The 55,402-nt window shown below is 45.5% G+C and carries 64 protein-coding genes and 1 tRNA gene (1 of these 65 cut by a window edge); 38 read left to right on the top strand and 27 right to left on the bottom strand.

Features of this window, described 5'->3' with window-relative positions:
• The 5 genes from NF543_RS22800 to NF543_RS22780 all read right to left on the bottom strand — a co-directional run.
• Positions 1-93: the 5' end (the start) of a hypothetical protein gene (locus tag NF543_RS22800; protein ID WP_257670516.1), read on the bottom strand. Its footprint begins 108 nt before the window's first position; 93 of the gene's 201 nt are visible here — the first part of the coding sequence; it begins with the start codon at positions 91-93; the stop codon falls past the left edge of the window.
• The gene (locus NF543_RS22795; protein ID WP_257670515.1) at positions 74-547 is read right to left on the bottom strand and encodes a nucleotidyl transferase AbiEii/AbiGii toxin family protein; all 474 of its coding nucleotides are present in this window, start codon (positions 545-547) and stop codon (positions 74-76) included. The genes NF543_RS22800 and NF543_RS22795 overlap by 20 nt, the downstream gene beginning before the upstream one ends.
• 3 nt (positions 548-550) lie before the next feature.
• Positions 551-1,378 (bottom strand): type IV toxin-antitoxin system AbiEi family antitoxin domain-containing protein, encoded by an 828-nt coding sequence (locus tag NF543_RS22790; protein ID WP_257670514.1) that lies wholly within the window; start codon positions 1,376-1,378, stop codon positions 551-553.
• Positions 1,379-1,520: 142 nt separating this feature from the next.
• Positions 1,521-2,093, bottom strand: coding sequence for a peroxiredoxin family protein (locus tag NF543_RS22785; protein WP_257670513.1), 573 nt, complete (start codon positions 2,091-2,093; stop codon positions 1,521-1,523).
• Positions 2,090-2,560, bottom strand: coding sequence for a virulence RhuM family protein (locus tag NF543_RS22780; protein WP_257670512.1), 471 nt, complete (start codon positions 2,558-2,560; stop codon positions 2,090-2,092). Before NF543_RS22780 ends, NF543_RS22785 begins: the two co-directional genes overlap by 4 nt.
• A 166-nt stretch (positions 2,561-2,726) precedes the next feature.
• Here NF543_RS22780 and NF543_RS22775 point away from each other — a divergent pair, with 166 nt between their 5' ends.
• Positions 2,727-3,083: a hypothetical protein gene (locus tag NF543_RS22775; protein WP_257670511.1), complete on the top strand. Its 357-nt coding sequence runs from the start codon at positions 2,727-2,729 to the stop codon at positions 3,081-3,083.
• A 20-nt stretch (positions 3,084-3,103) separates the two neighbouring features.
• On the opposite strand, the gene NF543_RS22770 is transcribed toward NF543_RS22775, so the two are convergent.
• Positions 3,104-3,520: a hypothetical protein gene (locus NF543_RS22770; protein WP_257670510.1), complete on the bottom strand. Its 417-nt coding sequence runs from the start codon at positions 3,518-3,520 to the stop codon at positions 3,104-3,106.
• Positions 3,521-3,812: 292 nt separating this feature from the next.
• Between NF543_RS22770 and NF543_RS22765 the strand changes: the two genes are divergently transcribed.
• From NF543_RS22765 to NF543_RS22755, 3 genes are all read left to right on the top strand, one after another.
• The gene (locus NF543_RS22765; protein ID WP_257670509.1) at positions 3,813-4,298 is read left to right on the top strand and encodes a hypothetical protein; all 486 of its coding nucleotides are present in this window, start codon (positions 3,813-3,815) and stop codon (positions 4,296-4,298) included.
• Entirely contained in the window at positions 4,295-4,498 is a 204-nt protein-coding gene (locus NF543_RS22760; RefSeq protein ID WP_257670508.1) for a helix-turn-helix transcriptional regulator, read from the top strand. The genes NF543_RS22765 and NF543_RS22760 overlap by 4 nt, the downstream gene beginning before the upstream one ends.
• 153 nt (positions 4,499-4,651) lie before the next feature.
• On the top strand, positions 4,652-5,449 hold the full coding sequence (locus tag NF543_RS22755; RefSeq protein ID WP_257670507.1) for a hypothetical protein: 798 nt from the start codon (positions 4,652-4,654) through the stop codon (positions 5,447-5,449).
• 102 nt (positions 5,450-5,551) lie between these two features.
• On the opposite strand, the gene NF543_RS22750 is transcribed toward NF543_RS22755, so the two are convergent.
• From NF543_RS22750 to NF543_RS22740, 3 genes are all read right to left on the bottom strand, one after another.
• Positions 5,552-5,624, bottom strand: a tRNA-Thr gene (locus NF543_RS22750).
• A gap of 225 nt (positions 5,625-5,849) precedes the next feature.
• Positions 5,850-6,095: a hypothetical protein gene (locus NF543_RS22745; RefSeq protein ID WP_257670506.1), complete on the bottom strand. Its 246-nt coding sequence runs from the start codon at positions 6,093-6,095 to the stop codon at positions 5,850-5,852.
• 111 nt (positions 6,096-6,206) lie between these two features.
• Entirely contained in the window at positions 6,207-6,383 is a 177-nt protein-coding gene (locus NF543_RS22740) for a hypothetical protein (RefSeq protein ID WP_257670505.1), read from the bottom strand.
• Between the two features lie 199 nt (positions 6,384-6,582).
• Here NF543_RS22740 and NF543_RS22735 point away from each other — a divergent pair, with 199 nt between their 5' ends.
• Positions 6,583-7,755, top strand: coding sequence for an ATP-binding protein (locus NF543_RS22735; protein ID WP_257670504.1), 1,173 nt, complete (start codon positions 6,583-6,585; stop codon positions 7,753-7,755).
• Positions 7,756-8,001: 246 nt separating this feature from the next.
• Here NF543_RS22735 and NF543_RS22730 read toward each other — a convergent pair whose 3' ends face one another.
• The 5 genes from NF543_RS22730 to NF543_RS22710 all read right to left on the bottom strand — a co-directional run bounded on the left by NF543_RS22730 (position 8,002) and on the right by NF543_RS22710 (position 10,206).
• On the bottom strand, positions 8,002-8,520 hold the full coding sequence (locus NF543_RS22730; RefSeq protein WP_257957555.1) for a hypothetical protein: 519 nt from the start codon (positions 8,518-8,520) through the stop codon (positions 8,002-8,004).
• Between the two features lie 123 nt (positions 8,521-8,643).
• Positions 8,644-9,270, bottom strand: coding sequence for an ATPase (locus tag NF543_RS22725; RefSeq protein ID WP_257670502.1), 627 nt, complete (start codon positions 9,268-9,270; stop codon positions 8,644-8,646).
• 8 nt (positions 9,271-9,278) lie between these two features.
• Positions 9,279-9,536, bottom strand: coding sequence for a hypothetical protein (locus NF543_RS22720; protein WP_257670501.1), 258 nt, complete (start codon positions 9,534-9,536; stop codon positions 9,279-9,281).
• Positions 9,537-9,644: 108 nt separating this feature from the next.
• Positions 9,645-9,839 (bottom strand): hypothetical protein, encoded by a 195-nt coding sequence (locus NF543_RS22715; RefSeq protein ID WP_257670500.1) that lies wholly within the window; start codon positions 9,837-9,839, stop codon positions 9,645-9,647.
• A 148-nt stretch (positions 9,840-9,987) separates the two neighbouring features.
• Positions 9,988-10,206, bottom strand: coding sequence for a hypothetical protein (locus NF543_RS22710; RefSeq protein WP_257670499.1), 219 nt, complete (start codon positions 10,204-10,206; stop codon positions 9,988-9,990).
• A 457-nt stretch (positions 10,207-10,663) separates the two neighbouring features.
• On the opposite strand from NF543_RS22710, the gene NF543_RS22705 reads away from it, so the two are divergent.
• The 7 genes from NF543_RS22705 to NF543_RS22675 all read left to right on the top strand — a co-directional run bounded on the left by NF543_RS22705 (position 10,664) and on the right by NF543_RS22675 (position 16,088).
• Positions 10,664-11,389: a hypothetical protein gene (locus NF543_RS22705; RefSeq protein WP_257670498.1), complete on the top strand. Its 726-nt coding sequence runs from the start codon at positions 10,664-10,666 to the stop codon at positions 11,387-11,389.
• A 61-nt stretch (positions 11,390-11,450) separates the two neighbouring features.
• Positions 11,451-11,957: a hypothetical protein gene (locus tag NF543_RS22700; protein ID WP_257670497.1), complete on the top strand. Its 507-nt coding sequence runs from the start codon at positions 11,451-11,453 to the stop codon at positions 11,955-11,957.
• A 164-nt stretch (positions 11,958-12,121) separates the two neighbouring features.
• Positions 12,122-12,394 (top strand): hypothetical protein, encoded by a 273-nt coding sequence (locus tag NF543_RS22695; protein ID WP_257670496.1) that lies wholly within the window; start codon positions 12,122-12,124, stop codon positions 12,392-12,394.
• Positions 12,395-12,420: 26 nt separating this feature from the next.
• Positions 12,421-13,305: a sce7726 family protein gene (locus NF543_RS22690; protein WP_257670495.1), complete on the top strand. Its 885-nt coding sequence runs from the start codon at positions 12,421-12,423 to the stop codon at positions 13,303-13,305.
• A gap of 11 nt (positions 13,306-13,316) precedes the next feature.
• A complete protein-coding gene (locus NF543_RS22685) occupies positions 13,317-14,252 on the top strand; it encodes a sce7725 family protein (protein WP_257670494.1) in 936 nt (311 codons plus the stop codon).
• 65 nt (positions 14,253-14,317) lie between these two features.
• Positions 14,318-15,331 carry an RES family NAD+ phosphorylase gene (locus NF543_RS22680; protein ID WP_257670493.1) on the top strand — a complete coding sequence of 338 codons (1,014 nt, stop codon included), beginning with the start codon at positions 14,318-14,320 and terminating at the stop codon, positions 15,329-15,331.
• Positions 15,332-15,395: 64 nt separating this feature from the next.
• Positions 15,396-16,088 carry a hypothetical protein gene (locus NF543_RS22675; protein ID WP_257670492.1) on the top strand — a complete coding sequence of 231 codons (693 nt, stop codon included), beginning with the start codon at positions 15,396-15,398 and terminating at the stop codon, positions 16,086-16,088.
• Between the two features lie 75 nt (positions 16,089-16,163).
• On the opposite strand, the gene NF543_RS22670 is transcribed toward NF543_RS22675, so the two are convergent.
• From NF543_RS22670 to NF543_RS22660, 3 genes are all read right to left on the bottom strand, one after another.
• Positions 16,164-16,820: an ImmA/IrrE family metallo-endopeptidase gene (locus NF543_RS22670; RefSeq protein ID WP_257670491.1), complete on the bottom strand. Its 657-nt coding sequence runs from the start codon at positions 16,818-16,820 to the stop codon at positions 16,164-16,166.
• 118 nt (positions 16,821-16,938) lie between these two features.
• Complete coding sequence (locus NF543_RS22665) at positions 16,939-17,295, bottom strand: hypothetical protein (RefSeq protein ID WP_257670490.1); 357 nt, start codon at positions 17,293-17,295, stop codon at positions 16,939-16,941.
• Positions 17,282-17,950, bottom strand: coding sequence for an RNA polymerase sigma factor (locus NF543_RS22660; protein ID WP_257670489.1), 669 nt, complete (start codon positions 17,948-17,950; stop codon positions 17,282-17,284). The genes NF543_RS22665 and NF543_RS22660 overlap by 14 nt, the downstream gene beginning before the upstream one ends.
• A 113-nt stretch (positions 17,951-18,063) precedes the next feature.
• On the opposite strand from NF543_RS22660, the gene NF543_RS22655 reads away from it, so the two are divergent.
• The 4 genes from NF543_RS22655 to NF543_RS22640 all read left to right on the top strand — a co-directional run bounded on the left by NF543_RS22655 (position 18,064) and on the right by NF543_RS22640 (position 21,493).
• On the top strand, positions 18,064-19,038 hold the full coding sequence (locus NF543_RS22655; RefSeq protein WP_257670488.1) for an SMODS domain-containing nucleotidyltransferase: 975 nt from the start codon (positions 18,064-18,066) through the stop codon (positions 19,036-19,038).
• Positions 19,016-19,423 (top strand): type II CBASS E2 protein, encoded by a 408-nt coding sequence (locus NF543_RS22650; RefSeq protein WP_257670487.1) that lies wholly within the window; start codon positions 19,016-19,018, stop codon positions 19,421-19,423. The genes NF543_RS22655 and NF543_RS22650 overlap by 23 nt, the downstream gene beginning before the upstream one ends.
• Before the next feature lie 30 nt (positions 19,424-19,453).
• On the top strand, positions 19,454-20,362 hold the full coding sequence (locus tag NF543_RS22645) for an S-4TM family putative pore-forming effector (RefSeq protein ID WP_257670486.1): 909 nt from the start codon (positions 19,454-19,456) through the stop codon (positions 20,360-20,362).
• Between the two features lie 369 nt (positions 20,363-20,731).
• Complete coding sequence (locus NF543_RS22640; RefSeq protein WP_257670485.1) at positions 20,732-21,493, top strand: NERD domain-containing protein; 762 nt, start codon at positions 20,732-20,734, stop codon at positions 21,491-21,493.
• 259 nt (positions 21,494-21,752) lie between these two features.
• Here NF543_RS22640 and NF543_RS22635 read toward each other — a convergent pair whose 3' ends face one another.
• From NF543_RS22635 to NF543_RS22625, 3 genes are all read right to left on the bottom strand, one after another.
• Positions 21,753-22,745 carry a DUF2806 domain-containing protein gene (locus NF543_RS22635; protein ID WP_257670484.1) on the bottom strand — a complete coding sequence of 331 codons (993 nt, stop codon included), beginning with the start codon at positions 22,743-22,745 and terminating at the stop codon, positions 21,753-21,755.
• A 105-nt stretch (positions 22,746-22,850) separates the two neighbouring features.
• Complete coding sequence (locus NF543_RS22630) at positions 22,851-23,948, bottom strand: hypothetical protein (RefSeq protein ID WP_257670483.1); 1,098 nt, start codon at positions 23,946-23,948, stop codon at positions 22,851-22,853.
• Between the two features lie 495 nt (positions 23,949-24,443).
• The gene (locus NF543_RS22625; protein WP_257670482.1) at positions 24,444-24,998 is read right to left on the bottom strand and encodes a helix-turn-helix domain-containing protein; all 555 of its coding nucleotides are present in this window, start codon (positions 24,996-24,998) and stop codon (positions 24,444-24,446) included.
• 596 nt (positions 24,999-25,594) lie between these two features.
• Here NF543_RS22625 and NF543_RS22620 point away from each other — a divergent pair.
• Genes NF543_RS22620 through NF543_RS22610 form a run of 3 tightly spaced genes read left to right on the top strand, consistent with a single transcriptional unit; the run spans position 25,595 to position 31,621 of the window.
• Positions 25,595-26,938, top strand: a complete 1,344-nt coding sequence (locus NF543_RS22620) for a TlpA family protein disulfide reductase (RefSeq protein WP_257670481.1) — start codon at positions 25,595-25,597, stop codon at positions 26,936-26,938.
• 42 nt (positions 26,939-26,980) lie between these two features.
• On the top strand, positions 26,981-30,223 hold the full coding sequence (locus NF543_RS22615) for a SusC/RagA family TonB-linked outer membrane protein (RefSeq protein WP_257670480.1): 3,243 nt from the start codon (positions 26,981-26,983) through the stop codon (positions 30,221-30,223).
• A gap of 3 nt (positions 30,224-30,226) precedes the next feature.
• On the top strand, positions 30,227-31,621 hold the full coding sequence (locus NF543_RS22610; protein ID WP_257670479.1) for a RagB/SusD family nutrient uptake outer membrane protein: 1,395 nt from the start codon (positions 30,227-30,229) through the stop codon (positions 31,619-31,621).
• A gap of 74 nt (positions 31,622-31,695) precedes the next feature.
• On the opposite strand, the gene NF543_RS22605 is transcribed toward NF543_RS22610, so the two are convergent.
• Genes NF543_RS22605 through NF543_RS22590 form a run of 4 tightly spaced genes read right to left on the bottom strand, consistent with a single transcriptional unit; the run spans position 31,696 to position 33,411 of the window.
• Positions 31,696-31,992 (bottom strand): hypothetical protein, encoded by a 297-nt coding sequence (locus tag NF543_RS22605; protein ID WP_257670478.1) that lies wholly within the window; start codon positions 31,990-31,992, stop codon positions 31,696-31,698.
• A gap of 3 nt (positions 31,993-31,995) precedes the next feature.
• Entirely contained in the window at positions 31,996-32,532 is a 537-nt protein-coding gene (locus NF543_RS22600; protein ID WP_257670477.1) for a MauE/DoxX family redox-associated membrane protein, read from the bottom strand.
• Positions 32,529-32,768, bottom strand: a complete 240-nt coding sequence (locus tag NF543_RS22595; protein WP_257957554.1) for a hypothetical protein — start codon at positions 32,766-32,768, stop codon at positions 32,529-32,531. The genes NF543_RS22600 and NF543_RS22595 overlap by 4 nt, the downstream gene beginning before the upstream one ends.
• Positions 32,769-32,820: 52 nt before the next feature.
• Complete coding sequence (locus NF543_RS22590) at positions 32,821-33,411, bottom strand: cyclic nucleotide-binding domain-containing protein (protein WP_257670475.1); 591 nt, start codon at positions 33,409-33,411, stop codon at positions 32,821-32,823.
• A 548-nt stretch (positions 33,412-33,959) separates the two neighbouring features.
• Between NF543_RS22590 and NF543_RS22585 the strand changes: the two genes are divergently transcribed.
• The 6 genes from NF543_RS22585 (at position 33,960) to NF543_RS22560 (ending at position 38,181) form a co-directional block, all read left to right on the top strand.
• Positions 33,960-34,130 (top strand): hypothetical protein, encoded by a 171-nt coding sequence (locus tag NF543_RS22585; RefSeq protein ID WP_257670474.1) that lies wholly within the window; start codon positions 33,960-33,962, stop codon positions 34,128-34,130.
• Between the two features lie 56 nt (positions 34,131-34,186).
• Positions 34,187-35,194: an LpxL/LpxP family acyltransferase gene (locus tag NF543_RS22580; protein WP_257670473.1), complete on the top strand. Its 1,008-nt coding sequence runs from the start codon at positions 34,187-34,189 to the stop codon at positions 35,192-35,194.
• 145 nt (positions 35,195-35,339) lie between these two features.
• Positions 35,340-36,392 (top strand): sensor histidine kinase, encoded by a 1,053-nt coding sequence (locus NF543_RS22575; RefSeq protein WP_257670472.1) that lies wholly within the window; start codon positions 35,340-35,342, stop codon positions 36,390-36,392.
• A gap of 6 nt (positions 36,393-36,398) precedes the next feature.
• Positions 36,399-37,172: a LytR/AlgR family response regulator transcription factor gene (locus tag NF543_RS22570; protein WP_257670471.1), complete on the top strand. Its 774-nt coding sequence runs from the start codon at positions 36,399-36,401 to the stop codon at positions 37,170-37,172.
• Between the two features lie 12 nt (positions 37,173-37,184).
• Entirely contained in the window at positions 37,185-37,757 is a 573-nt protein-coding gene (locus tag NF543_RS22565; protein ID WP_257670470.1) for a hypothetical protein, read from the top strand.
• A 40-nt stretch (positions 37,758-37,797) separates the two neighbouring features.
• Complete coding sequence (locus NF543_RS22560; RefSeq protein ID WP_257670469.1) at positions 37,798-38,181, top strand: helix-turn-helix domain-containing protein; 384 nt, start codon at positions 37,798-37,800, stop codon at positions 38,179-38,181.
• 286 nt (positions 38,182-38,467) lie between these two features.
• On the opposite strand, the gene NF543_RS22555 is transcribed toward NF543_RS22560, so the two are convergent.
• Together NF543_RS22555 and NF543_RS22550 are read right to left on the bottom strand one after the other, a co-directional pair.
• The gene (locus NF543_RS22555) at positions 38,468-39,478 is read right to left on the bottom strand and encodes a hypothetical protein (protein ID WP_257957553.1); all 1,011 of its coding nucleotides are present in this window, start codon (positions 39,476-39,478) and stop codon (positions 38,468-38,470) included.
• A gap of 161 nt (positions 39,479-39,639) precedes the next feature.
• Positions 39,640-41,076 (bottom strand): AAA family ATPase, encoded by a 1,437-nt coding sequence (locus NF543_RS22550; RefSeq protein ID WP_257670466.1) that lies wholly within the window; start codon positions 41,074-41,076, stop codon positions 39,640-39,642.
• A 255-nt stretch (positions 41,077-41,331) separates the two neighbouring features.
• On the opposite strand from NF543_RS22550, the gene NF543_RS22545 reads away from it, so the two are divergent.
• The 7 genes from NF543_RS22545 to NF543_RS22515 all read left to right on the top strand — a co-directional run bounded on the left by NF543_RS22545 (position 41,332) and on the right by NF543_RS22515 (position 45,349).
• Complete coding sequence (locus NF543_RS22545) at positions 41,332-41,967, top strand: hypothetical protein (protein WP_257670465.1); 636 nt, start codon at positions 41,332-41,334, stop codon at positions 41,965-41,967.
• Positions 41,952-42,371 carry a DUF5675 family protein gene (locus tag NF543_RS22540; protein WP_257670464.1) on the top strand — a complete coding sequence of 140 codons (420 nt, stop codon included), beginning with the start codon at positions 41,952-41,954 and terminating at the stop codon, positions 42,369-42,371. The genes NF543_RS22545 and NF543_RS22540 overlap by 16 nt, the downstream gene beginning before the upstream one ends.
• Before the next feature lie 19 nt (positions 42,372-42,390).
• Positions 42,391-42,636, top strand: coding sequence for a hypothetical protein (locus NF543_RS22535; RefSeq protein WP_257670463.1), 246 nt, complete (start codon positions 42,391-42,393; stop codon positions 42,634-42,636).
• Positions 42,626-42,796, top strand: coding sequence for a hypothetical protein (locus NF543_RS22530; RefSeq protein WP_257670462.1), 171 nt, complete (start codon positions 42,626-42,628; stop codon positions 42,794-42,796). The genes NF543_RS22535 and NF543_RS22530 overlap by 11 nt, the downstream gene beginning before the upstream one ends.
• 198 nt (positions 42,797-42,994) lie before the next feature.
• Positions 42,995-43,642 carry a transposase gene (locus NF543_RS22525; protein ID WP_373275027.1) on the top strand — a complete coding sequence of 216 codons (648 nt, stop codon included), beginning with the start codon at positions 42,995-42,997 and terminating at the stop codon, positions 43,640-43,642.
• Between the two features lie 75 nt (positions 43,643-43,717).
• A complete protein-coding gene (locus NF543_RS22520; RefSeq protein ID WP_257670461.1) occupies positions 43,718-44,875 on the top strand; it encodes a terpene synthase family protein in 1,158 nt (385 codons plus the stop codon).
• Positions 44,876-45,142: 267 nt separating this feature from the next.
• Positions 45,143-45,349 (top strand): hypothetical protein, encoded by a 207-nt coding sequence (locus NF543_RS22515; protein ID WP_257670460.1) that lies wholly within the window; start codon positions 45,143-45,145, stop codon positions 45,347-45,349.
• 13 nt (positions 45,350-45,362) lie between these two features.
• Here the strand turns inward: NF543_RS22515 and NF543_RS22510 are convergent, their stop codons facing one another.
• Positions 45,363-46,736, bottom strand: a complete 1,374-nt coding sequence (locus NF543_RS22510; protein ID WP_257670459.1) for a transglutaminase-like domain-containing protein — start codon at positions 46,734-46,736, stop codon at positions 45,363-45,365.
• 291 nt (positions 46,737-47,027) lie between these two features.
• Here NF543_RS22510 and eat point away from each other — a divergent pair, with 291 nt between their 5' ends.
• From eat to NF543_RS22480, 6 genes are all read left to right on the top strand, one after another.
• Positions 47,028-48,332: an ethanolamine permease gene (gene eat / locus NF543_RS22505; RefSeq protein WP_257670458.1), complete on the top strand. Its 1,305-nt coding sequence runs from the start codon at positions 47,028-47,030 to the stop codon at positions 48,330-48,332.
• A complete protein-coding gene (locus NF543_RS22500; protein WP_257670457.1) occupies positions 48,329-49,687 on the top strand; it encodes a glutamine synthetase family protein in 1,359 nt (452 codons plus the stop codon). Before eat ends, NF543_RS22500 begins: the two co-directional genes overlap by 4 nt.
• Positions 49,688-49,757: 70 nt before the next feature.
• Positions 49,758-50,906: an iron-containing alcohol dehydrogenase gene (locus tag NF543_RS22495; protein WP_257670456.1), complete on the top strand. Its 1,149-nt coding sequence runs from the start codon at positions 49,758-49,760 to the stop codon at positions 50,904-50,906.
• A complete protein-coding gene (locus NF543_RS22490; RefSeq protein ID WP_257670455.1) occupies positions 50,903-51,628 on the top strand; it encodes a gamma-glutamyl-gamma-aminobutyrate hydrolase family protein in 726 nt (241 codons plus the stop codon). Before NF543_RS22495 ends, NF543_RS22490 begins: the two co-directional genes overlap by 4 nt.
• On the top strand, positions 51,615-52,979 hold the full coding sequence (locus NF543_RS22485; protein ID WP_257670454.1) for an aldehyde dehydrogenase family protein: 1,365 nt from the start codon (positions 51,615-51,617) through the stop codon (positions 52,977-52,979). Before NF543_RS22490 ends, NF543_RS22485 begins: the two co-directional genes overlap by 14 nt.
• 137 nt (positions 52,980-53,116) lie before the next feature.
• Positions 53,117-55,402 (top strand): S9 family peptidase (locus NF543_RS22480; protein ID WP_257670453.1); only part of this gene is annotated, 2,286 nt, incomplete at its 3' end.

The following is a 55,402-nucleotide window of genomic DNA, read 5'->3' as shown; positions in this document are numbered from 1 at the left end:
TTTTGCCAAAACCTTTGCTTCAAACAAATCCGGGTCATGCTTTTTATTTTTGGCCTTACGCTCAAATTCGGGCTTATGGTAGCGGGTATCCATTCTTTCCAGTCCGGTGCGCTACCGGGTACTCCAATGTTTCGCCCCGTGTAATATCGATCTTTACGTCCCTGCTATTGATGTTTCCCTGCAAGGGGCCGACGTAATTGATATAAAACGCAATGCTACCGCTGACGTGCGTATTCGCTTCCCCGAACTGCAAGGTAATATTAGCTTCTTCTTTTACGAAAACGTATATCTTTTCAAACTCCTGCAACAGTTCTTCATTGGTTATTTTTTCATCCAGCAAGGTAAAATCCAGATCCTCCGAAAAGCGGTAGTCAGGGAAATATGTTTTTTTAAGCACTGTCCCGCCTTTGAACACAAGCAGCTTTGACAGCAGTTCATTTTTCGCAATGCCGTACAGTATCCAACTCAATATGTAATCCTTTTCAATCTGGGTGTCTTTCAATCTGTTTTTTGCCGCCACCGCATTGATTTCTTTTGGGTGTATCATAACCTAAGTAAATATGGATGAAACAATATCTTCCGTGTCTATATTCTGCCGTATGCTCCATTTGCTGTTCAGCTTTCCGCTGTTTTCGTAAGAAGGCTCCAACAGCGTGAACGATTTTGTTTTCAGCTGTTGCAGCATATCCGCAATAGGGTTGTCTATTTCCAGCAATTCCAACAGGAAGCCTAACCTTTTGATCACGGCCTGTGTGCTGAACCGCTGGCAATACAACAGCAGTTTTTCGTAGTCGACCTTATCCCTCACCTTATATAAGGCCTTAGTAATTTCTGAAATACCGCCCCCGTTATCTGGCTTGTACAAACAGTCAATAAATGTCTTTTCGAGGTCACTGCAAGGCACTTTGTGATAGCTGTCAATCCAGATATTCTTTGCCCCGAAAAAATGTGTTTCGTTGTGGTAGATAAACCTGAACTGGTTGTTCCCAATGTTGAGCAAAGATGGCCTGATCTGCCTGTCCACGACAACCTGTTCCACCATTGAGGGTTGCGTAATAAGCCCGTGCAGTTCCAGTGCGCTATAATAGCCCACATAGTAGCCCGCATCACCCACAAGATAAGCAGCAGCCAGATGCACATCGGGAAAGTAACTGGTTGCATCCTGTTCATACGGGATAATCCAGTAAACCCCGTCTTTGAGCCGTAACAACAGCCCCCTGTTTACCATATCCCTGACGAGCTTTCTAACCGCATCGTCCGATGACGGCCTAAGCAAAGCGGACACTTCGGCGAGCGTAAAAGCGGGCTGGTTCAGATCTGTAAAATGCCTGATTACATTAGCGGACTTTGTCGATAAAGTTTTATGTCTTGTATACATATCGGGACTTTTAAAGTCCCTACAAAGATATGAAACACAACTACCTGCCATAATCAACCCTTTTTCACGACCAAATAACTTAGCCCAGGATCGTCCATCAGCCGCTCCATTTCCGGCTGGATAATATCCCGCACGTCCTGCTTTACCTGTAAATAATTGCGCTGTACCATGCCGTTGTCCAGCTTGCGGATGACCTCAATATCCTTGTAGCCGTCCTGCTCTGTATGGCCATAATCCGTTGCACATCCAGACGGCCGGAATAACTGACCACGCCAGCCGCATCGAGTAGCACCACCTGAGGGAAGGCATCGATTCCGTATCCCTCATTGATATTCGCGTCGGCTCCCCAAAGCATGTCGAAGGTTACCTTGTTCCGTTGCATGAAGGATCGGACCGTATTTTCGCTGTCTATTGTATTAACGCCCAAAATAACCAATGCATCCGCATCGTTCTGCGCGGCCAGTTCGTTCAGTATCGGTACGGCCTCAATGCAATAGCCGCAGTTCGTTATCCAGAATTCCAATAACACCATCCGGCCACGGTAGTCTGATAGCGTTTTCCGGCTCCCCGTACGTAAATCAATCAGGTCAATTTCAGGAGCCTTTTCGCCTATCTCGATAATGGATAAGGAACTGTGCGTCTCCGGCTCATAGTCTGCCAGGTACGTGGAGTAATACCACGAATTCTCGGCTGGGGCCGGTGGGTTGGTGTTCATGTCATCGAAGAGTGTCCGGCTCCTGTCCTGGCTGCCGTGCCTGGTCTGTAGTAAGGACAGGGGTAGCAGTGTTGTTTCTGGGCAAGCCGCTTTTCGTTGATCGCATAGCCCTGCACAAGATATTCCCTGAGTCGTTGTGTGGCCCAAATGCGGAATTGGGTGCCTCGTTTTGAATTTACTCTATATCCTACTGAAATGATGGCATCTAAGTTATAGAATTGAACGTTTCGACGTATTTGACGTTTGCCTTCCGTTTGAACTACCGAGAAAACCTCGGTAGTTGATTTTTCTTCTAGTTCCTTTTCTTTAAAGATATTCCGCAGATGCAAACCGATGGTATCGGTATCTTTTCCAAACAACTCCGCCATCTGTTTTTGATTCAACCAAATGGTATCATGTTCAAACTTAACTTCTACTAGCGTCTGCCCATCGCTGCTTTGATAAATCTCGATTTGGTTTTCGGTCATAAGATTCATAATTGATGAATGATGAAATTGTGATCCGTTTCGATCACATGCTCGTGACAAAGGTAAAAAATCTAATTAATAATGATAATATTTTTAGTAAAAATCATATTTCATCCTACTATACCTTCCCAATGCCGTTCCAATATTTCCATCTATCTGGTTCCTATTGGTAGCTGGATTTGCCACCGAGCTATTGGCGGCTAGTACACGTATTCTACCCCCGCATAATGCCCCGTTGATTGCCAGCCTGTATTTCGGCGCAATTTATTTCATTGGGGCTTTTGCAATCAGTTATTACAATCGGACAGAAGTCTTCAAATACCTTTGCTGGTACGGCATCCTCGGGCTAGCGCTCGAAATTGGTGTTGATATTCAAGCCGATTTGTCTAGGATGAATGATGGACATCCCATCATGACGCCTTATTTTTTGTTCGGATTGTTGACCGGCTTAACCGGCGGTTATTTAGTCGGACACTTTTCCAAATATCGTCTATCCAATAAGGATGTCATGGATGCAACATAACGTACCGCGAGAATTGCCCATCATCTCGAGATCGCAACCAAAAGAAACACGGCGCTGAAATATATCCACAATAAGCTAAACACCACATGCACTGTTGTTTCGAACGCCTTCCCCCGCCAGAGTTCTGACGCGTACCCAAAAAACTGGATCAACAGCCGGATAATCCAAAAAATACCCAACCCCAAAGAAATTGCCTTACCCATGCTGGTTGTGATGAGGTCCTCCGTATGCACTACGCATAGCAAGTCCATCATGAAAACGGTCAGCGCAATGAAGAACACATGTACCAGCATCATCGTTTTGAGCGAGAGGAGCTTTTCCGCTACTTTTCTGAATAACGGTAATGCCTCGCCGCCTGTTTCTGAGGGTGGTTGTGCGGACGTCGATGAGATTGTGATCGCAAGGCATACTCCCAAGATAACTTGTAGCGTCTTCATACCTGTTTGTCGCGGTGAAGGTTAAAATGTTGCTTGGCCTTTTAAACACATCTTATTCTCCCCGTTTCGGGGCTTTGTTTTTTACGACTTTTATAGCGATTATGGATTACACTGCGATGTCAGATTTTCAATTTTGGATGTAGCGGAACTCTGGGAAGATTACAGTAGCACCTCCTTCATTTATCCAATTCGGTATATTGACAAAAATACCATACATTTTGTATGAAATATTTTACAAAATGTAAAACAATTATTACTTTTGTCCCTAATGATTGCTTAAATTAAAGACGTTATGAAAAGAATACCACTGCTGCCCGGATACTTTCGCTGGTTAGGATTTGTCCTTGTTTTTATATCGGTTATGATTTTTCTGAATGACTTTTATTTGCCAATGAGTACTTATGAATTCACTAATTTGAAATTCAGGACATTTGTAATAGCTGATAATACACCTGCTAGAAACGGCGGACCCGTTTATTTTACTCTCTCCGATGTAAACCTGGGCTTCATTCTGATCGTTTTAGGGGCGCTTTTAGGTTTATGTGGGATAGCGTTCAGCAGAAAAATAATAGAAGATGAGTTTATTAATAGCCTGCGGCTGTTCGCTTGGTCATGGGCGATTATTTTGTCGATACTGTATGCAGTAATGGCCAACTTGTTCGTATTTGGAACGCCATATTTATCACTTATGGTTTTGTTTCCTCACTTTTTGTTGACCCTTTTTATCTTAATCTTTAACATTCAGTGGTGGCGTTATAGTAAGGGGAGGGGACAATGAAAAATCAAATCAAAATAAATCGCGTAATCAAAGGCTTCTCTCAGGAAACATTGGCGCAAGCGGTCGGAGTAACCCGGCAAACAATCAATGCCTTGGAAGCTGCGAAATATGTGCCTTCTACGGTTCTAGCACTAAAGCTGGCTCGGGTTTTAGAAAAAAAAATGGAGGAATTGTTTGAATTGGAAGAATCGGATATGTAGATGCTGTGCCTGTTGGCAAGTATAACATCTATTGCCAGTCGTTCCTGAATACAATTTAAAGTTTCCGGGTTTCGTTTTTAAACCAAGCTGTATTCTCGGTCTATTTTATTCCGATAGAAATTTTTGCACTTTTGGCTTTATTTTCATAATCTGATGCGAGATTTTATTACGAAATATGAAGTCTGGGTATTCTTGGCTCTAGCCCCTTTGCTCAATACCGTTATAACATATGCCAACAGCAAAGGAATTATAAGTGATTCCGTATACGGACACGGTCGTTTCTATGCCCTTTTGCTATCTTTAGTTTGTCTCATAACCTTTACGAGAGGGGTACGAGGGGTGAAAGATTTGTTCAGGCCTATGTTGGTATGGAAAATTAATCCTAAATGGTATTTATTTAGTTTATTATTCGCATTGACAATCTGTGCCCTCACACTATTACTTAAAAGCCTTTATTACGGAATTGATTATTCTTCGCTTATGAAGTTTAATTTTCCGTCAATAAGGTACGCCTTCGTCTTGTTGACTTGGGCATTCATGGGGGAGGTTGTCTGGGTCAGCTACGCCATCCGTGAATTATCAAAAACGTTAAACTCTTTTTATGCAAGTCAAATCATCGGTTTTTTCTGGACCTGTTGGTGGCTACCGTCAGTTTTAATCAATGCAGGTGTTATTCCTGACCTCCCGCTATGGCCATTATTACTGAATATGTTGGGCGTTGCGGGTATGTGTGCGGTTGTTTATGGAAAAACGAAAAGTGGTCTTTGTGTATGGTTATTACAGTTTATGCTGAATATGTCTATGCTGGCACTACCGGTCTCGCCAACAACAGGGGGTATCCCAACGTATAAAGCATTCGCCGTTCTCTATTTTGTGACGATGTTATGCTTTATGTATGTTATAAATCCGGCAAAAAAACTCAAGGCTCAGGTAACATTTGATGAGCCTTGAGACTTTAAAGACCGTAATCTGCTAATTACCCACCCGCGTGAAATCCAATAAAAATCCCTCCTATACTGAAATAGAGGGATTTAAGTGGTATATATAATGGAGAGCCGACGATGGGATTCGAACCTACGACCTACGCATTACGAATGCGTTGCTCTACCAGTTGAGCTACGTCGGCACCGTAAAATTTACGGGTGCAAACATAATTAATGTTGCAATAAAGCGAAAGGAATCGCCTTGTTTATTACTTATATCAGTAATTCTTCAGATGATGTAAGGATTGAGAACATGCGGAAAATCATCAATGACCTGAAAATTGAATAGTTGCTCAATTTGGTATGCGCCCCTCTTGATGACTGCTAGAGGCATCGAGGAAAACCAATGGATCGTGCTTGATTTTGACCTACCCACGGTCAAAGCCCATACTACTTTCAAAAACGCCAGCCCCTTTATCAAAGCTGTTATTGCCAATTCTTTTAAGGAGCGGTTGCATGCTATGCATACGGCGTAGGCAGGCCGAATATTCATAGTTGATGGTGATATTGCCGTTGGACTTTGTAAACCCGGTGCCCAGGTAGTCGGCAAAGCCGTTCTGGATCTCAAACGTTAAACGGTGGGCGGGTGCACTGCCGATCACCGTGTCGGCCATTGATTTTACAATGCCGCTGTCCGCTATGATGAGCGGCAGGAGGTTGCGAAGGGTTACGATGGAATTGAACAGTTCAGAACGACTGTTCAGTGCAACCGATGTTACCCTGTTTTAGGCAAAATCCATATACATCCTATCCGTCATTGTTGAGTGGATAGCCTCGGCAGGGTAGTCAAGTTCCCTCACGTATTGGTAACGGATCGTTTTGAGCGAAAGGAGCTTTTCTGTCCAGTTACTACTCAATCGCGGGTTGTGGCTGCGACGATTAAGGCGATTACCTGACGTCATCGACGGGTTGATGCAGTAGTGAAATTATCTAGTTTGGATGTAGCTGACAGAGCATTATACGGAGCCGTGGCGCGCTTCGGGGGTTTGTTTTTCGGCTATTTCATCAATATATATCTTGTAAATTAATCAATAGATGCTTTGTAATTTCATCAATATCGCTACCTTTACGCGAGGGAACTGACTGAGAAATCAAATTGACATGTTTATCGAACGACGCTTAACGCAACAAATTAACGCGCAACGGGACAAATTCCCCGTACTGGCAATTACCGGCCCCCGCCAATCGGGAAAGACAACCCTGCTGCGGCGGCTCTTTGAGGGGTATGAATATGTAACTCTGGAGAACCCGGATAGTCGGCAATTTGCAGAAACCGATCCGGTTGGCTTTCTTGATCGGTACGAGCGCCATGCCATCTTCGACGAAGTACAGCGTGTGCCGCAATTATTTTCTTATATACAAGGCCGAGTAGACGAAAGCGGACTTATGGGTCAATACATTCTTTCGGGTTCCCAGAATTTTCATTTACTGAAAAGCATCACGCAATCACTCGCGGGAAGGGTGGCACTATTCAAGCTTCTACCGCTGGATTTCCCCGAGCTCATCTCGAAGCAATTATTAGCTGACGACTATACCACCGCGGCGGTCAGCGGGGCATACCCGGCTATTTTCGATCGCGGTATCCAGCCGCATATATTTTATACGAACTATATCCAGACGTATGTAGAGAAGGACGTCACAGAGCTCTTGAACGTCCGTGATACTAGGCAATTCCGGCAATTTCTGGCACTATGTGCAGGGAGGGCCGGTCAATTATTGAATATCAGTGCATTGGCTAATGCATGCGATATTGCCTTCAATACCGCAAAAGCCTGGCTATCTATACTCGAAAGCAGTTACCTGGTTTTTCTCCTCCAGCCTTACTACCAAAACCGCAATAAGCGACTTATCAAGACCCCCAAATTGTATTTCTACGATACTGGTCTGTTATGCCACCTATTAGGCATCAAAACAGCGGATCAATTGGAAACCGACCGGTTAAAAGGCAGCGTGTTTGAAAATATGATGATTGCCGAATATCAAAAAAGAAATTTTCATCTATACGAACATCACGATTTTTCCTTTTGGCAGGATTCCTCCGGTAACGAAGTCGACTTACTTTGGCAAGAAGGCCGCACGTATAACGCTGTAGAAATAAAGGCCACTAAAACTATCACGAGCGAACTTTTCAAGCAATTGGATAAATTCGAAGCCCAAGCCCAGGGAACCATTCCGGCGCCAATACGTAAAATTCTGGTGTATGGTGGCGACGATAATCAACGGCGTACCCGCTACGAAGTTAAAAGCTGGCGGACGGCAACTTCGGTTAATTAAGTTTCTGCGCACCCGAAAGACGGAAACAGCGATACCCACTTCAAGATGTATGGTAGTGTAACGGGAACTGGGTCATCCGGATCAACCTAAACCTAAACGCTGTCGCGCCCAAGCCTTAGCCTTTCGCCAAATTTAACATATAGCTGCGATATGGTCAAGCTCCAATTCTACGTGTCTCCGGCTCATAGTCTGACAAGTACGTGGAGTAATACCACGAATTCTCGGCTGGGGCCGGTGGGTCAGTGTTCATGTCATCGAAGACTGTCCGGCTCCTGTCTCGGCTGCCGTGCCGATCACCGTGTCGGCCATCGATTTTACAATGCCGCTGTCCGCTATGATGAGCGGCAAGAGGTTGCGAAGGGTTACGATGGAATTGAACAGTTCAGAACGACTGTTCAGTGCAACCGATGCTACCCTATTTTCGGTTGTTATGGTTTTGCTTCCCGTGTTGACGTCAACGATTGCCGTATTGTTAAAAATAGCGAACCCATTGGCATGCGAGAACTGATACCTGAATCCTGCAAGGTCGTTTTCTTTGGCAAAATCCACATACATGCTACCGGTCATTGTTGAGTGGATAGCCTCGGCAGCGTAGTCAAGTTCCCTCACGTATTGGTAACTGATCGTTTTAAGCGACAGGAGCTTTTCCGCTGCTTTTCTGAATAACGGTAATGCCTCGCCGCCTGTTTCCGAGGGCGGTTGTGCTGCCGTCGATGAGATTGTGATCGCAAGGCATACTCCCAAGATAGCTTGTAGCGTCTTCATACCCTTTTAACATATCTTATTCTCCCCGTTTCGGGGCTTTGTTTTTTACGGCTTTTATAGCGATTATGGATTACACTGTGATGTCGGATTTTCAATTTTGGGCGTAGCGGAACTCTGGGAAGATTACAATTGATGTAGAATAGTCGATAAGTTAGGCAGGTAATCTACAAACCATTTGGGTAGATTTGTCGGCGCCAAGGTTTCTTTGGCTATCCCTTTCTCGATAAAAACCAATTCCTGATGTTCCAGTTGCGAGGTGTCAAGGATTTGCAGGGTGTCGAAGAGCTGAAATCGTTGGTCCAGCTGCCGCAAGTTGCCATAAAAGTTTTCCCTTAATGTCAGGGGGTCTACAAAATGCCCTCCCTCTTTTGCCCTTATAAGTACCCGGTTGGAGGATATATCCGGATTGCCCAGCCCCATAAAGACAAGATGTAACTGGTATCCGTTGGCCTTGAACCGTTCTGGCACTGCCCAGCTCTCATCCCTTGAGAAATGACCCTCATAAGCGAAGTCCGTGTTGTGTTGGATGGCTGTTTCAACCAATCGATTAAATACCTGCTCCACAAATTCCGAAGCCTGCTTATTCAATTCTTTCTGTACTTTCAGGCCGGCTTTCCATAGGGATGACTTCTTTTGAAGATACAATTTGTCGCCATCGAAAATCTCCCCGTCATATTCTGGAAAATAAGAGGCCCCTACCGTTGATTTTCCAGCTCCATTTGAGCCTGTGATGATATATAGGTGGGGCATTATGGATGTTATCGCAACTGATACTTGTTCCTGAAGTCGTTTGCTTCCCGTTGGTCAAGCGTGTGAATAACTTCGAAATCCATGCCGTTTGCTGATTGTTTGACCAAATTGATTGTCCCGTCAGGATACTCCAGATAACACATCGAGCCTTCCAGTTCCCTTGCATTAATCATGAAAGGGAATCCATTTTCAAGCCGTTGTATCCGAAGTCTTCTAACGGCATCACTCCCTTTTTTTGCCAGGTCTTTCAATGTAGTAACGCCCATATAAATTGCTTATTTTTTAATCAAACGCTGATTTACCCTCAAAAATACTAAATATTTATCAATTGGAAATATGCTTCCCGTGCTTTGCCCTTTACCGCAAGCTGTACGTTAAAACGGCAAAATGTCCGATAAATGTCCGTTAAATTCTCCAAATACGTTTGCATCTACATTCTGCTTCAGACTAGGGGTTTTGTTAGCATGCCTCGGTGCATCGCCACCTGTTTCTGAGGGCGGTTGTGCTGCCTTCGATGAGGTTGTAATCGAAAGGTATACTCCCACCAAGATAGCGTGTAGCGTCTTCATACCCCTTTTAAACACATCTTATTCTCCCCGTGTCGGGACTTTGTTTTTTACGACTTTTACAGCGATTATGGATTACACCGTGAAGTCGGATTTTCAATTTTGGGTGTAGCGGAACTCTGGGAAGATTACAGTATCAAATACAAATAGCTTAATCCTCTTCACTCAGTAATTGGTTTAGTTTGGTTTCGGTTAACCCATTTTTTTTCGCCGTCTTTCCAGCTTTATCCAATAGTTTATCAAATTCGGCTTCCTTCAATTCTCGGAGCATATCAGCTATTTTACGCTCATATTCTGCCTTGAGCGCAGGAGCACTGTTTCTCCAAACTCGGGCCAACGCACTATCAACCTCTAATACGATGCGATCCATAATAATGTTCCTTTCTGTCAAATGCATTTATACAAATTTACGAAATGTTTTGATAAACCCGAATTCTCCGCCAAATTCCAGTGGCATACCAGCTTATTTACGATTTCCCTTAATGCCATCTCGATTCCAACTAGCATATTTGATCGGGGTTAGATCGGATGATTTGATAAACTGTTCTGTTCCAGTCAATAAATGTGCCGAAATATAAGGTGAGTTATCCACAGACTATTAAATTTTAAACATAAAAATATTAGTAATTGGTTGGTACTTAGGTCATATTGCGTAACGTAATCTATAATTTTTATCCACACTGGGAATAATTCAACATCTGTTGATAACAATTCCTACCGTCCTGAAATTAAATGGATTAAATTTGTTTTGATGTGTTTTGCCCATAATTAAGTAGTTCTTAATTTGGTAAAGCGTTTAACAAATTTATGGATAGGTAGGGTGTTTTATGATGGTCGAAGAAAAAGTTGAGTTAAAGATTATAAAAGTTGTGGCAGAGCCACGGCTCTCTCTTAAGCGGTTTTCGCAGTATATGGTTGCCTCAGAGAGGAGAAAGAGCAGTATTTTGCGTGGATGTAAATACCCTGGCGATTATATTCCTAAGTTTTATGAAATGGCAAGAAAGCTTGTTTGCGATACATTTGCAGCCAATTTTGAAGACAGTGATTTGTATTTTGAGGAATTCAAAAAGCAAGCGCAAGTTTATCGAAATGAAGCAAAGGAATATCCAGAAAATAAGGATGGCTACAAAAATCGAATTTATTCCGCTAATGGGTTAAATGCTATATGTACGATGTCATCACTTTTAACTCCGGTTCTGGACAAATACACTGTAAATAGTAATTTAACCCACAGAAGAGATTCCATAACAAAGAATGGAGTTCGAATTGGGGCGATGGCCGATATGTTAATATATGATGATGTCGGAGCGACACAAGTAGGGTTTTTAAAATTCAATTTTACGGCAAAAAAGATGTCCAAGGTTGAGGCAGATACTATGCTGTTTGTTTTGCAAGAATTTTTCAGTAAGAAAGGTGTCAAACTAAACCCGAAGAGTTGTTTTATTGTAGACGTATTTGATTCGAGAATTTTCACGGCCGCTAGCATGTCAGGTATCGAGACAGATGTTGATAAAAATATTCTGGAGATTAGAGAAAATTGGGATTTGTTATAGTTTGTGATGATCTTGATCATCAAGTATGCATTTATGTAGTTGGGGTATTAGAAACAGTAGGATGACAATAGAACAGCGGATATGGAATGAATTGCTCGACTGCAAAAAGTGTGATGAATACGTTACAGCACATCTTGCTCGTGTGAAGGATTGGAACACTCGATATCGGATATTACTTACAATTGGGACGTTCCTAGGCGGTGCTTCTTATTTTTTGGACGAAACCGGGCCTTTAATAGCTTGCGGACTTTTAACATTAATTCAAGTGGGGGAAAAGCTGGTTCCACTACTGTCCACCGATGAGAAGACAATTAAATCAATTAGCGAATATCGTCTAAAGTATGCCGATAAGTTCGAAAAGCTAGATAAATTGTGGTGTGAATTAAAGATCAAAGCTCTGGATCCAGACATTGCGTTTGAACGATATTTCGAGATTCGAGATTGTAATATCGACATTGAAACGCTCGATAATAACCTCCGCATTAACATAGGTAAAAGGAGGCAGAAGAAGGCGGACAAAAAGGCTTTGATTTATATTGAAAATCATTATTATACTCAAAATTCATAGACTATGTCAAAACAAAAGCCGGCGTCGACGCCAAAACCGACCGTAAGTACAACTAGAGGAGAAGTAAAAGGGGGACAACTACCTACTTCAAGGAATCCGCCACCCCCTAAGTCACCGAAGGGGAAATAAAAGCTTTCCATTTTTATAATTTGAAAATTTTAGCTATGATGACACAACGAATTATGCGGCTCAGAACGACTCAAAGCGGTAGCCAAATGGCTTATGAAGTGATTCCGGTTATTGACACTTCGGTGTTTGAACGCCAAATGGAATATTTCGATGACAATGAAGTGCCGCTTGACGATGGGGATTATCCGTATGAGCATTTTGAAGAGGTCGCTATTGCGGCATCGATAGTTGCTCCCGGAGAGCCAACACCAATAACGCACTACCGCGGGGTGAAACTAAAAAAGGAGTATCGAAGATATTCTAGATAATTCATTATCTTTCCTACCTTTGCTTCATGACCCCTGTAGCTACGGCCCCTAAAGTCGATGCCCGTTCATTGGCACAATTGATGTCCAATGCTGGGTTCAAGTACCTGATGACTGGTTCAAAACGGCCCGGCTATATCAAGCGCATGAAACGGTATCTTTCTTGGGAGCAGATGGAAGTAGACCGGCCGGAAACCATAAGTCAATTGCTTGCAACGGCATACCAAAGCCTGCTCCGGGAATATCGCCACGAATACTTATACAAGTCAGCTCTGTTAAATCAATATATCCTTCGAAAGTATTCACTAGACGATACAATTCTGCTCAATGAATTTCGTATTAGTAAATCCGTAGCTGATGCCGTGCTGGTAAATGGGACAAACAAGGTGTTCGAAATCAAGACTGAGTTAGACACTCCCGATCGGCTCAACACCCAGCTTGCCGATTATTATAAAGCCTTCTCGCAAGTATATCTTTTCGTACATGAAAGGCTAGAAGCAAAGTATCGTAGCGTGGTTGAAGAAAAAGTAGGCTTAATCCTGTTTACAGATGGTGGGGAGGTGTTGGAAAGCCGTGAAGCCGCGGTAGACAATAGCTTGCTTGATGCCGGCACGATGATGAGATCCTTGCGTAAGGCCGAATATTTAGAGCTAGTAAGAAGTCTGGTAGGGTTTGTACCGGATGTCACCCCAGTGCATCTTTTCAAAACCTGCTTAGCCATTTTGGCCGATTTTCCTGTAGAAGAAGTGCAGCATCATTACCATTTCATCATCAAGTGCCGTATTTGCGGGGAAACCAATCGCGTTATCGACGAATACGATCTTCCACACTACCTGAAATTCTCTTTTTATACCCTTGGTTTAAATGAAAATCATTATCTTAGCCTACAGAAGATATTGAAAACTAACATTTAAACCTTCAGCCTATGTATTTTCCTTACCTACGGGGCAAGCAATTTGAACTTATCGCTTTGCGTGAGTTGTCGGGTATTCTTAATCCGGATAAAGTCATACCAATTATAGAACCTTTAAAACGGAATACCAAAGGTGTCGAAACGGCAATATCCGCCCTAGCAAAAAAAGGAATACGTGTACAACTCATTGTTAATCCGCAATATGGCGATCTTGTAGCTCGATCCAATGAAGTTATTTCATTAATTGAACATTTGACGGCGGCTGGTGCGACGAACGTTATCCCCACTTTTTTAGTAAATACTAATAAAGATCAGTTGCTTGTCGCAAATACAATTAGTGAGCAAGGCTATGACCAAACTGGGTATTCCCTTATCCATCTCAACCAGATTGGCGCCACCGATGAGTTGAGTGTATTGGCGAAGACAACAAATTGTTTGTATAATATGATACAGATTAACCAACTGTTTGCCCTACAGCGTAAATATCGGCCACTACCACTGGCATTCTTGAATGATCCATTTACTAAGCGACAAAAAAATGCAGATTATTTGGATCCTGATGATGAGATTTTTTCGAGCGATTACCTGTATTATCGTGAAGAAGGGTATGTTGCTTTTGGTGATTATCTTACCATTGGAGAAGATTTCGTAGATGGCGGCATGCTCCCCCGTGCAGTTGCCATACATTTAACCTACAAAGATGAGGGAGGTGACGATATCCGTATCCACCATTTCGTGTCTGATACCAACGATGATTATAATGATCCGGCAGGCAAGTTTTATGAAGCGTTGACTAAGTTGATTGTTTTCGTGGACGCTGCTCACATTGATAGTGTAGCTGTTAGGCAATTCCAAGATTATTATGACCGGCAAGCATTCCCCGGACTAGGTGTGATCAAGAAGTTATCCATCATGCATCATATCGAGTTAGTGCAATCCTTAATCTAAACCGGCCAATGAATTGTTGTGTAAACTGCTTTTCCGATCAAGGATTTAAAAGTAGGATTCAGGCCATGTCGTCAACGGTTGGGAACTGTGATTTTTGCGAATCAACCGGTGGCGTCGTTATTGACTGTGGTGAATTGGCTGAAAGTTTTGAGTCACTATTTAATTTATACATCAACCATCCTACAGCAGTCAACTCGTTGAAAAAGGATGCTCCCATTTTAATTCATGAGCATATTGCAACGTATTGGCCAAGACTATTCAATATCGCTAAGCTGAAGAAAAAGGATATCAAGCAGCTTGTCCGTCATATTGGTCAAGAGTATTGGCTTGCCACAAAAGAACTCTTTGAATCGCCTGTTGAGTTTTCGGCTTTTGTTGATAAGGATAAACCCTACTCCAATGACCTCGAATTGCAATGGGATTCCTTTGCCAAAGGGATAAAGCATAAAAATCGTTTCTTTCTTTCCGATGCACTAGATTTGGATGTGTTGGAATCTACGCTTTTAAGATTTGCCAAGACCTATCCCGCAGGACATGTATTTTATCGTGCTCGAATTAGCGACAAGCCGTTGGAATGTATCCAATTAAGTAAGCCCCCAGTCGAAACGACTACGCCAGGCCGAGCAAATCCTGTTGGTATTCCTTACCTTTATGTATCTGATAGCGAGCAAACCACACTGTATGAAACCCGTATCGCACTTCATGAGAGTATCTCTATTGGCCAATTTGTCGTATATAAGCCGTTGCAGGTTATATCGCTAAAGAATATCGCCGATTACGGTCCATTCGAGGTTCAAGATATGGGTTTTACCATTGACGAATTTATCGAGATCAGGCCATATCTGATCAAACTGGAAGATGAACTCTCCAAGCCGGTACGTAAGCAAGATGTCCATTTGGATTACTTGCCAACACAGTTTCTATGCGAGTATATCAAATCTAAAGGATTTGATGCTATTGAATACCGTAGCGCCATGAATGCGAGTGGATATAATTTAGCCATATTTAATGATGACAAGCTGGAGTGTGTAAATGCGAAATTTTATCAGGTTCAAGGGCTTAAATACAAATGGGTATAATCTAATTTTCGAGTTATTTAGACAAAATTTCAAGACATCATTTTTTTAATAAATTTAAAATTTTATGATCAATCCGATTGTTGAACAGTTTATTAACGGCAGGGAAAATGAAAGCCTTAAAGGATTCGAAAACAGAATATTCGAGTCATTAAATAATACAGCCAACCGACTTAATTTGTATCACAAATGGATGTTTGGGTTGGTATTGATACATTTCTTACTCCTATCGTCAAATGAAGAGACGTCGATAAGTCTATTGGGCATCAGTATCAAGGATTTGAAAGTAGTGGGTCAAGCAGTTCCGGCTTTTATCTCCGTATTGTTTGCGTTTTACATAAAGCAGATGTTTTTTCGTAATGAATTGGAAATAACATATCGGAAAGTCTTTGCAAAACTCAATCATATAGAGTTTGGTGGTCCAGCTTCGAACGCAGCGGGATTAGATCAAGTAACGGGCTTAATTATTCCTTATAAGCCATTATACGAATTAATGGAAATTAAGGGTACTGACAAAGGATGTATGTCAGCGTTAGTAAAATTCATACTCACAGGTATTCCGATTTTGGTTATTCAGATAGTTCCTTTGTTATTTGTTGTATATGGAGTATTATACAATTTTCGTTATCACTGGCATGAAAATTTTGGAAAGTTATGTACAGTTTTGGCAATTTGGGGATTGCTATATGGTATATTTTTGTTTTTAAGGGATTTAATTAAATACGTAATTAAAGGGGTTAAAGCAAATCAAAATGCATGAAGTATTCCTTTTCTCAATCCGGATGACACAATTAGTGTTACACTACCAGATGTCGATATTATAAGTTACTTTTCATCACCGAAACCACAAAAGACTTATCACATAACCAAACCCGTCAGAATAAAAACATTGTTCATTCATTTTTCGATTAGCTCTATGGTCATTTGGAAATGGATAAAACCAATCGTTCGGCTCGATTTCCTCAACGGTGGTAAACTTCGCATCAGTTTTTGTAAAGAATTCACCAGCAACTGTTGTTGGGGGCAAAGATCCCTTGACCTTAAATCTAAAGGGCCATTTTGGAAAATGGTCGTTTCTATCGTACCATTCCACTGTGTTATTTCTTGAAACGACAAACATTAACTCTTGTGTGCAGGTTTGGCAATACCGGATAACCGCAGCGAGCAGGCTTACCTTAAAACTTTCGGATATGGCTTTGATTTTTTCCAAAGAAAATTTCTTCACCGTATCAAAATAATAAAGCTTTTTAAAAGGCATCAATAAGCATCCCGCAAAATAGTCTGCTTCCAACTCGATGGGGTCATTATTGCCGCCGTCGGTAAACGAAGCGTGAGGTTCAAGAAGCCCGGACTGCAAACCTATCCTATGTTCATTTATATAATAATGTGCCAATTCATGACTTAAGCTAAAACGACCGCGATTTGTATGCAAATCATTGCCTCTGTCTTGATTGATGTGGATATGAAACTCGTTGTCATCATAAACAAGCATCCCGTCAAAATAATTCTCATAATGATCCACGTATAGGTTCAGATTCTCAAACCGGACAATCTCCTCCAAAAGAGTCACATTCTTGTCGGAAAACATGGACGATACGAAATCTGCAATCCTATTCAGTTCCTTCTTCCGGTGATCCGGGATTATCCTTGCTTCGGCCATCCTGATTTTTCTTGATTTTGTCAAGGATATGTTTGGGTAAATTACCGCCTTTCCTTGCCACCATTCGGAGAGGTATAATGTCTCCTTCCTTGGCTTCACGTGCTAAGGTAATACGTTTAGAGGTTTTTGCCGTACCATCAAGAATAGCTTGGCAATCCACTTGAAAACCACCAATGCCTTCTTCTTCAACAGGGTACAGCCTATCAAATCTCGCCAACTCCAATTCATTCCTCGGAAACAGGAAGCCTGTGGACGCAAGCCATTCAGACATATTGTCCGGTGTGATATGGATTTTACTTTGAGCCATAAATCTCCAAATATTCTGCGATCTTATCGAACGCCTCTTTTTTATAAAATTGAATTGTTGCCTGCGTGAGCTCTAATCGTGTTCTGAGTTTCTCTGTCAATTGTCGTGGCAATTTGAACCCGTTCACTGCATATTGCTGATAAGTCAAATAAATAATTTTGTGCTTCGGCCCTAATCTATCTAAAGTCTTTAAGATGAGCTCCCGTTTTTCTTTTAGAGTCCTTAATTGCTCTGATTTAAAATGAGAATCGGGAATCTCAGGAAATTCGTAGACCAAATCCTCTTCCCCGGTATAAGGACTCGGATTTGGGTTATTCTGCTCATTATACATGTCATTGAGCAGATTAGCTGCGAAGCGATAGAGATAAAATCTAACACCATTGTCGAAATCCTTTACCTTGGATTTACTAAAATCAAAGTTCGGATATTTAATAAACCTTTCAAACGTACGTTGGGCCAAATCGTAAGCGACCTCCTGATCGTATCCCCTGTTACGGCAAATAACCAAACACTTATGAAACACATCTTTCTGGAAACGGAAGCAGAAAGCATTGAAAGCAGCATCGGCCGCATCTTTCAACTGCGGGTCATTTCTCCATTGGATGTACTGAATCAGTGTCTCCGTGGTCTCACTTTCTAATTCCTTCCAGTCCATAAAAGGCCGTCATAATGACATACCTAAAAACGTTGGTAACGGTTTTGGTACTATTTACGGGACGCAAAAAAAATCCCGGAACAATATAGGAATTAAATTTAAAACACAAGAGTATGACACTATTACAAGCTATTAATCGATTTATCGACAACATTTCGGTAACCGACAGGCAGGAAAGCAGCATCAGAGTTTCTTTGGACAACATAAACTATTACCTTAAGAACAAGGACAATGGACTGTATGTGAGGCGTACGTTCACAAACGGTTCTTATGAGCGGGATACGATTATAAGGCCTTTGAATGACATTGATGTTTTTGCAATACTGGATACAGAGAAATGGCAGGATGATTTTGGCCGATTACCGAATCCCCAAACTGTGTTGACGACCATTAAAGCTTACCTGGACGATGTTCCCGATTACAAGGGAAAGGTGAAACAGGATAGACCCTGCGTTACCGTAAAATTATCGGATAAGCATTTCGATATCCTACCTTGTTTTCAAGTATATGGAGGTGGGTACCAAATCCCAAACCATGACCTTAGTGGCTGGACGTATAGCTATCCTGAAAAATTGCAAACGGATTTGGATATCATTCATAAAGAACGGTATTATAAAGTCAAGCCGGTTATCAAGGCCGTGAAATATTGGAATCGAGATTTGGATAAACTAATCCTGTCTTACCATATTGAAGAGGTGGCCATTACTATCTTTTCCATCTATGATTTTAAAAATTTCCAGGAAGGAATTGAGCTGTGGTTTAAGCATGCCGGATCGTATTTGATATCTTCAACATTCAAATCATATAGCCAATACGAGAAAGCCATTGAAAAGGTTAACAGGGTCGTAAAAAAGTTGGAAGAAGCCGCTGGAAAATGCTCAGAAACTAAAGAGTCCGAAGCAATCTTGATATGGAAAGATATTTTCGGACGAGACTTCCCTACCATCGATCCGGAAGAGGCCAAGAATTTCTCAAAGGCCATCAGTGAAGGCACTTTGAAAGTTGCAGGCACAGGTTTATTATCAACGGTTTCGGGTTATTCAATCGGCGCATCAAGAGGGTATCATGGCGGCTTATCAAAAGAATAGAAAATATGACCCAACGGTGCAAATCATGGCTATGAAATCCAAATACCCCCAATTCAAAGCAAAGCGTGGGAAAGACGGGAATATTTCTTTCAAAGGCCCGTTGCAAGTTAAGCCGGAGCTTCCCGTGTATACCATAGAAGTGGTTTACAGGGATGACAACTCGCCACGTGTGTATATACTTGATCCTGTGCCTGTAGTAGGAGCTCCCCATATATATTCCAACACCCAATCGCTATGTTTGTACCACCCCGATAATTTCAAATGGGTAAAAAGCAAGTTGGTAGCCAATGAAATCATGGGGTGGATAGCGGGTTGGATCTATTTTTACGAATACTGGCTCCAAAATGGGGATTGGATAGGCCCGGAAGTGCCGCACGGTCTATAGCCAGATACAACAATAAGTTAATACAGAATTATGATGAACGATATACCAATCCGTCAAAACGAACCAAGGGAACTGGAACGGCTTGCTGCGCAGCGAGAATTATATTCCGCGGCAAAAAACTATTTTGGTCTACAAACCATACTTACATTGCTTGTTCCGGTTATATTATCCGTTTTCTCCCTTTTTCTGGTAGGGGTTTCGCCATATTCCGCATTATATGGCGTTATTGTTTTTGTGCTGGATATACTATTTATAGAACCCGCAATTAGCCGGAAGAAAGGCAAAGCAGCAAAGATTCAGGAGCTTTTCGATTGCAGTGTTCTCTCGTTAAACCATTCTCCCCTCAAAGTGGTGGAAGACGTCAATGTGGAAGAAGTTCTCCTGCATTACGAGGCTCACAAAAAAATCGCAACCAACATTGAAAAGATAAAAGACTGGTATCCAAAAGTTGTTTCACGGGTCGACATTTCAATCGCACGCATCATCTGTCAACGGTCAAGTTGCTGGTGGGACAAAAACCTACGCAAAAAATATTGTGCTCTATTGAAAACCATAACCGTACTGGTGCCTTTGACCATCCTGGTCATTGGTTTTCTGGACGACATTCCACTCATCCAGTTTGTGCTTATATCCAGTGCCCTCGTGCCATTTTTCCAATTCACGATCAAACAATACAACGATAATAAGGATATGGATTGGCGCCTGACTAAGCTAGCTAGCTATATAAATGAAACGTGGCGTGGGATTTTGGCAAATACAATTTCCAAAAACGAGTTAGATATCGAAGCCCGCAGGATACAGGATGGGATTTACGATAATCGCGTAAATGCGCCTTTGATTTTCGATATTTTTTATAAATGGTTCAGGGATAAGGATGAACTTACTATGAACAGGACTGCGGAAATTTTGGTGGAAGAAATTAATAATCGGCAAATGTAGTTGAAATAACCAAATTTCACGCTTTTAAACAACCTCTAAAACGAAAAAATCAAAATACTCGCCTTATTCTATCCGCATTTACAAAAACACCAATCGTACATAACTGGTGCCTCTATCGTAGCCCGACGGAATATATCCTTAATTTTAGCTCAATTCAACAGGATGGTTTGCAACCCCGGCTCATTTTGTTCAAAAAGAGCTGGGTTTTTTTTGAGATAATCCTTTGTGTGAAATAGCATTCAAGGCAGGACAGTCATCCAAAGGCTCTCGGAGAGGAAATAGTAAATAAATACTATCTTCGAGTCCGAATACGTAATCGGAGACGATCAACGCAATCTTGCACCGGCAGGGTAATCACAACGATAACCAATGATGACTGATTTTATCACGGAAAACTGGTATATCTGGCTTATCATAGCGTTGGGCCTGGCCAGCATCTACCAAGCTTTTAGGACGAGTATCAAAGGCTATATGGGTGAGAAGTCTACGGCGGCCATCCTTTCCAGATTGAATCGATCCAAGTATAGCATTATCAATAACCTCGTCTTAGAAACTAGGGGCCAGACTTCACAGATTGATCACGTAGTTGTTTCGGATTTCGGCATATTTGTTATCGAAATGAAGAATTACCAAGGCTGGATCTTTGGCGGGGAGCATACGGAGTATTGGACTCAAGTTATTTATAAGTGGAAAACGCAATTTTATAGCCCGGTCCGTCAAAATAGGGGGCACGTATTCGCCTTAAAGCACCACCTCCGTGCATTCCCAAATGTAAAATACATACCAATAATCGTTTTCTCTGATGACGCTACCCTTAAAATCACCGTTTACTCAAACGTAACCTATTCATCGCAACTCCTGAAGGTTATAAAGACATATACGGAAGTGATACTGACCGAAAAGGAAAAAGACGCAATATTCGATCGGCTAAATGCCGTGAACATGAAGGCTACATACAGCCAGCGTAAGCACATTAAAGCAATTAGGCAAAAGCTAAAAGCACGCGAAAAATCAATTAGCCAAAGTAGATGCCCACGATGTGGCAATGATTTGATTCTTCGCACTGGCAAATTCGGGAATTTCACAGGGTGCAGTAATTTTCCAACGTGTCGCTTTACGGTAGATCAGTAAATTTATCTCACACCGTCGTTTTTGTATTTTCCATGACTACGTCGTATTGACTTTTCGAAAAGATCTTTTGTTGAGCCAGTGTCAGACCTTTTTAGCTGGTAGCATGTTTTTTGAGATAGCCCTAAAAAGAATAGAACTTGATTTTACGGTTATGAAACCTGTCCGTGTTATGATTGGGAATTGCCCAAGAGAGGCTACTTTAGCACCGAAAGTTTCATAGTAATAACATCGCCACTTATTGCCAATAATGCGGGACACGTTAACTTGTTTTTACCGGTACCATTTTTAGATATCGTTTTTCTAAAAAAGTTTCAAAATCGGCTTTGTATATTGCGTTTGGTTCTTTCGGAATAACGTTATACAATTCTTTCCCTGATTTAGAGAAGGCAACTCCATTTAGTTTTACATTTTTATCATATTTATCTCGGTCTAAAGGAAGAAATTCAAAATGGGAGTCAGATAATTTGAATGGTAAGCCGACAGAATTTTGCTCATTGACGACACAAGGTGTGTAGTTCATATAAGAATTATAATCTGAAATAATGAGTCCGTATTCTTGTAACACATTTAAGTTGTCAAAAGGAAGTCCATATTTTGTCAATGAATTCGACGCTGCGCTCCCGTCTAGTGATACTACTCTTGTGTCAATGACGTGATTACCAACTTGCATTGAAATAGCACACGAACATAATTTCTGAAAAAGTTTAGCCGCCTGATTGTCAAGTTGGGATATTAGTCTCATTGTCCTGACGGAAAAATTACCCGGACTTTTTGCTTCATTAGCTAAAATTTTTGAGAAAATAAATCTCATTTCTTCCGAAGACATCTGTCTAGCATTTGTTTCAAATTCATTCAACCAATCTTCGCTTATTTCCTTATCACTATCATCTGGATTTGTGAAGTTTTCATTTGAAAGCTCTTCAGCAGCTTTTTGAGAAATAACATCAAGGTTTATTTGCTCTCTGATAATTTTGGCAGCATACTTTTCCGAAGCTTTATCAATATACGCTTGTGGAATTTCAACTTGGGTGGAAAATTTAACACCTTCGGATTTAATAATTTGAATCCTAGCCTGTGAACTAGCTCGAATTTCATCTGCTTTTCCCTCTAACCAAGCAATTGGGATATCAAGTGCAGCAGTGCTTAGGCGGCCAAATGCCTTTAGGAAATTTCTTTTAATAGGTGCAGGCATACCGTCAATGAGTGTACTCACAACGTCTGTTACTTTATTTAGGCCTGAATCTTCAGTCATAGCGATATTATGTGTTAATTACGGTCAATCCAAATATAGGCAAGAGAGGCAGGGGTGTTTTGTTTACCGAGATGCCCGATGGGATGTGTACAGGACGGATCAATATCACACCTGTTTTATTAAACCGGTTTTTTCTTTTAGCCTTTCCTTCCATTTTTCGATTCCGGTATGATTTAGTGTGGCATGGGCCTTAATTGACTCATTTTTGTCGGTAATTCCCAATCTGAGGTTGGTTCGCTTATAATCGTGGGCCGTCGATATGTAATCGAAAATTTTCTGTCGCTCTTTTTCATAGTCCTTGATCGAGGATTTGAAAATGTAAGTTGCCTTTCGCTCCTCAGTAGATTCCCAGATAATGTACATATCGGTGTTTTTTACCGTCGTAAAGAGGAAAGAGTCTTTTGCATTTACACTTGAAAATTTACCATTACATTCTTCCATCACAGGAATTACCCTATGAGTTTCAGATTGTAACTCGCATAAAACCTTCAAGTATGGGGTTAAGTCTTTGTTTTTGTAGAATAAGTTGAAGGCTTTAGCGGACATCTTCGATAAAGCATCAATAATGTTTGAAGCGTTACCAGAATTTTCGGTCCGAAATAAATTCCATTCCTTTTGAATTTTCAAGTATTGCATTACATCAGACAGTAATGATAGGTTTTCAATTGAATATATTCTTGAACCGATGACTTCAACAGTCAAAGGTTCTATATCCTTTCGAATAATCAATGGTTTAATCATTTCAAAAGCGGATCTTGAATGATGGTAGGGGTAGTTCACAAACCTTCGAGATTCCAATCTTATTTTGATAAAACCGTCATCAAAAATTGCATTCTTCCATGCTACTTCGATTTTCTGATATTTTTTTTCTACAGGGCTAGGGTTTGTCTTTGCATTCCTTCTTGTTATTCTGGGTTGATTCACAGAGTTTTTCGGCCGTTTTATTCTATCCTTCGTGACTTTTTTTCTTTTTGTTTTTAGAGATGAAGCTTTTTCCGACGACGCATAATTGTGAAGCTTGGCTTCAAGCTGCTTTATCTCTTTCTGAATATCTTTTTTTGGACCATTATTATAAACTTTGGCCCTATTACGATTCCGTTCGGATGTATTCTTTTTTTCAGGAACTGGAGCGGAAGCTTCCCTTTTTAAATCACGAAGTTTCAACTTCAGAAATTTTCTTTGATATTTTTCTTCTTCTTTCATCTGTTGGTGATTTAAGGCTAAGAGCTTTTTAAAAGCGGGTATGAAGTGTTGCTTTCGGCTAATGTATTCTTTCAAATATTTGCATCATTAAAGCTGCAACACCCAACGTCGCTCAAGATAACCTCTTGGAGTTAAAAACAACCAAATTTTCGCTTACTTCAGGTTCCAGGTCACATTGGCTATGCTAAAGGTAGCAAGTATATTCGCCATATCCAAATTCTTTGGAACAACGGAAGCAATTTTTTAATTTGGCAATTGATATATGGTTTGTAAACCGTAATCCCTAGATGCAAAATTGAGAGTTTAATTGATGTTAAATTACGGGTTACCGTAAAAGCTTGAAATAGTTTCCTTCTGTTTTGAGCCGGAATGGTTGAACGGATTTTGGAAGATTCCACGATAATCCTTATCTTCGTGCTAGGTTTAGGTTGATAGCCCCTAATCCCATTGGGGCGGACTCCCGTTATCTTTTAGGTAACGGGTTTCTTGTTTAACCTAATCGGTTTTCAGTTTATAAAGGTAAACCGACCCATTGCCAAATTTATCTTCTCGATCAAGTATACCTTTTTGGTATAAACGCCTGAGTTCTCGCGATAACTCTTGGCTATTAAGGGCACGTTTATATTTTTCTTTGCCGTATTCAGCTAATTGACCGACTGTGTGTCCGTCCACCATAATAGAATCCTCAAGAAGTATATTACGGAGGAAATTTGCAACGCTGTATTCAGCTATTCTGCTTATAAAAAACTTTGGGTTTTGCACATTCTCCCTATAAAATGCAGCAATGGTAGGGGTTTTTAGAGGAGACTTCAGTTTGACAGGCTTGGCCATGTACAATTGAGCAACTCCAACGTCAAAAAAATCGGCAATCTTCTTTGCCAATTTGGATGAAATATTCGCCGCTCCTCTTTCTATCATGAGCATGTAACTAATTGAGATTGATAACGCAAATGTCAATCCCTCAATTGTTAAGCCAGCTTGCTTTCGTAGACTTTTGACATTATGACCTACTATAGATGATAAGTCATCATTTTTATTTGACACTTCCATTTTACAAATGGAGCATCTAATCTGTGTTCATTTTAAAGAATTAAATTTGTATTTATGAAAACATATTTTTATCTTAGCCGAAGTAAAACCAGAGAGTTTAATTTAACGAATATTAATACGGAAAAATATTAACGAACCCTCGTAATAGAAATCTGGCAAGAATTTCACCATACGAGAGTGAGTAACGCGTCATATCTCCTATCTTTGGAGACCAAAGGTACTTCCTGAGGTAGGGTTGGCGCTTACTTGATTCTTTGTATGGTTATCCGGCTCCTTGGAGTTCGGTAAAGTTGAAAGTTGGCCTCAGGCAATTAGTAGGCGGGCCCGCCAGAGCCTCTGTTACAAAGTAGAGTAAGCGACCGCCCACTTTTTAGGCGAAAAGTCTGAATACTATGAAAGTAGGGTTCGTTCACAAAAATGGACGAACAACATGCTCAACCAAACTAAAAAGCAACAGCTACAAAATTTAATAACAGCTCCTGAATAGGCAACTGACCGTTTGGTCATTCTTATCCTATTCGGCTCAAAGGGCGCCCGGCCGTAAAGGAAACTTGTTGTCATTAACCTTTTTATGAAAAGTTTAATCCTTTACTACAATGAAGCGAAATTTACGCTTAACGGCCATGCTATGGCCGATAATAACCTACATGTGTTTGGAGGCCCGCGCACAGCCGGAGCGAAGCGAAGTCCCGACCTCGGTCGGGAGCCCTGCTCAACGCTCCACTGTGTTATCGGGTGATTGCATCGACAGCATAAAGGCTTTACAGATCGGCGATACCATACCCGAATACCTGTGGCAAGTGCCGCTTCAAGTGGTGAACCATCCAGAAGGTAAACAAACCATTACGCTTGCAGATTACAAGCACAAGCTTATCATCATCGACTTTTGGGCTACATGGTGTGTACCCTGTATCAAGTCTATCGAAAAGCTCGATACTTTGCAAAAGGAGTTTAAAGAGGCCGTGGCCGTCATCCCGGTTACCTATGAAGATGCGGACAAAGCCCGTCCGTTTTTCGCCGCTAGGGGTTGGTCGCTGCCCACCGCGGTGTCGCAGACGATGTTGAGGCGTTTTTTTCCCTACAGGAGCATCCCGCATCAAATCTGGATAAAGGACAATATTGTCAGCGGTATTACGCATGCCGAAGACGCGATAGCGGCCAACATACATCGAATGTTGCAAAGCGATGGGCATACACTGCATACCAAGCGAGATATATTGAACTATGACAAGACCAAGGCTATTTCCACATATGCCGACCGCGTAGGTTCGCCCGTTTTTATGTCTTCCGCATTAACCGGGCATATCGAGGGCATACCTGCCAGTGTGGGAAGGACGAAAACGGATCGCAACTTCATTGTTTTTTATACCAATGTATCCATTGTGAAGATGTACCAACGGACATTGCAGGTTCCGAATAACCGTATAATGGTTCGGGGGAGCGATATTTCCAAATATGCTTATGAAAGCGGTAGCGATGACAATCATCAACGTTTCTCATACCAGCTAATAGTCCCGCTAAACACCGACCGCAATGTGCTTAAACAGCGTATCCTCGGCGACTTGGACTACAATTTTCAATTGGTTGTAGATAGCCAGGTCACGGACGTCGATTGTTATGTGATTCATGATGCCGAGCCAAGGGGTAACCGACCGGATTCGACGAAAGCTCCAAAGTCGAAACAGGCCTATACACTGGCATCATTGACAAGCTTGCTCAACGACTTTGTTAGCTGGAAACCCGGCCTCCCCGTATACATCAACGAATCCCACTATTCTGGTCACGTGATGATTTCACCCAACTCGGTGAAATCCATGAAATACCAGCCATCGGAAGTAAAAAAGGAGCTGGAAGCCCTAGGCCTCATCCTAAAGAAGGAAACGCGTCCGCTTACGATGTATTTTATCACTGAGCGGGAGCCAAGTAAACGCTTGAACTGACAGTTAGTCGATTTTTTAAACTTACATTAACACCTATCCACAATGAATTCTTTTTATAACCCGGAATCCTATCGCCATGTAATCGGGCGGATTTCGGCCATTATACTTTTTATCATCGGCTTGAACGGATTGGGAGCTGCCCAACAAAGGGAGACCATGACGGTTTCGGGAACTGTGTTTTCGCATAGATTCGGTGCCCCGTTGGGAGGCGCTACCGTCAAATCGTTGCCAAGCGGCAATGCTGTGAAGACCGATAGCCTGGGCAGCTTTCTGCTCACGGTTCCGTCCGGAGAGGGAACGTTGGAAATATCCTATATTGGTTATAAGACGGTATTGCGGGAGTATACAGCACAACATCAGGGGCCCCTCCGCATAGTGCTTGTTGAATCTGAAAATACGATAGACGAGGTGGTGGTCAACACCGGATACCAGCACATACCAAGGGAGCGTGCCACAGGAAGTTTTGATGTGATTGACAACGAGCTGATTAACCGGAGTGTGTCTGCCGACCTGTTAACCCGGTTGGAAAACTTGTCCCCGGGGTTGTTATTCAATCGGGGGGATGCGGCCGATACCGACCCTTTTCTCATACGTGGACGGAGTACAATCACGGCAGAGGCGCGACCATTGATTGTTCTGAACGACTTTCCTTACGACGGGGACCTGAACAATATAAACCCGAATGACATCGAATCGGTTTCTGTGCTCAAAGACGCAGCGGCGGCATCCATATGGGGTGCACGTGCAGGCAATGGGGTGATCGTGATCACGACAAAGCGCGGAACCACCACGATGCCCAGGATCGAGGTGGCCAGCAATGTGACTAGCCAGGGAAGGCCGGATCTTTTCAACGTCAGCCAGTTGTCGTCTGCCGAACGGATCGAATTGGAGCGGTACCTATTCGAAAACGGCCGATACGACGGATTCATCAATCCCGCCACATTACAAAGTAAAACGAACCCGATACCCCAAGCGGTGGAGCTGATGATCGCAAACCCGAATGATCTCGAATCAAGACTGGCACAACTGGCTACTCGCGATGTAAGGGATGATCTGGCAGATTATTTTTATCGTACATCCACCAATCAACAATACAACCTGAATGTAAGCGGAAGCCAAGACCGCATCGCCTATTATATGTCGGGTGGTTTCGACCGGAATCTTTCGAACTTGGTCGGAGAAACGTATAACCGGGTTTCTCTTCGGTCTGGCAATACATTTAAGGTGAATGATAGGTTGAAAATTGAGGCGACCATCAATTTTTTCTGGGTCAATGAAGTAAGTGGCGACAACAGCGGCTATTATACCTCCGCTTCGGCGGCCAGTTCACTCTCTCCATACACGAAATTGGTAGATGATGAAAACAATGCACTGCCGGTTTACCTATCAAAACGGAAAGGATATGTCGATACAGTTGACAATGGCAGGCTGTTGGACTGGAATTATCGACCGTACGACGAGATAGACAACGAAAGGCATACCACTGATACCCGTGATTACCTCGTGAATGTAGGCTCCACATACCAGTTGCTGGAAGGGGTTGAATTGCAGGTGAAATATCAATTCCAGAATCAGCTGCGAAAATCAGAGGCACTTTACCGGGAGCAGTCATATTATGCGCGGAATCTAATCAATGACTATACACAAATCAACCCATTGACAGGCCTAGCCTCATACCCATTTCCGGTGGGAGGGATCTTGCAGGTCGATAATGTTGAAACCCTATCGCACCAGGGTAGGGGGCAGCTGAATTTCAACAGAGCTTGGAACGGAAAACATACAATCATCGCGCTGGCTGGATTCGAAATCAGGCAACTCACTACCACATCAGACGTTAACCAAAATTTTGGATATAATGAAGATACGGGTGTCATCAACACCAATGTGGATACCGAGACCTATTACCCGCGTATTTCCGTGCCAGGCGCATCAAGAATCTTCCGTTATGCCCATACCGGCGAATTGAAAGACAACTTTGTGTCTTATTTTTCCAATGCAGCCTATACCTATGGCAATCGCTATACCGTGTCGGCCAGTTTCAGGAAAGACGAGGCCAATCTGTTCGGGCTTAATGCCAACCAGAAGGGAACACCGCTGTGGTCGGTCGGTGGTGCTTGGGAACTGAGCAACGAACCGTTCTACGGGGTCTCCTGGCTGCCGTTTTTGAAGGCAAGAGCAAGCTACGGGATCAATGGCAATATTTCCAGAAGTGCCCATGCTTTATCTACCATATCTCTTGTTAATAGTGGTTATTCCCACGCTTCGCCACGAGCCACGATTGGGTCGGCACCCAATAGGGAATTGTCTTGGGAAAAGATAAAACAGCTGAATATTGGGGTTGATTTTGCGACGTCGAATAAGCGATTGTCCGGTACAATTGAGTATTACGATAAAAATGCAACCAACCTGCTGGCACAAACTCCGGTAGATCCGACATACGGCGTCACATCGATGTACATGAACGTCGCAGATATGCGGGGCAAAGGGGTGGATATTCAAATCAACTCGATCAATATAAACAGGGCATTTCAGTGGCAAACAGTGTGGATCTTCAGTCATTCATCGTCTAAAGTGACCAATTACCTCATGCCCGTAGCGACCACAGGTAGAACCTACCTGCCCGTTTCACTCGTCAATCCGTTGTTGGGAAAGCCGCTTTACAGCGTGTTTGCGTTGGCGTGGGAGGGACTCGATCCCGCGACCGGTGATCCCATCGGATTGGTCAATGGCGAACGGAGCATGGATTACAACACCATATACAATAACACCACCTTGGACGAGCTGGTTTTCTTTGGTACGGCACAGCCTACCAATTTCGGGGCTGTGAGGAATACGTTTTCCTATCGCAACATAAACCTGTCTTTTAATATCAGCTACAAGTTTGGGTATTATTTCAGGCGGTCATCTATCGATTACACCAGTTTAGTCGATAATGACTGGAAAGGCCATGGAGACTATGCCAACCGGTGGCAGCAACCCGGCGATGAATTAACGACCGATATCCCTTCATTCCTTTATCCATCTGTTCCCAACCGGGATGTATTTTACCGGTATTCATCTACGTTGGTGGAAAAGGGCGATCATATCCGGTTGGAGGATGTAAATGTCAGCTATAATATTATTCCAACACGGGCATCTTCCCCGCTAAAATCCATTCGGCTTTTTGCCTATGTTTCCAATATAGGTGTGCTTTGGAAAGCCAACGACTGGAGAATAGACCCCTACTATAACAATGTTCCATTGCAACAACCCCGTTTTTCCTTGGGTATGAACCTAACGCTTTAAATCATGAAAATAACCATATCGTTAACAATTATCTGTTTCTTGAGTGCCTTTCTTTTTTTCGGATGTAGCAAAGCCGATTTTTTAAATCAAAAGCCCCAGAAATCCCTGCTGATACCGAATACATTGGCGCATTTTCAGGCAATGCTAGACGCCGACGACATCATGAACGGTGCCAACCAAGCTGGGGTTACACCGCAGTTGGGTGAATCCGGTTCTGACAACTTTTACCTGTTGGACGGAGAGTTCAATGCTAACTTACGGCCGCAAATGCAGAACTACTACATCTGGTCTGAAAGTCCATATGTGGGTGTCACCGTCGCAGACTACGCTTATCCTTACGAGGCCGTGTTGTATGCCAATACGGTGCTCGAAGGTATTAAAGGCTTGGAACGCAATGGACAGAATCGCGAACAGTACGACAATATTGTCGGACAAGCCCTTTTTCATCGCGCTCATATGTTCTACCAACTAGCTCAGGTGTTTGCACCGGCTTATAATCCTGACACAGAAAATGCCGAACCGGGTATATTTCTTAGGAAGCGTGCAGATATCAATGAGAAGCTAACGCGTGCAACGGTGGAAGAAACCTATGAGCAAATAATTGACGACCTCATTAATTCGGTTCCGCTACTGGATACCAAACCCTTATATAAGACCAGGCCGTCTAAACAGGCCGCTTACGCATTGTTGGCTCGGACATTCTTGGCGATGAGGGATTATGAAACGGCAAAAAGGTATGCGGATTCCTGTTTGGCTATTCAGAGCGAGTTACATGATTTTAATCTGGTAAATACAAGCGTTAACAGTCCGTTTCAAGGAACAGGATTCACCCATGCGATAAATCAGGAAATTATCTTTTTCTCGGCAATGCTAAGCGCTACAAGCCAAGGCTTTCCCACAACCTTTAGCTATTCACTGATTGATTCCGCATTGTATGCTTCTTATCACGAAAATGACCTGCGGCGCCAAGTGTTTTTTTCGGAACGGGTTTCTGGCCATCGTTTCAGAGGTAGCTATAGTTTTAGGGGGCGTACCCATTACTTTTCTGGTTTGGCTGTCGACGAGATTTTGCTTACACGGGCCGAATGCAATGCAAGGCTGGGAAGTATAGACGAAGCATTGGCCGACCTTCGTCGATTACTTCTTGCTAGATGGGATGAGGATGCGAGTTTTGTGCCATACGAGGGCTTGGACGATCAGGAAACCTTGTCACTCATTCTTGATGAACGGAGGAAAGAATTGCTGTATAGGGGATTGAGGTGGACGGACTTACGGAGAATGAACCAAGAAGGGTATAATGTAACCATCAATAGAAAAATAAACGGTCAAGCGTATACCCTGCCACCAAACGATCCCCGATGGACATGGCCTTTGCCACCAGAGGTCGTCATTCGGTAATTGGTAAAGCAAACAGGCTGTCTTCCCGGAGGTAGGCAGCCTGTTCGCTTTTTGTCTAATGAGTAAAGGTACGCTTACTCCCGAAAGTACTCTTGATCTGCTTCGGTAACGTCACTGATGCTTCCTTCCGGAATTTGAGTTTCAAAACCTTTGACGCAACGATCTCCTTCATCTTCTCTGCACTGTTCATCGGGCTCCAGACTTGGTGTTGTACTCTCCAGCTCCCAATTGTTTGGGCTTTGTTGGGTGTACCAATACATCGGTGTCTGATTGACGGTAGTTGCGCTGCCAATCAATCGAAACGACATCAAACCAAAGGCAGCAAAAAGCGCCATTACTACTCCTAAATTTACTTTAATTACCTTTTTCATTTTTCAAGGATTTACTGTTTTTAAAATTTTATTGATTATCGGTCTTTTGGCCGACCCGCCCTCGGCAGCGGTGCCCTCGGCTCCGCTGCCTTGTTTTCGTATGTATAATGATAAAAGCAGGCCAGCGATGGCCAGCATGAGAAACCAGAGGTTGAACCGGAAATGCGCCATCCAGCTCCATCCACTATTGAATTTGCTGCAAAGACAATCAAAGGAGGCCCACCCAGCGAACAGTGCCGCGGCGATGTATCCGGTGAAGGTAAGTAGCATGGCCGAGGAAAGCAGAAAGCCGTAACGGTTGGTTTTCGGGATAACCAGCAGGACAATGGCAGTAGTTTCCGCCAATGGAAGCAGCACGATGAAGGTGTACCCCAGCCAGTTCGGAAAATCATGCTTGAGCATACCGTTTACGAACGTGGTAAAGCCATACGCTTGGTTGAAAAGAGCAACCATCCAAAGCCCCATGAGGGCTACCGTGGCGAAAAACCGCCAGAGGTTCATGCCCTTGATTGGGCCGCCATATGTCAGTTCGATTTTCATGCGTTGTTTGGGTCTATTACGGGTTTGTGGATACGAACGAACCTGGCCTCAATGGCCATTGGCCCATGGGCGGCAAACGTGGGCGTGATCAGTAGGTCCGTTTCAGCATGATTCAGCTGGAGGTGCCGCCGATAGTGCCCGATCATCTCCGGCGTGGTGGCCGGGACGGACCGGATAGCTTTGGCTCGTTCGATGACGTCGGTTGCTTCAATGATGATGTCCTTTGTTGCCTTCATGGAAACAAAGGTAGGGTAGGTCTCGCCCCCTATGCGTCCCACCTTAGGGAGACTATTTGCGGGATTTTTCTCTAAGGTAACGGCTTTTCATCCGGTAATAGGTGCTCCGGCCCATGCGTAGCAACTGCCATTGGGGAGCATCGGGCAACTGGACGGCTTGGTGGCTAAAGCGATCCATATAGACGCAGTAACGAGTATAACATGATTGTTCGTTGGTTAATGCGATAAGTAACTCAAAGAAGTTGATCTTGCGTTGCTTCATCACCTGCACCAGTTCGGCAAATGCTGGAAAGCGCCGTTGAGCCTCACGGGCTTCCGCTACGGGCACCAATAGGAGCGTCGTGTTTTCGATGGCTACGTATTCCGCTTCGCGGAGGCGCGGGGTGAACGGATGCTGTGTGCCGGTGAAATAGTCCATCGGCTGCATCAGCTCACATAGGATGGACTGGCGTTCACTGTTCTTCCCATAGCCGGCCACGAGGCCCGAAAGCACCACGCAAAAGAAAGGAAAGCGTTCGGTTTCCAGCTTGATGACCTGTTTTTTGCCATACCACTTTACCATCGAACGGCTGCGGACAAACGACCGGCTATCCGCTCCTAAAGCAGGGTAATGCTTGATCCAATAGGTGAATAGCCGTTCCATCGAAAGGTTAGTTAACGGTGGGAAATTAAGGGTTTATGGAAGGCGCGTCAATGGAAGAGGTGGAACTGTGGTAGTCCGTTGGGGAGGTGAGGCACATCAGGGCGCTTCAACAGCGATATTTTGGTGGAACCCTAGATCCAAGAAAATGAAAAAAGATGATTACGTATTGATTTGGGGCCATCGATTTAGCAGAAAGGCGTGCTTTCGGTAGGAATACCACTGCAACGGAATGTTTTTTGGCTAGAAAGTACTCCTGATGCCTGAGAGATTGGCAGTGGCTAGGGGATGGTGGCAATGTTGAAATCGATGGAATCACTCGATTAATTTAGTCGCCACTCGCCTCGCCAAATAGGGGTTTGATGGAACCCGGATTGGGCGAGGCCGGAATTTCATTCCGGAATTAGGGGGTCTTATTCCGCTATTTCCCATTTGGTTCTTTTGTCTTTGACCGGTGGAATTGGTGTTGCATGTTTGCAGGGTGATCACGTTAGTAAATGCCTGAATGCAAGCTTGGAACGGGCAATGGTTAAACGTAAAAAATCAAAAAAATGGAAATCAAAGATTTGTTAGAAATGGTCAATAATACCGACGTGTTGCGGGTCATCGCCGACAGGCTATCCGACGCGATACCTGTAAACGACTTGATGGCGGGAGGTAGTAATCCGTTTATCCCGGATCAGCCGAGTTGCCAAACACCTATTATCAAACTATTTCGTTAACCCCCAGGGGCACCTTCCGGCTCCATCCGGAAGGTGCCCCTTTAATCATACGGTCTATGGAAAATCGTTACAAAAAGGAGCATGCCGAAATCTACAGGGAGGTGGAACGCCTCGACATCGGTGCTTCGCCAACCATCCACAACCAGTATACCTTTTTCAGTGCCAATATCGAACACTTTCTTCCCATGGTGCCGGCAGCGCAACATGAAGAGCTTTTCAGAGAGACACTGGTTTACCAACGGCTGAGCGGGTTGGACCTTTCCTACGGGGTAGCAGGGTATCTGCCCCCCATCAGTGGGTGGGATCCCGAATGGGCCAATAGCTTAAGGCACCGCGTGGGGATCATCGCCTGCGCACATATGGGAGCGCATATGCTTATCGGATTGCTCCTGGCAAAGGCGCAGGTGCCCCTGGCACTGTTGGTGGTAAGCCACCTGGTCGAGCCGTTGAAAAAGTTCTGGAAGGCGGCAGCCGAAAAAGACCCATCCATCGTATTGCCTCAGATCGTGGATGCATCGTCGTCGTCGGCTTTGCGTCAGCTGGTCCGTTTTGTACAGGCGGGCGTTAGCCTGCTGATTTATTGGGATGGGGAAGAACACAGTGGGGGTGATGACGGCCTGCATCAAGTGTGCGTACCGTTGCTGGGCCAGCATATCCGCTTGCAACGGGGCATCGCTTTCTTGTCAAAGGTCACGCAGGCTCCGATTGTGCCCGTGGTTGCCTTCCGCCAACGCGATGGATCGGTGGGGGTACATCAGGGAACCGAACGCTGTCCGCAGCATTACCGGGGGAAGGATTTTACCCGGCTTGCACTGCAGTCCGTCGTCCAATTTTTTTCGCCATACTTCATTCATTTTCCAGCGCAGTGGGACAAGTGGACCCATTTGCATCGCATGGCGCTGCCCGAACGTTTTTTTGTCGAGGCCGGCCGTAACCTGAGCGACCGATACGGGATATTAAAGGGTGGCGACACATATTTTTTGTTTGAGCGACGAGATTACCACACCCTTGCGCTGCCTGAAAACTACATGGATATTCTTGGGCATTGTGCAAAAAATCGGTGACAAATGGGGATGTTATGACTGCACTTTGTATTTTCAGCTTTCCAAACACTCACATAATGAAACCTGCATGAGCTTCCGCTCAAAAAAGAACATGAATAATCAGCACATGCAAGCTTCATTGCCTTTAAAAAAACAATTTATTTGAATGAAAAATCTTTACCTACCGAAGCCTTGGCAGCAATGGCTGCAAGCCTACCGGTTCGAGTACTACCAAGCGATTTACTGGATCGGGTATTCCGGCTTCACATTTATGAATAACAGCTTTTTGGCGCAGCCTTTCCGTTGGTGGGAGGTGCTGCTTACCATCGGGTTTGTTATGGCTATCGTGTATTCGATCGTCTATGTCTTTTTGAGGGACCTAAAGCCTGCTATGAAGACATTCTTTGTGCTCGTAGCCATGTTTGCCCTGTATGCGATGCTGTTTTACCTCGTCGCATTTGTATGGCATAAGCCTTTCGGTAAACGGCTGCTCGGCTCGGAAGTGGCTTTTGCCATGGGTGCTTACCTATTTACCATGTTCCTCTACTGGTACCATTCCATGGTGGAGGCAGGTCTGCTGGCCGCCATTTATCGCGTACTGAAAAACGAACGGCAGAAACGGAAGCTGATGCAAGAAAACCACCGTACCCAGCTCCAGTTTCTCATGGCACAGATTGAACCCCATGAGCAATACAATTTGTTGGATATTCCGTATGCCCTGGCACTCAAAAGCGGGGAAAGCAAGGTCGCTAAGGCGTTGGATGAGCTGAAATCGTACACGCAATACGTGCAGGAAAAAGCCAGGGATGTGGAAGGCGAAGTGCCGCTGGGTGATGAATTGACACACTGCAAACGCATTGTAGCGGTCAACAACCGCCGGTTTGACGAGGTGTACGTTGGCATGGAAGTCCCGGAGGAGCTATGGGATTGGTACGTACCGGCGCTATCGATTTCCTCGGTCATGCAAAACGCCTTCAAATACGGTATTTCGTGGGATAGCCAGGCCCCGATAGTACTCCGGGTGGAATGCAGTGCGAGCAAGCTGGAGGTTGTGGTACGGAATAAGATCAACCCCCATAAAAGCGAACAACGTTCTTCCGGCATCGGCAACGAAAACATCCAGCGACGCTTAAAGCTGATCTATGGCGATCAGGCACACCTGGATACCCTGCAAACCGATGAAGGGTGGTACGAAACTAGACTAACCTTAACAAAATAACAGCCGATGGAAAGACGAAAAGTTGTATTGGTGGATGACGAACGCCCTGCACTGGAAATTTTGAAGACGCTGGTTGGCAAAAGGCTGGACCTGGAAATCGCCTTGGAAACCACCCGTTTTCAGGAGGCGTACGATTACCTGGACGAACATGATATTGACCTACTGGTGGTAGACCTCGACCTGCGGGTGGAAAGCGGCTATACACTGATGGGCGCCGTGGAACCGCCCACGCAGATCATCGTGTGTACGGCTTCTGACAACGAAGGGTCGGAATCTTTATTGGCGGGGGCGATAGACTATGTGGTGAAAATGGTGCAGGAAGATCGGTTTAATTTTGCTATAGACCGGGCGCTGCGCCAGCTGGAATTGCTGGAGCGTGAGCGGGAAATGCGAACTTATCCTTCAACCATTGCCGTGCTGCCGGAGGAAGGTAATGCCTACGTGAATGTGCGCGTTGCCGAATTGGTGTATGCCCGTTCGGAAGGAAAATGCGCCCGCCTATTCCTGACACACGGACGGGAAATGCTTGCCAGTATGCTCCTCCGTGACCTGCAGGTCCGGTTGAACCCGGCGGATTTTATCCGCAACCAGCGTGGATTCATCGTCAGGCGGGAAGCGGTAAGCGAGTACCTGCCGGGGGCGCAATTCGGGACGAAGCACTGGTGGGTGGAGCTGCACGAAGATGCGGTTTCCATCTGGGAGAACGATAGGGAGAAGGGCATGCTGCCGGTAGGGGAGAAATACCGGTATCGGGTGGAAAAAACATTGGGCGTACGGTAATCGCAGGTGATGGTGAGCAAGCAACTGGATCGGATCAGCCGCGAGATTGAGCGGGTGTGGGACACTGACCGCGGGGCCATACCCTGGGATGAAACAACGCTCCGCCGCTTGAATGACGGGCTGAGCGATCTGATCGCCGAGACGGACAGCCAGTTGGAAGAATGGCAGCTGGAAGTGGATGCCCGCCAGGAACTGCAGCAACGTATCCTGTGTGCGCTGCCCGAGGCGGAGCGGATGAAACGGCTGTGGTGGAACGAGCAGCATGCGTTTTATGCGGATCTGGTAGAACGGATGGACCGGCACTTCAATTACGACGAATCGGCGTCCGTGACGTTTTCGATGACCACCCTGGAAGTGCTTTTCCTAGTGCGCCTCCTGATTGAAGAGGGGGTCATCCAGACCGAGACCCTGCGGCCGGTATTCCGCTACCTGAGCCGGTACGGGCATACCGAACGGCACAGCAAGTTATCGTACGACAGCCTGAAAAAGCGCTATAGTCTGCGGCACGAAGGATCACGTAAAAAAGTAAAACAAATCCTGATGAACCTGATCAGGCGTATTGACCAGGGGCTTCCCCGCGGCTGAAGACTTATCCCGCGGCTCCGGCCTTGAATTCCTAATACCTATGGAAAAAGAACTATCACGCATCCGCAAGGCTGTAGAAAACATGCACCAGCTTATGGAAACATTAGTGGCCCTGCAGAAAGACAATCATCAATGCTGCCGTGCGGTAGATTTGCCCGTTGCGCAGACCACCGCACAGCAGATGATGGCCGACCGCCTCGCCGAAATCGCGGCCAATACCAAGCCGTTGATGGCCTCGCCACTCCTCGTGCAGCGCAAAATCTACAAGCAGGAAACCATCAAGCTGCTCGGCATCAGCGAGCGCACCTACGACCGCCATAAGGCCAAAGGCCTGCTGAAGCCGCACGGCATAGGCCAAGATTTCTACTATCCCGAGGATTTGGAGAAGGCCATGGAAGAAAGCCGCAAGAAAGGGCGGGTGTAGGCCTGCAAGGCTTACTATTTTACTGTACTAGTTTGGTTTATTTATTGTCGACACGGCATATAACGGATATATTTGTATCAAGTTTACTTTTCCGAAGTTTTCAAGAGAGGTGCGTATTCCCGTGGACACGTTCTTTTCCTGCATAAATAAATGTAAACTCTACATGGAGCCTTTTTCCCCTGATTTCACTCCAATTGGCTAACTCCCGATCAATATACCTTTTTAAATACATAGCTATTTATCATTCTGTCTACAAAAGTACAAAAAGGAAAGGCAATTCCCTTCTTTATAATACATTTTTACAAGGCAATAAACACTTAAAAAAGTAAAAAAGGAAAAGGTAAACCAGGAGGGAATGCCGGCTCCGGCGGTAGGATCGCGGGTTTCCCCGTATGTCTTTACGGCTTCCCGCCATGGGGAAATGGCCGGTTCCTGCGGGGAAGTGGCGGGCTACCCCGGGGAAGTCTCCTCCCCGTACTTCGGAGCCTTGTCCCCGTACGACGGAACCGCTTCCCCATACGGGACGGGCGTTTCCCCGTATGCCTTTATGGCTTCCCCGCCCGGGGAAAGGATGTCCCCATACGGCGTTGCCGCTTCCCCGTCCGGGGAAATGGCCGGTTCCTGCGGGGAAGTGGCGGGCTACCCCGGGGAAGTCTCCTCCCCGTACTTCGGAGCCTTGTCCCCGTACGACGGAACCGCTTCCCCATACGGGACGGGCGTTTCCCCGTATGCCTTTATGGCTTCCCCGCCCGGGGAAAGGATGTCCCCATACGGCGTTGCCGCTTCCCCGTCCGGGGAAATGGCCGGTTCCTGCGGGGAAGTGGCGGGCTACCCCGGGGAAGTCTCCTCCCCGTACTTCGGAGCCTTGTCCCCGTACGACGGAACCGCTTCCCCATACGGGACGGGCGTTTCCCCGTATGCCTTTATGGCTTCCCCGCCCGGGGAAAGGATGTCCCCATACGGCGTTGCCGCTTCCCCGTCCGGGGAAATGGCCGGTTCCTGCGGGGAAGTGGCGGGCTACCCCGGGGAAGTCTCCTCCCCGTACTTCGGAGCCTTGTCCCCGTACGACGGAACCGCTTCCCCATACGGGACGGGCGTTTCCCCGTATGCCTTTATGGCTTCCCCGCCCGGGGAAAGGATGTCCCCATACGGCGTTGCCGCTTCCCCGTCCGGGGAAATGGCCGGTTCCTACGGGGAAGTGGCGGGCTACCCCGGGGAAGTCTCCTCCCCGTACTTCGGAGCCTTGTCCCCGTACGACGGAACCGCTTCCCCATACGGGAAGGGAGCTTCCCCGCATGCCTTTACGGCTTCCCTGCCCGGGGAAAGGATGTCCCCATACGGCGTTGCCGCTTCCCTGTCCGGGGAAAGGGCCAGCTCCTACGGGGAAGTGGCAGGCTACCTCGGGGAAGCGTCCGGCCAGCCTGGGGAAAGGGCTTTTTTCTCCCGCTGGCGCGTCAATTACTCCCCAAAAAGATTATCCATGGTCACTTCGCCATCCACCAGCTGCTGCCGGTAAGCGTTGTCGTCGACGCCGTACGTGGTAATCAGGATGAGTTGCGTGTTTTTTTTCGTCTGGGTGTTTTGTTTGAAAGCCAGTATCTTCCGTTGAAGTATCGCTGCATAGGGTTTATTGATCACAAAAGGCTGCTCACTGAATTTCATTTCGCAGAGATTGATGGTCTGGTCTGCGCGATCGATCAGCAAGTCTACCTGCGCCCCGTCTTTGGTGCCGTTTCCGGCGAGGTGCCATGATGATTGCGTGGTGGCGACACCGGGTATGCCAAGCGCCCGCTTGATTTGGCCGATATGCCGTAAACAGCAGTTTTCAAACGCATAGCCACACCAAGCACGGTAAGCAGGCGATTGGCTCAGTGCCATCCATTGCCCCCGCTCGGTGGAAAGCTTTCCCTCAATGAACCGGAGGTAGAAGTAGGAATATTCGTCTGCAAGCCGGAATAGGGTGTCCTTGAGTTTTTTCCCGAAGGGAAGCGCCTTGGCAATGAAGCCGCTCTCCTCCAGCTCCTCCAATGCCGTGGTTACCCCACCGCCGGTATCGAGGCCGGATGCATCAAGGATCTGTGTCCGGGTAAGCCCCATGGGACGACTCGCCAGTGCCCGGATGAGCGTGAGGTGTATGGTGGCATTTTTAAATAGCGCGTGGTAGAGGTTGCTGAATTCGTGGTATAACACACCCTCTTTGTGAAAGCAGCTCCGGTCGATGATCTGTGGTACGCTCAACCCCCTTTGGACAGCGTTGAGGTAATGGGGTATGCCGCCAATGACCATATAGAGCTGCAGCAATTGATACCTGTTGAAATGGATGTTTTTTGCCTTTAGGTAGGCCTCGGTTTCCTGCAACGAAAAAGGCATCAAGCGTATGCGTTGCGTGATCCGATTGTGGAGCCCCCCCTTGTTGTTGACCACTTTTCTGATCATCCATGAGGCTGCGGAACCACAGATGACTACCAAAAGGTCCGTGCGTTGGGAGGCATATACATTCCAAAAGTAGCCGAAAGCAGCAAGGAAACCCGATCGGTGGGTATCCAACCAAGGTAGTTCATCGAAGAAGAGTACTTTTTTGTCGGCTCCGCGCAGTCCATTGATGCATGTGCGAAGTAGTGAAAAGGCTTCCTGCCAGTTCCCGGGTATGTCCAGGGTTTCATTCGGGAAATAGGCCTCCAATTGCGCTTTAAAATTATAGAGCTGTACCTGCAAATTGCCTTCCAGCTGCCCGCTACAATAAAATCGTAGATTTTTTGCATAGCACTGGGTAATCAGAAAGGTTTTCCCGACCCGGCGCCTCCCATAGATCGCCAGTAAGTCTGATTGCTTGTTCGCTAGCAAACGTGCCAGGATTTCCTGTTCCGCTGCCCTGCCGATGATCGTTTTGCTCATACCGGTTTAATTTCTATTACTCGCCAAATGTAGATAATTTTTATATGATTTGGCAAATAATAATGCTATTGTTCGCCAAATATATTCCATAAAACCATCGGTTGGCGGGCAATAGTTGGCGCTGTTTGGCGGCGATTCCCGCCAATTCCCGCCATTTGCCGCCAAAATTCTTTCCATCCCGCCGACCCATGCTAATTTGCTCTTATAGACCGGGATGGTCCCGGTTGTTATGGTTTCACTTAAATTTTTAATGTGATGAACATTAAGCACCAAGCCCGGGGAGGCTTCACCAAATTCCCCGATGACGAATTGCTGGTCCAGGCTAGCACAGTACTGCAGGCCATGGATGGCAATGCCAATTTCCCAACCCCTACGCCGGACCTGGCTGAGGTGACGGCAGCCCGCGACGACTTCTCGGCCAAGCTGGCCATTGCCCGCAAACGCAGTGGCCCGGAGGAAACATCGGCCAAGAACGATGCGCGGCTGGTACTGGCCGACCTGCTTAAACGGCTGGCCTTCTATGTAAGCACCACGGCCAACGGCAACCTGACGGTGTTGCTCAGTTCCGGATTCCGGGCCACGGCCTACCCGCAGCAAGGACGGGTGCCGGCACAGCCCTTCGGAGCCCTGCTGGCGCGCGGCCGCCAATCGGGCCAGTTGGTATTCAGCGTGTACAAAGTGGTAGGTGCACTCTACTATGAGTACCGCTACGGAACGAAGGCCGAAGGCGATGCCGAGCCTCAATGGGGGGAGCCATTCGTGACGACCTCGTCCGTGGGCAATGTAATCGCCCCGGCAACGGAGACGGTGCGCTATTACGCGCAAGCCCGTGCGTGCAATGGCTATGGCAAATCGGAATGGAGCGAACCAGCATCATGCATAGCGCTCTAACCCAAGGGTACCTCACGCTCCGGTTGGAGCGTGGGTACCTTCCCAATGGCACCAACGGCACATTGCTGGTGCACGGAAAGCCCATCTGCCACACCATCGAGCTGCCTTGGCGGAATAACCGACGAAATGTAAGCTGCATCCCCGAAGGCCGCTACCGCTTGAGGCTTTACCCCTCCAAACGCTTCGGTATGCGGATCATCGTGGAAGGTGTGCCCGGCCGGAGCGGTATCCTCATCCATGCGGCTAATAACGCGGTGACGGAACTGCGGGGTTGTATTGCGCCGGTGACGAAACATACCGGACCTGGCAGGGGTATCCATAGCCGCGTAGCAATGGAACGTGTGGAGAATGTGGTGGTACCGGTGCTGGAAGCCGGGGAGGATGTATGGCTGGAGGTGGTTTAACAAATAAACAAAAAAAGCAATGGAAAACAACAAAACAACAGGGCTTCCCAATGCGGAGAAGCCGACATGGTATGGTAAAATCAAAAACGGGCTTGCCTTGGCGGCCCAGGTAATCATCAGCGCCCCGCTGAAACTGCCCACCAAGGTGGTGGCTGCGGCCAAATACGTGGCGCTGGCCATCGGATTGCTGGATGCCATCGAGCGGCAAACAAACAGTACCGACAAGCCCGCGGAAGGAGGGGAGGCCCCGACTGATGCGAGCTAGCCAACAACTTGGCATCGGCACCACCGGTGGTACCTTGCTGGGCATCATCGGCCAGCTTGGCCTGCACGATGTGCTGAAAACGGCTGTATTGGCAGCCATAGGTGCGGCGGTAAGCTTTGCCGTAACGTTGCTGTTGCAACGCTGGCAGCGGCGAAGATAGCCATGATGGTTCAGCTCGCCGTTTCGCGGGCTGAACCTTTTAAATTCAAACCAACGCACTCATAATGAGGTTTGATTAATATTTACTACCTTCGAGCAATCATATTTAATTAATGAAGTGATTTAAACTTTTATTAAATATAAAAAGGGTTGAAGATATTTATGTTGCGAAACATACAATTATCTAAACCAACCCTTTATGTACTTTGTACTTGACAAAGATACGATAGAAATGGAAATTGTCCCCTACATACCCAAGACTAATCTAGGATTTGCCCCGACTGTTCCATTGGCTGAGATTATTAACGCAATCCTCTACAAGCTCAAGAGCGGTGTCCAGTGGCATCAATTGCCTGTAAAGGCTCTTTTTGACAGTAAAGTGCTAAGTTGGCAGTCGGTTTATTACCATTACCGGAAGTGGTGCCTGTGCGGGTTTTGGAAAGACTGTTGGGTGAGCTTCCTCAACCGCCATAAATCAAAACTCGACCTTTCCAGCGTGGATCTGGATGGCAGTCACACCTCGGCCATCAGGGGCGGGGAACAAGTGGAATACCAAGGCCATAAGAAGCGTAAAACCACCAATGCTCTATACCTTAGCGAAAGGCAGGGTCTACCTTTAGCTATGTCTGAACCTGTCACAGGCAATCATAACGACCTGTATAACATTGAGGTGCAGTTCGAAGTAGTCACTGGTACTCTGGAAGATGCTGACCTCCGTGTGGATGGGTTGTTCCTCAATGCTGATGCGGGCTTTGATTCCAAGGATTTCCGACAGGCTGGTGCCCAAAAGGAAATCAATGCCAAAATCTGCTTCAACAGGTGTAATGGTGATAAGGGCAGGGTTTAACTATCTTGCTTTTATTGTGTTACCTTTGAAAAAGTTCAAACCCATCAAAAAGAAAAAAATTAAAACGAGTTCAACATGAAAACAACAATTAACACCGAAACAACTTCGCTTCGTTTTTATATGCGGGAGCTTTATGACCCTTTTGAAATCAAATGCAGCTCTTTTTACAATGAAAAAATAAAAGATGAACTGATAAACTGGGCATTGGCAAGAGGCAATTTTAAAACCCGTGAAGCGGCATTACATACTATTGAATGTAATTGTGTATATTGGGGAGCTTTGTGCTTTCCATTTACTATCAGTATGGAAAAGTTTTGTACAATTAGCAAGTATTTTCAACTCTTTACTATAAATGACGACCATGCCGAAGAACCGTGGGGAGATGGAAGTAATAATGTAGAAGCAACAAAAAAATATTGGAAGCGTGCAATAGCATTATTAGAAACCCTGCGGGATAATACGCCTTGGCATAAAAAATTATTGCGTAATATTTCAATGGCAACGGCAGCTCGTCCTTATCAACGGGCTATATTTGATTATATGAAAAAAATACTGGATTCTCAGTCTCCTACAATTCGTAACAGATATATTAACCGCTTTAAAGAATATATAGAAGGTGCTTCAGTACAAATTCAAATGCAGGGAAAAGAAAAAGAATTGGATTTACAAACCTATAAAGCTTATCGTATTAACAGCCTGGCATCCATACCTTGTACATTAATGATAGAATATCTGTATGATGTTGAAATGACGGATGAGGAATACTATCATCCTAATGTACAGGAGCTGGAAAGATTATGCACCTGGCAAGTAGCATTAGTGAATGATTTATTTTCTTTATTTAAGGAATGTAAGCATGGTACATTGGAAAATGTGAATAATATTATTGCTATTATGGTCAGCAATGGAAAAATGAATCTGCAGGAAGCCGTTGAGGAGGTATGCAGCCAGATTGAGTGGTCGCGTCATGAATATATAAGAGTTAAGGATAAATGGTATAATAGTGGGGAAAATATTTCAAAAGCCGTACGTACGTTTATCAATGGAATGGAATACTATATGTCTGGAAATTCTTATTGGCATCGTCAAAGCAAACGGTACCATGGTAGAAACTGGGAAGGTGTTATTACAACAGGTTATATGGAATGGAGCTCAGAGGGAACAGTTTACCACAAAGAGAATGAACAAAACCCAGATATCATAATACATAAGTTTGCAGAAATGATAGAGTAGCATCTATCATTTCAAAACTTCCATTACCATTTTGAGGTAGACAATAGAGGATGGACTGACATTTATTGTCAATGAAAAAAGCTTCCTGTGAAAAGGCTGGAGTTGATACCTTTTTTTGACTTTATTCTTAGGGATCATTTTAACAAGAATATCAACTTGTTTAAACTTTTTCTAACCTGCCTTCCGGCAAAGGCAGGTTGGTTGCAAAATGATCTTTTCACTTCAATTAAAAAAGTTTAAATGAGTTCAATTAAAAAATCTTAAATAATGGACAGAATTAAAAATTTCAAGTACCTTAGCTGGGCAATGCTTTTGTTTGGTTTTGTGTTTGCTACATCGCTAACCGCATGTAACAATACCGGCCAAAAGGAAGGTGACATCGAACAAACAGATGGATCAGAGGCTCAAGATGAGCATCCGACTGATTCTTCTGAGGAACATCCGACCGATAGTTCTGAACATCCAGATAATTAGGGAATTAACTTTTTTATGACTTTGAGTTGGCTGTTAGTTCCATTTTTTTTCTGTTAAACGAAAAGAATGTCGCTGCGGCTACCGGAGTACCCCCAACTTCCAAAACGGGGTAAGCAAAAAAATTGATTGCCCCCGAATTGGGCCCTGGTTCTACTTTTAAATCGCGCCCGCGACTGAATTCGATACGGTTTGCCGGGTTACGGCCAAAATAATAGGTAGCAAGTGCCGTATACTTATTGGCTTCACTGATGTCTATAGGCCACCATTTTCCTTCCGCATAAAACTCTGCCCAGCAGTGATAACCGTCAATACCTCCTTCATCGCGTTCAGCGGGAATAGCCGCTCCTATAGCAAAACGTGCAGGTATATCTGCCGATCTTGCCAAGGAAATAAAAAGCGAGTGAAATTCGGTACAGTTACCTGTAAGGGCATCGCAGGCATAAACCGCATCGCCGGTACCAAACTCGCCAAATTTCATATAGCGCATATTATCTATAATATGATCGTATAGCGCACGGGCTTGCATCAGGGTGTTTTCGTCTTTTTTCTGGGCTATGATAGAGTCCGCCAGCTTTCTGAAACGGTCATCAACAGGCAATAGTGAATTAGCCTCCAAATAGCGGCCGGGATTGGTAGTTGCTTCTTCATATGGGTTCTTTTCGTGACTTGTTACCTGATAAACCAATGCTACTTTTTTGCCACTATCCTCAGGGGAAAACTCCATGTACATGATCGTATTGCCGTATTTTTTTTCTTCTAGCATTTTGTGTTTTCCGGGAACTTCAATCGATCGTAATTCAACCGTTTGAAAACGGTTGCTACCCGGTACAGGCACCCACATTTTAGCATTGTCTTTCATTTCGGGCAGGGTAACCTCGTAACGGAATTCAAACGTATCCACCCCTTCTATAACCCCCAATAGTTCATTTGAAGCAGCTTCAACGGGAACCCTATGCCACGTTTTATCTTTGTGCTGCTTCCATGTGTAAAAAGGTTTCCCGTTTAACTTGTGCAGGGTTGTTTTTGTAACGTTCATTTCGCCGGGATCACCCTCCAAGAAAAAATCAACATCATACACATCGCCACTTACATCGGCAAGGTCCACACAGGCAAAATGACTACGTGGCCCCAAATTGGCAAGGTATTCGGTGTGTACGCGTACCAACTCCAGTTTTAAATCTTTGTCAGCTGTTTTCATGTGGAAATACCCGCCGCCCTTTTTTACTTGTTCGTCTATGTGGGCTTTAATCCCCGCTTCTATATCGGCCGTAACTACTGTTGGAACCGTGTTGTCTAATTTTCCATCCTCTTTTTCCGTTGATCCGGAATTGCAAGACAGTATGAACGAGGTAAGTATTAACGTTAAAATACGAAGTGAGCGTGTCATACATAATTAAGTTTATACTGTCCAGCAACAGGTTCTAACTATATTTCAACCTGTTTCCTTAATACATAACACAAAACTACATATCTAAATTCACTAATCTAGCATCTATATTAACATTGTGCCCCTGCCGAACACCACAGCGTTTAATGGATTAAGTATTTTTCCTATATTTAGCGGGGCATAGGAACCCTTTGAAGCAGTAAGCCTTCTGACTTCGATCTCCTGGCTCTGGTCCTTGATCCTCCAATTTCGGTCTTCGGTTTTCCGTCTTCCAACATTAAAACTCAACAAATGAGTACAGTAAACCTACAAAAAACGCTCTCCCCCTTTGCACTCTGGGCACTGGGGGTGGGCTACGTGATTTCCGGCATGTATTTCGGTTGGAATTTGGGCTTGGAAAAGGGGGGCACGCTGGGCATGGCCATAGCCACGGTAGCCGTGATGCTGATGTACATTACCTTTACCTTCAGCTATTCGGAACTGGCTTGTGCCATCCCCAAGGCTGGGGGAGTGTTTGATTATGCTGAACGTGCCCTTGGCAAGAATGTTGCATTTATTGCGGGTATTGCCCAAACCGTGGAGTTTGTGTTTGCCCCTCCGGCCATTGCCTTTGCCATCGGCGCATATTTCAATGCTTTTTTCCCAGATGTACCCATTATTGCCAGTGCAGTTGTTGCCTACCTGTTGTTCACCGGGCTCAATATCATTGGTGTCAAGGTAGCGGCCATCTTCGAAATGGTCATCACCGTACTGGCTGTTGGCGAATTGCTGCTTTTTGTCGGCATCGTTACGCCAAACTTCGACGCAGCCAACCTGAGCCGAAATGCTTTTCCAAATGGATGGTCGGGTGTATTCGCTGCTATCCCTTTTGCCATTTGGTTCTTCCTCGGTATCGAAGGCATTGCCAATGTGGCCGAGGAAACCAAAAACCCGCAACGTGACATCCAGAAAGGTTTTGGTTGGGCCATCTTTACCCTCGCCATGCTGTGCGCGTTGGTTTTTATATCGTCGGTGGGAGTAGGTGGTTGGGAAGCCATTGTTTATCAAAATGGCGTAAGTGGAGCAACATCAGATTCGCCCTTGCCCTTGGCGCTTTCCATCGTGACAGGCGATAACCACCTGATGTACCACCTACTGATTACTGTGGGGTTATTCGGGTTGGTGGCATCATTCCACGGACTGATATTAGCCGCCGGGCGATCGACCTATGAAATGGGCAAAGCGCGTAATTTCCCCAGTATTTTCGGCAGGGTATCCAATAAGTTCCGCACACCCGCTTATGCGCTGTTGGGTAATATGGTGGTGGGTCTGCTGGCTTTGTTTTCTGGGCGAACGGGAGAAATCATCACCATGGCCGTCTTCGGGGCGCTCACGCTCTATGTGATTGCTATGGTGGCGCTTATTCGCTTACGGAAGCAGGAACCTGCGTTGGAGCGGCCTTTCCGGGTGCCAATGTATCCGGTATTTCCAGGTATTGTGCTTGTGGTGGGCAGCATATCCCTGATAGCCATGTTTGTTTATAATTGGGAAATTGGTTTAATTTACATAGCTATTTTAGGCGTGTTTTATGGTCTTTTCAAACACTTCAGGCGATGATAGTTCAACAGATTAAGGAATATATCAATGTCCATCCGGCGTCAAAAGTCAAATTGGCGGCCTGTGACATTGATGGCGTACTACGGGGGAAATATATTTCTGCCGAGAAATTCAACACGGTAGCCGACAAAGGATTGGGTTTTTGCGATGTGGTTTTCGGTTGGGATTCAAGTGACTTGGCTTATGACAATGCCCGGTTTACAGGTTGGCATACAGGTTATCCGGATATGCAACTCCAGCTGGATGGCAATACGTTCCGGAAGATCCCTTGGGAAAATGAACTGCCCTTTTTACTGGGCGATTTTGTGGACGAGGAGGGAAACGCTGCCCCCGTTTGCCCCCGGCAGCTGCTCCGTAAAGTTATCGGGAAGTGCCATGAAATGGGATTCAAACCTTTTTTTGCTCAGGAGTTTGAATGGTTCAACTTCTCCGAAACGCCGGATAGCTTGTATCAGAAAAGCTTTCAGGGGTTGAAGCCATTGACACCGGGGATGTTTGGATATTCCATCTTGAGGAGCTCACTAAAAAATGAGTTTAGCAGTGATTTGTTTTTGTTGCTGAGAGCTTTTGACGTGCCATTGGAAGGGCTGCATACAGAGACAGGCCCTGGTGTATATGAGGCGGCCATTGCGTATACCCATGCGTTGGAAGCGGCGGATAGGGCAGTGCTGTTTAAAACCGCGGTTAAGGAAATTGGCTATAAACATGGGATTATCGCCACATTTATGGCTAAATGGAACGAAAGCTTACCGGGGTGCAGTGGGCATGTGCACCAAAGCTTGTGGGATGGGGAAACGAAACGGAATTTGTTTTATGAAGATGGCGATTCCCAAAAGATGAGCACACTCATGAAGCGGTATATCGCTGGGCAACTGTATTGCTTGCCACATGTACTACCGATGTATGCACCCAACGTCAACAGCTATAAACGGTTGGTGGAAGGCGCATGGGCACCCACTACGCGCACCTGGGGGGTAGATAACCGTACCGTGGCCTTGCGCGTACTATCAGAAGGGGAGAAATCGGCCCGATTGGAGACCCGCGTTGTGGGTTCAGATACCAATCCATACTTGGCCATGGCTGCTTGCTTGGCCTCGGGCTTATACGGTATCAAACATGGCCTTACCTTAAACCAACCCGCTACCGTAGGCAATGGATACCGTGATGAGTCAAATGGTACATTGCCGGCTAATTTATATGAATCGACCCAGCAGATGAAACACTCCGAAATCGCGAAAGAACTTTTCGGTGAAGCGTTTGTTGACCATTTTTGTTGTACACGAGAATGGGAATGGAAGCAATTCGCCAAGGCGGTAACCGATTGGGAATTGAAGCGGTATTTTGAAATTATTTGAAGTGGGGGAGTTGGGAAAATCGAAGACAAGAGTCCGAGGACTGGAAGTCCAGAGCCGATAGCTATAAAAAATGAATATAGATCCAATCATACAATTTAATATTCCCACGACCATCCGTTTTGGTTGCGGTGCAGTGAAAGAACTGCCATCTTACCTGCGGCAACAAAATTTGTCGCGGCCATTGGTAGTCACGGATGCGGTAATTGCCCAATTGCCCTTTTTCAAAGGCATTGTGAATGAGCTCATGGCCAAGGGTATCGGAGTGGAAGTGTTTGCTGATACCCATAAAAATCCCGTAAAGTCTGATGTTTACAAAGGAACACAGGTATGGGATGACACCAAACGCGATTGCATTATCGGGATCGGTGGCGGAGCGGCATTGGATATTGCCCGTGCAATCGCGCTTCGTGTAAACCATCGGGAAGATTTATTCAAATACGATGACCTCATTGGAGGAGATGTTTATGTGACGAATGATGTGCCACATTTCATTGCTATTCCCACTACGGCAGGTACAGGTAGCGAGGTAGGAAGGAGTGCCATCATTGCCGATGATGAAACCCACCAAAAGCGAATCCTTTTTTCACCAAAACTGATGGCCAAGGTGGTCTTTGCCGACCCGCTCTTGACCATGGACCTGCCGGCACCCATCACCGCGGCAACAGGAATGGATGCATTAACCCATAATCTTGAAGCATTTTTAGCCAAAAATCCGAACCCGATATGTGATGGTATTGCGCTGGAAGGGATACGTATGATCGGGCGGTCGCTCGAAAACGCGGTAGGACAACCTGATGAGACATCAAGAGCCAATATGTTATTGGCTTCCATGATGGGTGCCATAGCTTTCCAGAAAGGACTCGGCGTGGTGCACTCCCTGGCGCACCCATTGTCTTCGCTATTGGATACACACCATGGACTGGCCAATGCGGTGAACCTTCCGTATGGCATGGCGTTCAATATCATCGGTTGTGAAGAGCAATTCAGGCGCATAGCGCGAACGCTTGAATTGAAGGAAGAAACCGGTGAAGCGGTGGTGAAATACATTAAGGAGCTCAATGAACGTATACACATACCCAGCCGCTTGCGTGATATCGGGGTGAAATCGGAACAGCTCGATACGTTGGCTGATATGGCCATTGCTGACTTTGCCCATCCCAATAATCCCAAACCGGTGAGCCGCACTGATTTTAAGGCATTATACGAGCAGGCTTTATGAGTAAGTTAATAATTGGAATGACGGATGGTCGGATGTATGAACAGTATGCCGATTGGGTAGTTGGCCACGCTGCGGATGTGGAAATCATCCGGCTGGGGTATGCGTTGGATAATTTTGGCGAGGTAGAGAAGTGCCAAGGTCTGGTATTTACAGGGGGGGAAGATGTACACCCATCCTATTATGGCAAGTTGGAATACCTATCCTATTGCTCACCGCCTGATTTCGATGAACGCCGCGATGAATTTGAATTCCAATTGCTGCGATATACACTCAATAGACCCATGCCTTTGTTGGGCGTATGCCGGGGGCTACAACTCATCAACGTATTCCATGGGGGCACATTGATTCCCGACATACCAAGCTGGGGGAAATTTGACCACGCAACGAAACTACCAGATGGCAAGGAACGGGACCACACCATTTATGTGGACAATCATTCGCAGCTATATGGAATAATCGGTCAATCGGAGGGCACCGTCAACAGCTTGCACCACCAAAGCGCAGGCAAAATCGGCAAAGGGTTGGCGGCCTCGGCCATGTCCATAGACGGTGTGGTAGAGGCTTTGGAGTGGAAGGAGCTACAGAAACACGCGTTTATGTGCTTGGTACAGTGGCATCCAGAAAGAATGGAAGACCACGAAGCCCCGTTTGTGAAAAACATTCGTGAAACGTTTATAAAAGAAGTGAAGGAATTTAATCATAAAACGCATGAAGGTCATTAATCCTGCTACGGAAGAAATCTTAGTGGAACTGGAGGAAGACACAGCGGAGACCCTATCCGCTAAATACCTGTTGTTAAGAGCTGGCCAGCCCCACTGGTCGCGTAAAACACTGCTGGAACGCGTAGATATCATAAAACAATTCATGGAACTGTTGGAGTCGAACACGGCTATGTTGGCAGCCACGTTGACCGCGGAAACAGGTAAGCCGCTATGGCAGGCGAAGAATGAGGTTAAAGGAGCTATCGGCCGTATTGCTTGGTTGGCTGAGCATGCAGTGCGGTATTTGTCGGATGAAACGATGGTATCCAATGGTACTCGTGAGGAAATAATCCGCTACGAACCCTTGGGTGTGGTAGGCAACATCTCCGCTTGGAACTATCCCTATCTCGTTGGGGTAAATGTATTTGTGCCTGCCTTGTTGGCTGGAAATGCGGTCTTATACAAGCCATCGGAATATGCCACCCAAACGGGGTTGCAGATCGAGAGGCTACTGAAACGGGCCGGGGTGCCTGATGGAGCTTTTCAAGTGGCCATGGGTGCAGGCGGAGTGGGAAAGATGCTTTTGGGAATGGAATTAGATGGGTACTTCTTTACAGGGTCCCATGCAACGGGTAAGTTCATCTACGAGCAAGTAGCCCCAAAGATGGTGCCTTGCCAGTTGGAGCTCGGGGGCAAGGATCCTATTTATATCACGGATAACTTAGATGATATTGGAGCTGTAGCCGCGGCCACGGCTGATGGTGCGTTTTACAACAATGGGCAAAGCTGCTGCTCGGTAGAGCGGATATACGTACATGAAAAGGTTTATGAAGCGTATGTAGCGGCTTTCACGGCGGAGATAAACTCTTGGAAAATAGGGAGTCCGACCGATGAAGGCATATACTTCGGGCCACTCACCCGTCCCAATCAAATAGGTATACTGGAAGAACAGGTTGCCGATGCGGTAACTAAAGGGGCTAAGGTAGTGACGGGAGGCCATCGGTTGGAAGGGAAGGGGTATTATTTTGCACCTACCGTGCTGGTAGATGTAGACCATCGCATGGCAGTCATGCGCGAAGAGAGTTTTGGCCCTATCATCGGCATCATGAAAGTGGCAGATGACAATGAGGCGCTTACGTTGATGCAGGATACCGCCTATGGCCTCACGGCAGGGGTGTATACGCAAGATAAAACCCGGGCGACGGCTATACTCTCTCGGCTCGATGTCGGGTCGGCTTACTGGAATTGCTGCGATCGTGTGAGTGCCGCCCTACCATGGAGTGGTCGCCGGCATTCCGGAATAGGCGCTACCTTGTCGCACCAAGGACTGCGGGCATTTACCAAACCCAAGGCTTGGCATCTGAATGGTTGATTTCGAGTCCGACAAACATACCAAAACCGATCCTTATACGGGGCAGATGGGCTCTCAATCCAAATTGTTACATCTCGATTATTTAAAAAGTAATTACATTAGCCAGTAGTTTTCCAACCTCAAAGACCATCATGTTGATGTATAAAAAATTAGTTATCGTCGCTTTCGTTGGCCTATATTTACCAACATACGCACAGCATTCGGCACTCACAGTCGAAAAAATCATGCAGGATCCTAAATGGATAGGTTCCACTCCTGAAAACGTGTCCTGGGATCTGGGTACTGGCCGGCTTTATTTCAATTGGAATCCGGAAGCAGCAGATTTAGCATCGTTGTATCGCATTTCGACCAAAAACCGTACGCCCGAGAAAGTAAACGATCATGATCGGAAGGCGATCATTCGCCAATACACGTATAACAAGTCGCGAAGCCGGATTTTGTTCGAGCGAGATGGCGACATTTATATGCGGGAATTGAAATCGGGGGATGAAACACGTCTAACCCATACAACGGCGCAGGAAAGTGCCCCACGTTTTGGCAAGGACGATAAGCATGTAATCTTCCTGCAGGGTGACAACCTATTTGCCATTTCACTGGATAAACATGAATTGGTGCAGCTTAGCAATTTCAACAAGGGAGGAGCCACGTCTGGGGGTAGGCAACGTGACCGTGCGGGCCAAATAACCGCACAAAACAAATGGGTGCAAAATGATCAACTTGAGCTGTTTGACGTGTTGAAAGATAGGAAAAGACGAGACTCGGTCAGGAACGAGCAGCGGCGCTCCAATCGCCCGGCACCGGATGTAAAGCTAATCCATATCGGTGAAGACATGCTGTCCATGCAGCAACTGGATCCAAGTGAACGATACATCACATACCGGGTTACATCGCGTGCGGAAGGCAATAAAAATACCATCGTGCCCAATTATGTGACCGAATCTAGTTATACAGAAGATATCTCTGCTCGAACGAAAGTGGGCAATGCCTTGTCTACATCCAAGACATACATTTACGATAGGCAACGTGACACCGTATATAAGGTGAATACCACAGCGATACCGGGCATTAAAGACCTGCCCGATTTCTGGGACGAATATCCCGAGCAGAAAGCCGCGATATTGGAGGAAAATGAGGACCGGCAAGTACATGTAAGCCAAGTGGCGTGGAACGAAGCTGGCACGCTAGCTTTTGTGGTCATAACGGCAGCCGACAATAAGGATAGGTGGATTATGCGGTTGGATCCCGAAGATGGATCATTGCACTTGATTGACCGGCAACGTGATGAGGCATGGATTGCAGGGCCCGGCATAGGCGGGTCTTGGGGAGGAGGCAATGTGGGATGGATCGATACAGAAACCATCTATTTCCAAAGTGAGGCTTCTGGGCATTCGCATGCTTATAGCGCCAACGTGCGAACGGGTGAAAAGTGGCAGCTTACTTCGGGGCGATGGGAGGTGCGGAGCCTACAGTTGTCGACAGATAAAAAGCACTTTTATTTGACGGCCAATATGGAGCATCCGGGGATTACCCATTTTTATCGTATCCCGGTTGCAGGGGGCGAAGCCACCAAGCTTACCCACATGAAAGGAGGCAATGAGATTTCCCTTTCTCCCGATGAAAAATGGCTGGCCATACGCCATTCCTATTCAAATAAACCATGGGAACTGTACCTCCAAGAAAATAAACCTGGCGCGCAGGCCGTGAAAATCACGGAGTCACTTACCGATGAATTCAATGCTTATCCTTGGCGTGAGCCGGAAGTGATTTCATTTGAAAATAGGCATGGCGACGAGGTATATGCCCGTCTCTATCAACCCGCTAATCCCAAACCCAATAAACCTGCCGTAATCTTTGTGCATGGCGCTGGGTACTTGCAAAATGTACATTACTGGTGGAGCCAATATTTTAGGGAATATATGTTCCACAACTTATTGGCAGACCTGGGCTATACCGTACTGGATATAGACTATACCGCCAGCTCGGGTTATGGGCGCGACCATCGTACCGGAATTTATCGGCATATGGGAGGTAAGGACCTCAGTGACCAGGTGGATGGCGCGAAATTGCTGGTAGAAAAATACGGTGTAAATGCTAAGAATATCGGTATCTACGGGGGATCGTATGGTGGATTCATCACATTGATGGCCCTATTTAACGAACCGGAAGTGTTTGCGGCAGGGGCAGCTTTACGGTCGGTAACCGATTGGGCACATTATAACCATGGGTATACCGCAAACATTCTGAATGAGCCGTTTGCCGACCCCATTGCTTACAAACGCTCTTCTCCCATCTATTTTGCAGAAGGATTACAAGGCCACCTCTTGATGTGCCATGGTATGGTGGATGTGAATGTGCATTTCCAAGACATTGTACGGTTAAGCCAGCGGCTTATTGAATTAGGTAAAGACAATTGGGAGTTGGCG

It is taken from the genome of Parapedobacter tibetensis (assembly GCF_024704835.1).
Classification (GTDB): Bacteria; Bacteroidota; Bacteroidia; order Sphingobacteriales; family Sphingobacteriaceae; genus Parapedobacter; species Parapedobacter tibetensis.
The sequence above is the reverse complement of the archived record's forward strand: the minus strand, read 5'-3'. Positions and strand labels throughout refer to the sequence as shown.

Excerpts from the sequence above, each read along its gene's own strand:
- NF543_RS22795 (WP_257670515.1), bottom strand. The coding sequence starts at position 547 with ATGATACACCCAAAAGAAATCAATGCGGTGGCGGCAAAAAACAGATTG.
- NF543_RS22790 (WP_257670514.1), bottom strand. The coding sequence starts at position 1,378 with ATGTATACAAGACATAAAACTTTATCGACAAAGTCCGCTAATGTAATC.
- NF543_RS22785 (WP_257670513.1), bottom strand. The coding sequence starts at position 2,093 with ATGAACACCAACCCACCGGCCCCAGCCGAGAATTCGTGGTATTACTCC.
- NF543_RS22780 (WP_257670512.1), bottom strand. The coding sequence starts at position 2,560 with ATGACCGAAAACCAAATCGAGATTTATCAAAGCAGCGATGGGCAGACG.
- NF543_RS22770 (WP_257670510.1), bottom strand. The coding sequence starts at position 3,520 with ATGAAGACGCTACAAGTTATCTTGGGAGTATGCCTTGCGATCACAATC.
- NF543_RS22765 (WP_257670509.1), top strand. The coding sequence starts at position 3,813 with ATGAAAAGAATACCACTGCTGCCCGGATACTTTCGCTGGTTAGGATTT.
- NF543_RS22760 (WP_257670508.1), top strand. The coding sequence starts at position 4,295 with ATGAAAAATCAAATCAAAATAAATCGCGTAATCAAAGGCTTCTCTCAG.
- NF543_RS22755 (WP_257670507.1), top strand. The coding sequence starts at position 4,652 with ATGCGAGATTTTATTACGAAATATGAAGTCTGGGTATTCTTGGCTCTA.
- NF543_RS22745 (WP_257670506.1), bottom strand. The coding sequence starts at position 6,095 with ATGGCCGACACGGTGATCGGCAGTGCACCCGCCCACCGTTTAACGTTT.
- NF543_RS22740 (WP_257670505.1), bottom strand. The coding sequence starts at position 6,383 with ATGACGTCAGGTAATCGCCTTAATCGTCGCAGCCACAACCCGCGATTG.
- NF543_RS22735 (WP_257670504.1), top strand. The coding sequence starts at position 6,583 with ATGTTTATCGAACGACGCTTAACGCAACAAATTAACGCGCAACGGGAC.
- NF543_RS22730 (WP_257957555.1), bottom strand. The coding sequence starts at position 8,520 with ATGAAGACGCTACAAGCTATCTTGGGAGTATGCCTTGCGATCACAATC.
- NF543_RS22725 (WP_257670502.1), bottom strand. The coding sequence starts at position 9,270 with ATGCCCCACCTATATATCATCACAGGCTCAAATGGAGCTGGAAAATCA.
- NF543_RS22720 (WP_257670501.1), bottom strand. The coding sequence starts at position 9,536 with ATGGGCGTTACTACATTGAAAGACCTGGCAAAAAAAGGGAGTGATGCC.
- NF543_RS22715 (WP_257670500.1), bottom strand. The coding sequence starts at position 9,839 with ATGAAGACGCTACACGCTATCTTGGTGGGAGTATACCTTTCGATTACA.
- NF543_RS22710 (WP_257670499.1), bottom strand. The coding sequence starts at position 10,206 with ATGGATCGCATCGTATTAGAGGTTGATAGTGCGTTGGCCCGAGTTTGG.
- NF543_RS22705 (WP_257670498.1), top strand. The coding sequence starts at position 10,664 with ATGATGGTCGAAGAAAAAGTTGAGTTAAAGATTATAAAAGTTGTGGCA.
- NF543_RS22700 (WP_257670497.1), top strand. The coding sequence starts at position 11,451 with ATGACAATAGAACAGCGGATATGGAATGAATTGCTCGACTGCAAAAAG.
- NF543_RS22695 (WP_257670496.1), top strand. The coding sequence starts at position 12,122 with ATGATGACACAACGAATTATGCGGCTCAGAACGACTCAAAGCGGTAGC.
- NF543_RS22690 (WP_257670495.1), top strand. The coding sequence starts at position 12,421 with ATGACCCCTGTAGCTACGGCCCCTAAAGTCGATGCCCGTTCATTGGCA.
- NF543_RS22685 (WP_257670494.1), top strand. The coding sequence starts at position 13,317 with ATGTATTTTCCTTACCTACGGGGCAAGCAATTTGAACTTATCGCTTTG.
- NF543_RS22680 (WP_257670493.1), top strand. The coding sequence starts at position 14,318 with ATGTCGTCAACGGTTGGGAACTGTGATTTTTGCGAATCAACCGGTGGC.
- NF543_RS22675 (WP_257670492.1), top strand. The coding sequence starts at position 15,396 with ATGATCAATCCGATTGTTGAACAGTTTATTAACGGCAGGGAAAATGAA.
- NF543_RS22670 (WP_257670491.1), bottom strand. The coding sequence starts at position 16,820 with ATGCTTGTTTATGATGACAACGAGTTTCATATCCACATCAATCAAGAC.
- NF543_RS22665 (WP_257670490.1), bottom strand. The coding sequence starts at position 17,295 with ATGGCTCAAAGTAAAATCCATATCACACCGGACAATATGTCTGAATGG.
- NF543_RS22660 (WP_257670489.1), bottom strand. The coding sequence starts at position 17,950 with ATGGACTGGAAGGAATTAGAAAGTGAGACCACGGAGACACTGATTCAG.
- NF543_RS22655 (WP_257670488.1), top strand. The coding sequence starts at position 18,064 with ATGACACTATTACAAGCTATTAATCGATTTATCGACAACATTTCGGTA.
- NF543_RS22650 (WP_257670487.1), top strand. The coding sequence starts at position 19,016 with ATGGCGGCTTATCAAAAGAATAGAAAATATGACCCAACGGTGCAAATC.
- NF543_RS22645 (WP_257670486.1), top strand. The coding sequence starts at position 19,454 with ATGATGAACGATATACCAATCCGTCAAAACGAACCAAGGGAACTGGAA.
- NF543_RS22640 (WP_257670485.1), top strand. The coding sequence starts at position 20,732 with ATGATGACTGATTTTATCACGGAAAACTGGTATATCTGGCTTATCATA.
- NF543_RS22635 (WP_257670484.1), bottom strand. The coding sequence starts at position 22,745 with ATGACTGAAGATTCAGGCCTAAATAAAGTAACAGACGTTGTGAGTACA.
- NF543_RS22630 (WP_257670483.1), bottom strand. The coding sequence starts at position 23,948 with ATGAAAGAAGAAGAAAAATATCAAAGAAAATTTCTGAAGTTGAAACTT.
- NF543_RS22625 (WP_257670482.1), bottom strand. The coding sequence starts at position 24,998 with ATGGAAGTGTCAAATAAAAATGATGACTTATCATCTATAGTAGGTCAT.
- NF543_RS22620 (WP_257670481.1), top strand. The coding sequence starts at position 25,595 with ATGAAGCGAAATTTACGCTTAACGGCCATGCTATGGCCGATAATAACC.
- NF543_RS22615 (WP_257670480.1), top strand. The coding sequence starts at position 26,981 with ATGAATTCTTTTTATAACCCGGAATCCTATCGCCATGTAATCGGGCGG.
- NF543_RS22610 (WP_257670479.1), top strand. The coding sequence starts at position 30,227 with ATGAAAATAACCATATCGTTAACAATTATCTGTTTCTTGAGTGCCTTT.
- NF543_RS22605 (WP_257670478.1), bottom strand. The coding sequence starts at position 31,992 with ATGAAAAAGGTAATTAAAGTAAATTTAGGAGTAGTAATGGCGCTTTTT.
- NF543_RS22600 (WP_257670477.1), bottom strand. The coding sequence starts at position 32,532 with ATGAAAATCGAACTGACATATGGCGGCCCAATCAAGGGCATGAACCTC.
- NF543_RS22595 (WP_257957554.1), bottom strand. The coding sequence starts at position 32,768 with ATGAAGGCAACAAAGGACATCATCATTGAAGCAACCGACGTCATCGAA.
- NF543_RS22590 (WP_257670475.1), bottom strand. The coding sequence starts at position 33,411 with ATGGAACGGCTATTCACCTATTGGATCAAGCATTACCCTGCTTTAGGA.
- NF543_RS22585 (WP_257670474.1), top strand. The coding sequence starts at position 33,960 with ATGGAAATCAAAGATTTGTTAGAAATGGTCAATAATACCGACGTGTTG.
- NF543_RS22580 (WP_257670473.1), top strand. The coding sequence starts at position 34,187 with ATGGAAAATCGTTACAAAAAGGAGCATGCCGAAATCTACAGGGAGGTG.
- NF543_RS22575 (WP_257670472.1), top strand. The coding sequence starts at position 35,340 with ATGAAAAATCTTTACCTACCGAAGCCTTGGCAGCAATGGCTGCAAGCC.
- NF543_RS22570 (WP_257670471.1), top strand. The coding sequence starts at position 36,399 with ATGGAAAGACGAAAAGTTGTATTGGTGGATGACGAACGCCCTGCACTG.
- NF543_RS22560 (WP_257670469.1), top strand. The coding sequence starts at position 37,798 with ATGGAAAAAGAACTATCACGCATCCGCAAGGCTGTAGAAAACATGCAC.
- NF543_RS22555 (WP_257957553.1), bottom strand. The coding sequence starts at position 39,478 with ATGCGGGGAAGCTCCCTTCCCGTATGGGGAAGCGGTTCCGTCGTACGG.
- NF543_RS22550 (WP_257670466.1), bottom strand. The coding sequence starts at position 41,076 with ATGAGCAAAACGATCATCGGCAGGGCAGCGGAACAGGAAATCCTGGCA.
- NF543_RS22545 (WP_257670465.1), top strand. The coding sequence starts at position 41,332 with ATGAACATTAAGCACCAAGCCCGGGGAGGCTTCACCAAATTCCCCGAT.
- NF543_RS22540 (WP_257670464.1), top strand. The coding sequence starts at position 41,952 with ATGCATAGCGCTCTAACCCAAGGGTACCTCACGCTCCGGTTGGAGCGT.
- NF543_RS22535 (WP_257670463.1), top strand. The coding sequence starts at position 42,391 with ATGGAAAACAACAAAACAACAGGGCTTCCCAATGCGGAGAAGCCGACA.
- NF543_RS22530 (WP_257670462.1), top strand. The coding sequence starts at position 42,626 with ATGCGAGCTAGCCAACAACTTGGCATCGGCACCACCGGTGGTACCTTG.
- NF543_RS22525 (WP_373275027.1), top strand. The coding sequence starts at position 42,995 with ATGTACTTTGTACTTGACAAAGATACGATAGAAATGGAAATTGTCCCC.
- NF543_RS22520 (WP_257670461.1), top strand. The coding sequence starts at position 43,718 with ATGAAAACAACAATTAACACCGAAACAACTTCGCTTCGTTTTTATATG.
- NF543_RS22515 (WP_257670460.1), top strand. The coding sequence starts at position 45,143 with ATGGACAGAATTAAAAATTTCAAGTACCTTAGCTGGGCAATGCTTTTG.
- NF543_RS22510 (WP_257670459.1), bottom strand. The coding sequence starts at position 46,736 with ATGACACGCTCACTTCGTATTTTAACGTTAATACTTACCTCGTTCATA.
- eat (WP_257670458.1), top strand. The coding sequence starts at position 47,028 with ATGAGTACAGTAAACCTACAAAAAACGCTCTCCCCCTTTGCACTCTGG.
- NF543_RS22500 (WP_257670457.1), top strand. The coding sequence starts at position 48,329 with ATGATAGTTCAACAGATTAAGGAATATATCAATGTCCATCCGGCGTCA.
- NF543_RS22495 (WP_257670456.1), top strand. The coding sequence starts at position 49,758 with ATGAATATAGATCCAATCATACAATTTAATATTCCCACGACCATCCGT.
- NF543_RS22490 (WP_257670455.1), top strand. The coding sequence starts at position 50,903 with ATGAGTAAGTTAATAATTGGAATGACGGATGGTCGGATGTATGAACAG.
- NF543_RS22485 (WP_257670454.1), top strand. The coding sequence starts at position 51,615 with ATGAAGGTCATTAATCCTGCTACGGAAGAAATCTTAGTGGAACTGGAG.